Raw genomic sequence first — 50,805 nt, forward strand, 5'->3', positions numbered from 1 at the left:
CTAGGAAATCCTTTAGAAAAGGGTAAGGTTGAAAATGGGATTATTACTTGCCCTTCCCACGGGTTTGAGTATAACTTAGAGACAGGTAAATGTTTGACTGCACCTGATATTTCTCTTCAGTCATATCAAGTAAATATTAAAGGTGATAAGGTTTTTGTGAAACTGCAATAATTTCGACATATATAAGACTTAGGCAAGTGTTATATCTTGTTTTTAAAGGTTGAAATAAGCCAAAAGTCAAGATTAAAAAACATAGAATTTTTATCCTTGACTCTTAACTTTACTATGCCTGCGATCGCATTTATCAAAAGATAGATTTAATTCCCTGTATTTTGCTCAAGCCAAGCGACTAAATCAGATACATTGCAAAAATATAAAAATTATTCTCCTAATCCTTCCAATTGTTCAGTAGATAAGACTTTCAGTCCTTCAATAGAGAAAAAGGTTGTCATATTCTGGCATTTAAAAAAAATACACTTGGTTTTATTGATTATTTTATATCAAAGATATCAAAATGTTACTGTTGTTACATGCTGTTAAACATTAATGTTTTTAAATATTTATTAGCCTCTATTTGCGGTTCATGGATATCCCAATTAGAATTCATTCCATATCACAATTACCGCCAGAAGCAACAGCAACTCTTCAAAACTTACCTTTTTCATCTCAGGGTGCAGAAGTAATTTTAGGTAATATTATTGAAGCACAACAATTAGTGATACCTGTAGCACCCAGTCCGACTACAATGTTTGGGCCTCGTGGTGCTTGTTTGTTGCCAAATGGGCTATTGTGGGTGTCAGATACAGGACATCATCGATTATTGGGATGGCGGAATTTACCAACTCAAGATAGTCAAGCGGCTGATTGGGTAATTGGACAACCTGACTTTTATCATGAAGGACAAAATGCTAAAGGTACAACTGGAAGAACTACTTTAAATGTACCAACTGGAATTTGTAGTTGTGGCGAAGGTTTAGCTGTAGCAGATGCTTGGAATCATCGGGTTTTGATTTGGAAAAATTTCCCACAAGATAGCAATGTACCAGCAGATTTGGTATTAGGACAAGTTAATTTTATCGATAACGAACCAAATAGAGGAAGTCAACAAGCCTCTGCCAGTACAATGCACTGGCCTTATGGTGTTTTCTATCATCAAGGACAGCTATTTATTGCTGATACAGGAAATCGCAGGGTCTTAATTTGGCATCAATTACCAACACAAAACGGCCAACCTGCTGATTTAGTTTTGGGACAACCGGATATGATATCTCGCAACGAAAACGGCGGTGGGTCTCCAACCGCAGCGAGTATGCGTTGGTGTCACGATATCACTTTTTGGGGAGAAAATCTGGTTGTCAGTGATGCAGGCAATAACCGGGTAATGATTTGGCAAGGAATACCGACAGAAAATAATACTCCTTGTGCAGTGGTTTTAGGACAAAAAAACTTTGATTGTGTGGAAATGAATCAAGGCGTTTATTATCCTAATGCTAGTAGCTTGAGTATGCCCTATGGTATTGGAATAGGTGGGGAGTGGTTAGTAGTTGCGGATACTGCTAATTCTCGTTTGTTAGGATGGAGAAAGCCAGAATCAATTTTATCACTGCAAGGTGCAACGGCAGATGCCATTGCCGGACAAATTAATTTTCAAAGTAAAGGTGAAAATCGTAATTTTGGATTACCAAAACGAGATAGTTTAAATTGGTGTTACGGCATAAAAATTTGTGGCAAGACGGCAGTAATAGCTGATTCTGGAAATAATCGCATTTTGCTGTGGCAGTTTAATAATTCGTAATTTGTAATTTGTAATTCGTAATTTTTGAAAGTCAGATTTATATGGCGACCGAAGAAATTAGAGTTCGCGGTACTGTTCAAGGAGTAGGATTTCGCCCTACAGTGTATCGTCTTGCTAAAGTTTGTGGCTTAGGCGGAGATGTTTGTAATGATGGTGAAGGTGTTTTAATTCGCGTATCTGGTAGTGAACAAGCAATAACGGAATTTGTTGCTAAATTGCAAACAGAATCTCCACCCTTGGCAAAAATTAATGAACTAATAAGAAGTCCTTACACAGGTAAATTGAACGTTGATAATTTTGTGATTTCTAGTAGCGTCAAGAGTGCAATTAAAACAGAAATTGCGCCCGATGCAGCAACTTGTCCACAATGCCAAAAAGAAATATTCGACCCTTTTAGCCGCTTTTACCGTTACCCTTTTACTAACTGTACCCATTGCGGCCCTCGCCTGAGTATTATTCGTGCCATTCCTTATGATAGATGCAATACCAGTATGTCTGCGTTTATCATGTGTTCTGAATGTGCAAAGGAATACCACGATGTCGAAAATCGTCGTTTTCACGCCCAACCTGTAGCTTGTCATGCTTGCGGTGCTTCAGCTTGGTTAGAACGTGCTGATGGCAAAGCGGTTACCGCTTCCATGTTCTCGATGTTAGATGATGTTGATGCCGTTTGTACCCTATTGCAAAAAGGTGAAATTGTCGCAATTAAAGGGTTGGGTGGTTTTCATTTAGCTTGCGATGCAACTGTGGAAGTTGCTGTGGAAAAATTGCGATATCGCAAAAGGCGCTATCATAAACCTTTTGCTTTAATGGCACGGGATATTGAAGTAATTGAACAATATTGTACTGTAAATTCTCAGGAGAAAGAATTATTAACAAGTCCTGCTGCACCGATTGTTTTATTACGGAAGAAGGGACTGGGGAGTGGGGAGTGGGGAGTGGGAATAGAAGCGGGGAAAAAACTTTCACATTCTTTGAATTTTAATATTGCGGTTTCAGTAGCACCGGGGCAAAATAGTCTTGGGTTTATGCTACCTTATACGCCGTTACATCATTTAATTTTGCGGCGAATGAATCGACCGATTGTTTTAACTAGTGGCAATATTGCTGATGAACCGCAATGTATTAATAATGATGAAGCTAGGGAAAAATTAGGGACAATAGCTGATTATTTTATTTTGCATAATCGGGATATTATTAATCGGGTAGATGATTCGGTGGTGCGGGTTGTTGGTGATAAAGTTCAAACAATTCGCCGTGCTAGAGGATACGCACCAGCAGCAATTAGTTTACCACCAGGATTTAAGAATGTACCGCCAATTTTAGCAATGGGTAGTGAGTTAAAAAATACCTTTTGTTTGTTGCGTGGGAAAGAAGCAATTATTTCGCAACATCTGGGAGATTTAGAAAATGGTGCGGCTTTTGATAGTTATAAAAAAGCTTTGAGTTTATACTTGAATTTATTTGAACACGAACCAGAAGTAATTGCGATTGATAAACATCCTGAATATCTCTCAAGCAAAGTTGGTAAAGAATTTGCTGATATAAATAAAATTAAAATTAACCAAATTCAACATCATCACGCGCATATTGCCGCTTGTATGGCGGAAAATAATATTCCTCTAGATTCGCCTCCAGTATTAGGTATTGCTTTAGATGGTTTGGGTTATGGCGAAGATGGTACACTTTGGGGCGGAGAATTTCTTTTAGCAGATTACCGAACATTTCAACGATTAGCAACATTTAAGCCAGTAGCAATGATTGGTAGTGAACAAGCAATATATCAGCCTTGGCGTAATACTTATGCTCAATTAATAGCGGCTAATCTTTGGGATGATTGTCAAGAAAAATATACCGAACTAGAAATAATTAAATTTTTGAAAAGTAAGCCAATTAAGCTACTTAATCAATTGATTGAGAAAGAAATTAACTCTCCTCCAGCTTCTTCAGTGGGGAGGTTGTTCGATGCGGTGGCGGCGGCTATCGGTATTTATAGAGATGAATGTAGCTATGAAGGACAAGCTGCGATCGCAATGGAAACTCTAGTCAATGTTAAGAGCTTAAATAATGATAAAGAAATTCTAATATACCCTTTTAAATTTAGCTTTTTAGATAGTATTTATTGTATAGACCCGCGTCCAATGTGGCAAGCTTTACTCGAGGACTTGCAGCAACAAATTCCCCAAGCAGTTATAGCTACTAAATTTCACAAAGGTTTAGCTAATGCGATTGTGGAGATGGTTAAGCACCTTTGTCAAGAAAATGTAATTCATCAGGTTGTTTTAACAGGAGGAGTATTTCAAAATTGTGTATTGTTAGAGCAAGTTAGTCAATCATTAGAAACGTTCGGAAGAAAAGTATTAACTCACAGTTTAGTTCCAGCTAATGATGGCGGGTTATCTTTAGGGCAAGCAGTTATTACAGCTGCAAAATTAAGAGTATAAATTTAATTCACGCAAAGGCGCAAAGGCGCAAAGAAGATAAAAATGTGTTTAGGAATTCCTGGTCAAATTATCGAAATAACCAACGTTAATCATAAGTTAGCTATTGTTAATGTTGGTGGTGTTAAGCGTCAAGTAAATATTGCCTGTATCGTTGACGAAGAACATCCGCCTGAAGCTTGTATTGGAGATTGGGTATTAGTGCATGTTGGCTTTGCGATGAATCGAATTAATGAGCAAGAAGCAGCAGAAACATTAGAGTTGTTACAAGAATTAGCAGCAGCACAAGTAACAGTTATTAATTAATTAATTAACTGATTACATTTAGCACTTACTATTTCTTTCTTTGCGTCTTTGCGTGAAGCAATAAAACTACTTGTCATTTCCTATGAAATACGTTGATGAATTCCGCGAAAGAGAAAAAGCTGAAGCCTTACGCCGTGAAATTGCAAAATTGTGCCAGCAAATAGAAAAACCTCTAAAAATCATGGAAGTGTGCGGCGGGCATACTCACTCTATATTTAAATACGGCATTGAAGAAATTTTACCCGATCGCATTGAATTAATTCACGGGCCTGGTTGTCCAGTATGCGTTATGCCAAAGGGGAGGTTAGATGATGCGATCGCTATCTCTCAAAATCCTAACGTCATCTTTGCCACATTTGGCGATGCCATGCGAGTTCCTGGTTCCAAAACAAGTTTACTCCAAGCCAGGGCGCAAGGTGCAGACATTCGTATAGTGTACTCTCCTTTAGATAGCCTGCAAATTGCCAAAGATAACCCCAACAAAGAAGTAGTTTTTTTCGCTTTAGGTTTTGAAACCACAGCCCCCAGTACCGCCTTCACTATTCTGCAAGCAGCAACTGAAGAAATTCCTAACTTCAGTATGTTTTCCAATCATGTCCTTGTGATTCCCGCCCTCAAAGCACTATTAGATAATCCAGATTTACAACTTGATGGATTTGTTGGGCCTGGTCATGTCAGCATGGTAATTGGTACTGAGCCTTATGAATTTATTTCCCAACAATATAATAAGCCAATTGTCGTTTCAGGATTTGAACCTTTAGATATTCTCCAATCTATTTGGATGGTATTGCAACAGCTATTAGAAAATCGTTGCGAAGTTGAAAACCAATATAATCGAATTGTCCAAAAAGCTGGGAATAAAGTAGCACTAGAAGCCATCAATAAAGTATTTGCTGTACGAGATACTTTCGATTGGCGTGGTTTGGGTGATATCCCTTATTCAGGATTAAAAATCCAACCTGAATATGCTCAATTTGATGCTGAACTTAAATTTACTATTCCTAATCTCAAAGTAGCCGACCATAAAGCTTGTAAATGTGGAGAAATTCTCAAAGGAGTATTAAAACCTTGGGAATGCAAAGTATTTGGTACAGCTTGCACACCCGAAACACCCATTGGCACTTGTATGGTATCTTCTGAAGGTGCTTGTGCAGCTTATTATAAATATGGCCGACTCTCTACTATGGCTAAAAAAGTAATAGCTGAAAAACCAAAAGTAACCATAACCCAAGAACCTCTCCCCGCCTGCGGTTTCTCTTTAGACTAACCCTAAATTATACCATTAGAGGGTAACTCAAATGCCATTCATTACAGTCCAAATTGCCAAAGGACACTCCATCGAAAAAAAGCGCCAACTAGTCAAAGCCATCACCGATGCACTTGTCGCCACTTTGAATTCCAAGCCAGAATGGATAACCATTCACATTGATGAATTTGAACGCGAAAATTGGGCAGTTGGAGGTCAACTACATTCTGACAAACATAGTGGTAGACACGAAGAAAAAGGTAAATAAAACTCCTCAACTCTCTCTTTGCGTCTTTGCGTCTTTGCGTGATATCCCTTCAACAATTCACCTTAATTAAATGCACTTCCCTTCCAATAACCAAATAAAAAATTCTCTTTCTCGCCGTCGCCATAAAATACAAGACACTCACATAACTCTCGCACATGGTAGCGGTGGTAAAGCCATGCGTGATTTAATTGACGATATCTTTGTTAATACTTTTGATAACCCAATTCTCTCTCAATTAGAAGACCAAGCAACCTTAAATTTAGCCCCACTTTTACAACAAGGAGACAGACTCGCTTTTACCACAGATTCTTATGTTGTAGATCCTTTATTTTTTCCCGGTAGCGATATCGGAGAATTAGCCATCAACGGCACGGTTAACGATTTAGCTGTCAGTGGCGCTAAACCTTTATATCTAACTTGTAGCGTTATTTTAGAAGAAGGATTACCAGTAGAAACTTTGCGACGTGTTGCAGCCAGCATGAAATCAGCTGCAACAAAAGCTGGCGTTCAAATTATCACTGGTGACACAAAAGTTGTACATCGCGGTGCTGCCGATAAACTGTTTATTAATACTGCTGGTATTGGTGTCATCCCACGAGGGATTAACATTTCTGCCCAGAATATCCAGCCTGGAGATGCTGTAATTATTAATGGTGAATTAGGCAATCATGGGGCAGCAATTTTAATTGCCCGTGGAGAATTAGCTTTAGAAACTAATATTCAAAGTGACTGTCAGCCGTTGCATGATTTAGTTGCAAGCATCCTCAATATCTGTCCCAACATTCATGCAATGCGAGATCTGACACGCGGAGGTTTAGCGACAGTTTTAAATGAATTTGCCGTCACTTCCGATGTGGGAATTCGCCTCTACGAAGAATCTATTCCAGTACGTGAAGAGGTAAAAGGTTTTTGCGAAATTTTGGGTTTAGATCCATTTTATTTAGCTAACGAAGGTAAGTTAGTTGTAGTAGCAAAAAAAGAGAATGCCGAATCTATTTTATCAGCGATGAAATCTCATCCCGCAGGAAAGGATGCTTGTATTATTGGGGAAGTAATAACTTCACCTCCAGGTATTGTGTTGTTAAAAACAATTTTCGGTGCAGAACGTATTGTTGATATGTTAGTAGGCGACCAATTGCCACGAATTTGTTAATATTTAAGATATTTTTATATGCATGAATTAGGAATTACGCAAAATATTGTAGCTATTGTAGCTGAACACGCTAAAGGTGCAAAAGTACAGCGAGTTTCATTAGAAATTGGTAAACTTTCAGCTATTATGCCCGATGCTATTCGATTTTGTTTTGATATTTGCACTCAAGGTACAGTTTTACAAGGTGCGACATTAGAAATTTTGGAAATTCCCGGTTTGGCACGATGTCGCCAATGCAATGCAGAAATTTATTTAGATAAACCATTTGGTATCTGTAACTGCGGTAGCGTGAAATTAGATTTAATATCTGGTGAAGAACTCAAAATTAAAGAAATAGAAATAGAGGAATTATGTGTGTAACCTGCGGTTGTTCTGATGATGGCGAAACCAAAATTATCAATCTAGAAGTAAGTGAAGCTGAACAAAATCATCATCATACTCACACTTTAGCTGATGGCACTGTGATTACTCATTCCCACAGTCACGATACTCATACAGAAGCATCTGAATTTCATGCCAAAATACATGGCACAACTATATCATTAGAACAGGATATATTAGCAAAAAATAATTTAATAGCAGCCCAAAATCGCGGATGGTTTAAAGGCAGAAATATTGTCGCTTTAAATTTAATGAGTTCTCCCGGTGCAGGGAAAACAACTCTTTTAACTCGCACTATCAATGATTTAAAACATCAGGTATCTATTAGTGTGATTGAAGGCGACCAGGAAACTACTAACGATGCTAAAAAAATTCAAGAAACAGGTTGTAAAGTCGTCCAAATTAACACCGGAACAGGCTGTCATTTAGATGCATCAATGATAGACAGAGGTTTACAACAACTAAATCCACCGCTAAATTCAGTTGTGATGATTGAAAATGTGGGAAATTTAGTTTGTCCAGCTTTATTTGATTTAGGAGAATTTTCTAAAGTAGTAATTCTCTCTGTCACGGAAGGTGAAGATAAACCGATAAAATATCCTCACATGTTCCGCGCTAGCGACATCATGATTTTGACTAAAATTGATTTGCTACCTTACGTGCAATTTGATGTGCAAAAGTGCATAGAATACGCGAAGCAAGTTAATCCCAAAATTCAGATTTTTGAAGTTTCTGCAACTACTGGTTTAGGGTTAGATAATTGGTATAAATGGCTAACTGAAAAGATAACAAATATGTCAGCAGTAATTACGGCGTGAATAAAATGCTATGCAGTTTTGGCTAAATTAGAAAAATAGCGATCGCCACCCTTTTCAACTATCAACTTACTCACAAATTCTCTGTAATTCTTCAACTGTATTTAGCGTTTTAATAGCCTGTTGAATCGCTTTTAATCGCTGTAAATCTGTGATTTGGTAAATCATCGGCATTAAATCTAAGCCAGGAGTACCAAATTTAATTTCCAGTGCTAATTCAATACCGGAATATAATTCCTCTCGTCGTCCTCGTGCTTCTCCTTCACGTAAAATTTCTTGATACCAAGGCGACTCACGCAATACAGCCATATCCCACCTCATGATTTCTTGGACTAGGGCACTCTCTATTACAAACGTAGCAAAAAATGCCAAAACTGTTTCCAGTTGATTTAATTGTTCATCCGCACGGAGAACTTGCAAGGCTTCTCGAATTATAACTTCGTTTTCGCCACCTTTGAGGATGGGTACAAAGGGAATTAAGGATGGTAATGGTGTCTCAAAGACAGTATTTACATCAACTTCCCAGAGGTTAATTACTCGATAATCTTGAGTTGCTTTTAAGCCTGCGACATTTGATGTATATGTTGTAGGTATTTCTGTGTTAGTTCCTTTAAGAATGTTAATTAATACTGGATAGGTAGGTAAATTATATTTTTCTTCAGCCAGTGCTGCATAAGCACGCATTCGTCGCGGCATTTCGGGTTTATAGCGCAGTTGTAATTCATTGATAACAAGAAACTTACCATACTGCGGATTTTCTACACGGATGAGTACATCACTTTGTCTACTCAGCCATTGAAATTCTGAGTTGAGAATTTCACCTACAATAACATCAGGAATTTGTGTTACCCATTTTACCCAATTATCGGGTGCAAGACTGATTAGGCGTTTAGTACTGATATCAGCAGGTTTGGACATAAGCAAGCTAGATATAAAAAACGAACTTCACAAAGAAATTTTATAACTTGCAAAAGCAGAAACATTAAAGTAAATAATTCTTTTCAAATGACAACACCCTGCACTCTAAGAGTACAGGGTGTGAGACAATATAATGTTTATTGACCTCAAAGCCAATCTCGATAAGCCGAAATTTCATTGACACCAATTTCAAAAGGCGTTCCTTTGCCAAATGGTGGATAAACGCGAATTTTGGCGTTAGTAGAAAACCTTTCTAAGCGATTACCTAACTGGGGGATATTGCTGACAATATGCCAGTAAGATACTATGTCAGGGCAGTCAATAATTAATGTGAGAATGTTGGCATTTGTTGTCAGATACCACTGACAATTAGATAAGAGTACTCGCGTAATGCGATCGCAGGCTAAAAAAAAGCATCTGCCTGTAGACTGTTCTAACTCCATCTGCAACATTCCATCCTCTCTTGTTACCTCAGCTGGAGGTAAATCATCAGGAGGTAGCAGGTATAATTTAGAAGACATAATTTCGCACCTCTTGGTTGTAGCGCGTCAAACTCTCCAGGTTTTTTTGCACATCTAAAGATGAGGGTTTGAGTGCTAGCGTACCTACATTTAATTCGTCCTGAAATTTTTTGATTTTGTCTCGACAAATCTCCACATCACCAATAATTGAGTTTTCAATCAAATAGTCTTCATCGAAACAAATGTTTGTGCGATCGAATGGTTTATGACCCGGATTCGCACTATTTTGCATTACTTGGGCCGAATTAGCTTTCATTTTTTGGCTGAATTGGCGAATGAAAGGTAACGCTTCACTCACTGCCTCATCAAATGTTTTGCCAACATAAAAGAAGCGTGCCAGCACGAAGTTTTCTGCACCACTAGTATTTAACGCTTGATATTTGGCAATGGTATTTTTCAATCTCTCTAGGGAGAACGGTGGGCCACCCATCAAACTGAAGGAATGTTTGGCGGCAAACTCGATACCATCATCACCACCAGTGGCAACATACACGGGAATTTTTGGCTGCAATGGTTTGGGATAAATTGTCAGGCGATCGCATTGATAATATTGCCCATTAAATGATACGTTAGTTTCATATAAAAGCTTTTCAATCAATGCCATTGCCTCTAACATTTTGGGACGCGATTCACTCATTGGTGTTGCAAAATGTTTGTTTTGTTGAGGAAAAGGCCCTCCTTTGGCAACTCCAAATAATAATCGTCCATTGCACAAATTATCCAAAGTGGCGATGTCCTCTGCTACCCTAATCGGGTTGTGAAATGGCAGTAACACCGCTGCTGTGCCTAATTTGATACTTGAAGTCAATCCCGCCAAGTGTGCCATTAACACTAACATGGATGGGCTAAGATTGGATTCACTAAAATGATGCTCACTCACCCAGGCTTCTTCAAAGCCTAAGCTTTCTGCCTGTTTTATCAGGGTTACTTGCTCAAAAATGGCACGGCGAGCATCTTGGTGATGATTTTCGTAATTGCAGAAAATTCCAGTTTTCATTACTTGCGTTGATACTTTTTACCCACCGTGTGTGCTGGCTATTTTAGTAGTCTGTCAAGACAACTTTGCTCGATTTAAAACTCTCCCTGTCACCCTGAAACCGTCAATTTTAGCTTGACAAACTGGCTTGACAAACTACTAAGTAGCAACCCACTGCAACTCTAACCATAGGCGTGGATTGTTTTGTTTGAGCTTCGACATTGGATCGCGCAATAATCGCTTGGCGTTTATGCAAACTACCTGCATTAGACCCATGTTGTCTGCTACTTCTCGAAGTATTTCTTTTTGAGCTTGCACATAGGGAATCATTTCAGCAGAGCAATAAATTCCTATATACTGCAAGCGTCTAGCAGGTCGTCCCCAAAAACAGGTAATGACTTTCACATAACACCCGTCTAGTAATTCCCCAACTTGTGGATAGTAGTGGTTGACGACTCTTGTGAATTCTTTAGCTAAGATGTCTTCAGCAATCATTTCAACTGATATTTCTGTAGCGTCCGTCACTCTATTTTAATATAACATAATTTTGTCAATTAAATCTGACAATTTACGTTATGTAATAGAAAGAAAGTATTAAAACAGAATTCAGAATTCACAATTTAGAATTCAGGGATATTTAGGGTGCGTTGTCACGCCGATAAAAGCACCTTGAATTGTTGATGTTTTGTTATACCGTAGGCTAATACACCCTACATTTTCTGACTCCTGAATTCTAAATTTTGCTGCATATTACACAAAAAGAGGTATACCTGATTTGGTACACCTCTAATTGCTTCTGATTCCTGAATTCTGAATTCTGAATTCTTAACTTTTAATTTTTAATTCTTATTATCGAGCATTACGTTCGCAAACTAAAACCTCTGCAACAATATCCGGCACACTTACGAAGTCTGTAAATCCTTCAGAACCATTAATTGGTGAAATAAATGTATAGTTTGGATCGCACACTCCATTGTCATACACTTGAATAAACCAACGATCTGGAAATCCTTCTACACCTAGTTCTACAATGTACCAACTCTCGCCAAATAGACGAGAGTTAAAGATTGTAAACCACTCTCTATTTTCTTCTGAAATGTTCCAATCTGCCATGAGTAGCTCTAAAGCTATTTGTCCGGCATCAGTTGAAGTCAATAGCATTTTTACTCCTTATTAGCAACTTCAGAATTGGGAACTTCCGGATATAAACCTAGTTGTTTAGCTAGTTCACGCGCTACAAAAAATAAAAATTTGGCGCCATCTTGATTGCCTTCATGGGCAAACATAGTTGCTACTTGTAACATTGTTTCTACTAAACCAGAATCAATTAATTCTGGCTGAGATTCTAAAACTTCTGGCTCGTGACCATTAGGGCATTTCAGTAGTTCATCAATCAGGTTAAAATACAAGTGTTGGCGTTGTTCTGTCATGGTTAATTTCTGGATTTGAATGAACAAAATTGGAGCGTAACCAGAGAGTTTCAAATCTCTAAATAAGTCTGGTAGTACCAGAACACTTACTGCTCAATACTTTGCTGCCACAGCCTTTCTAACATTTCAACTTGTTCTTTTAAAACAGCAGCACGATAAACAAGATATCTGTCGTAAAAGATAATACCTAACCCAACACAAATCGGGGTTAACAAGAAGAACCATTGGAGGATTGTGCCAAGTTTATATTGCTCAGTAACAGTCAGCATTTGATTAACCAGATTTTGCTCAGAGGCTTGTATACTAGTCTGAGGTAATGGTATATTTTCTGTCTGGGGAGTCAGAGCGATCGCTGCACTAGTCTTATTAACTTCGCATGTCTTATTCTGTGATTCTAATAACTCAATATGTCGCTCCCAAATTATGCCAAATACTACTAGCCCTGGAGAAAGCACTGCTAAGGTAACTACACAAACTGTAAGAACATTTAAAAATTTGGCTTTCATCTTGGCTCTCCCTTGCTAGGTAGTATGCACCCAGTAAGAAAATATCTTTTGCTGTTTACCTAAAGTAGTTATCGATATATTTCTACTTCTCAAACAGTTATGATGCTAAAATATGTGTAGAAGGTAATTTTAGAATCGTTAGTTGTCAGTTATTTATCTAATTACTACTGACTATTAACTATTGAGCAACTACCAAACTTTTCACAAAAAATAGGAATCTTTCGCCAGAAATAACGCCCTCATATCCTGGAAGTTCTTTTCATCCTACTCTCAAAAGAGAGATTAAGAAGTCCCCCCTAGTTCACTAAGCTTTCGCTTAGGAATGTTGGGGGGTAGAGGGGAATCTCTGCGTAAATCCTATACGATTTATATCAGTCGCCTCTCCACAAAACAGTTTACCCTAGCCCTATTAAAATTATTAAATTTATTAAAACAGTACTCAAAGCCTGTAATCATTGCTTGATAAGTATTTTAAAAATTCATTGGGGTATGGGTGCTAGTGTTTTTCAAACGGGGTTCTAGTATTTTCGAGGTGGGGTTCTAGTGTGTGGAGTACTCAACCTCAAAGCAATGTAGACAAGCATCAAAGGCTGTTTATTGAAAAATTTTGGACGGACAAAATCTGTACTCAAAACTAAATATCAATGTCTTTTGATAAGGATAGACTGAATAAGTAGAAAAAGCAATTAAATTTGATCGCAGTAATTGATATTTCCCTAACAAATTGAATTCTAGCGATTAATATTTTGATTATTTTTTGAAAAGTTCTTTTTAAACTTATATATTTTGTGAATGAGTTAAAATACATAGTACATCCACTCATCTACATTCTAAATAAAAATTCGATACTAAGAAGGAGGCAATACAGTATATTAGGTTTCCATAAACAACCAACTGCCATTGAAAATTCAGAATTTATCGGGAGTTTTGCATGATTGGCATATTGATTCATCAAGTTTTCTGCTGATTATGTAACTATTCTGATTTCTGTATTCTGGGTTATGAATTCTTATCGCTCAACTACAAAATCAATACACAAAAGCTTATTGTTATAAATAGATACTCTGCACTAAAAGTTAGAATTTTAGGGGTTAAATAATGCGGATTGCTAAAGACGTAACAGAACTTATTGGACGAACTCCTTTAGTTGAACTGAACAAAATTCCTCAAGCTGAGGGAGTGGTAGCAAGAATAGTTGTCAAACTCGAAGGTATGAACCCAGCGGCTTCAGTGAAAGACCGCATAGGCATAAGTATGGTACTCTCGGCTGAAGCAGAGGGTTTAATTGAGCCTGGAAAAACTGTTTTAGTAGAGCCGACCTCCGGTAATACAGGAATTGCTCTGGCGATGGTGGCAGCGGCGCGGGGCTACAAGTTAATTTTGGCAATGCCAGAAACTATGAGCCATGAACGACGGGCTATGCTCAGAGCTTATGGCGCATCTTTAGAGTTGACACCAGGTACAGAGGGAATGCGGGGAGCAATTCGCAAAGCCGAAGAAATTGTCGCTAATACTCCCAATGCTTATATGCTGCAACAATTCCGCAACGCTGCCAATCCCAAAATCCACCGGGAAACCACCGCCGAAGAAATTTGGGATGATACAGACGGGGAAGTGGATATTGTGATTGCGGGAGTAGGTACTGGTGGGACAATTACTGGGATTGCAGAGGTAATTAAAAGCCGCAAGCCGACTTTTCAAGCGATCGCGGTTGAACCCAGTAACAGCCCAGTCCTCTCAGGTGGTGAAGCCGGGCCTCATAGAATTCAAGGTATTGGCGCCGGATTTGTCCCAGATGTTCTCCGCTTAGAATTAGTTGATGAAGTAATTAGAGTCAGCGATGAACAAGCGATCGCATTTGGGCGACGCTTAGCAAAAGAAGAAGGCTTATTGTCTGGAATATCTTCTGGTGCAGCTTTATGCGCTGCAATTCAAGTAGGTAAACGTCCAGAAAATGCCGGACGTTTAATCGTGATGATTCAGCCTTCCTTCGGTGAACGTTACCTCAGCACCCCCATGTTTCAAGATTTGTCCTTAGAAACTGCTGGCGTCCGGTAAAAACAATACAGAGTAGGGGCACAGCAATGCTATGCCCTTAACTCGTGGTTGAAAAATGCTCTCAAGAAACAACGTGTTATTTTTTGCAGGTCGATGCAATCGCATTGCAAGCCGATGCAATGGCATTGCAGGCCGATGCAATCAAATTGCAGGTCGATGCAATCGTATTGCAAGCCGATGCAATCGAATTGCAGGTCGATGCAATCAAATTGCAGGTCGATGCAATCGAATTGCAAGCCGATGCAATCGCATTGCAGGTCGATGCAATCGAATTGCAGAAGGTTGCTTTGAGATAACCTTAAAAATTATCGTTACTAATGGCTACAACCGCCTTGTTTTTGGTGTTCTTCTCCATGATGCTTACAGCCACCTTGTTCGTGATTATGGTCATGATGACCGTGCTTGCCATTGTGGGCGCAGCCTTGTAAATCCTGATTCATCAGATTTTCGCTCATTTCTCGGAAGGATTCATCCACAGGCTTTAAGCCAATCCAAGCATCAATCTTTTCAACATCAAATCCTACCTCACGGCGTAGGCTTTGCCCGCCGGAGACATCGCCTACTTCTAATAAAGGACGGCGAATCAATAACGGATCTCTCAACATCAGCAGTAAAGCAGTGTCGGCATCAATTTTTTCCGGCACTATCTCACCAGATTTTACCCTTGGGGAAGAACGATTAAACCATTCGGCTACGGGGCGATCGCCAAAAAATGAACGCAACCGTTCAACTGTCCAAGGTTCTGTAAGCAAATCGTATGCTACCACTTCATGGCCAGCAGCCGTGAGCAAAACTTTTTGCTTAGTGCCACCTTTACAGCCTGGTTTACTATAAAAAATTACTCTTGCCATACAACTACCTCTTATACCAATTCGCAATTCGCAATTAAGAACGTGACATATCCTTGGGTGAAGACGCGATGGATCGCGTCTCTACAGAGAATTCTGAATTCAGAATTCTGCTTCAAAAATTCTTAGCCTTATGGGTAAGAAAGTCAAACTCAAACCTTTCTTTCGGATCGGTTTCACCGTAAATGTTAAAAGTCACAGTTGGTTGATCACCCTGTGCTTCTACACAGTGAATTGCATCGGGAGTAAAGCTAATAATATCTCCTGGAAACAGAGTTACTTCTCCCGTATATTCAATTTTGTCCTGAAACTCTGAGCTATGAGTGCGTTGCCAAAAAGTATTTTTTTCCTGACCTTTTAACACCGCTACTACTCCCCACGTCCCATGATTATGAATAGTTGATTTGGTTCCTGGTGCAAATGTTACTGTTTGCACCGTCAACGGAAAACCCAATTCATCATATAGGAGTAAAACAGAGGTTCCCGTTTTGGGAGAAGGTTCTAAATACTGACTCCGCACCCAGTAGGAATTGACGATCAAACGCCTGACGAGCATCCGAATTTCTGGCAAACAACTCGATTCATCTTCCACACTATTGAGAACATCTTCCACCTCAGTTAAAAACCGATAAACGCGGTAATTATCTCTCAATAAATCCCATGCTCTCACAGATTTGCAGGCTTGATACTGACCGTCTCCCGTTAATAGCCAATCCCTACCTTTCATAACTTTTAAAATCTCATTTGAGAAGATTGGATGATAATAATCGGAGAAACATTAGGAAGACTACCTATAGGAGATGTAGTAGGTATGTAGATCGGAGGAATAATAGAGTTATTATTACTCGCAGTTCCTAAAAGAGGATAAGACGATGATGAAGTAGATAACCAATTGTTCATGAAAGTTCACCTTGATTTCAAGAGGGGACTGGGGATTAGGGACTGGGGACTGGGATTAGGCACTAGGAAATAAATGTTTAGGAATACTTGCTCAGTAGTAAATTCCTAATTCCCAATCCCCAGTAGCCAGTACCCAATCCCCACACACTAATTAATCGTCTTCTTCTGCTGGACGTGTCAAAATATCTAGGAGAATTCCGGCTCCAAAATCATGCTTTTCGTCTATCTCTTTGACTTTGGTGCTGATTTCTTTTGCTTGGTCTATTGCTCCTAACTTTGCTAGAACTAATCCAGAGGCAGCATAAGCATTCAAGTACAATCGAATTTGTGGATCTTCCTTGCGATTGACTAATATAGACTTAAGTTGCTCCCAGTCGTCAGGGAATTTTTCTACTTCTTTAATTTTATCTAATAATTTCGTTGTTGTTTGCAGTGCCAGAGAATAATTATTTTTATAATAAAAGAATCGATATGCTGCTACCAAAACATCTGTATTTTCACCAGTTTTGGCTAAGGCTTGTTGAATATATTTTTCAGATTCTGATGTATTTTCCCAATTTTGTGCAGCTAAAATTAATAAACTTTTGATATCATCAGTAACCTGAAACCATGAGAATTTATTTGTATTGAGTTGCATATTAGTGACTGGGGATTGGTGACTGGGGAATGGGGAATAACTCAACATAATTACGAATTACAAATTACGAATTACGAATTGTTAATGCCCCATGCCCAATTTAAAACAGTGTAAGAATGTACACCAAAGTGAAAAGAACAATCCAAATAATGTCTACGAAGTGCCAGTAAATTTCTGCCATTTCGATGAAGGTGTGATTTTTGGCAGTATATAGGCCGGGAATGCGCGATCGCCACAACACAGCTAATATTAATAACAGTCCGATAAACACGTGCAAACCGTGGAAGCCTGTCATTAAATAAAAGCAGTTGGCGAAGACATTGGTAGTCATGCCGTAGCCTAAAGTTGCGTACTCATAAGCCTGACCAATCAAGAAAATTGCTCCCATGATGGCAGTAATTGTGTACCACAGTTGCATTCCCTTGACATTATTCTTTTTAATCGCTGTATCACCGAAGTGAATCACGAAACTGCTGGACACCAGAATAATGGTGTTAATCGTCGGCACGAATAACTCTACTTCTGTTCCTTCCGGTGGCCAAACAGCTGTACTGCTGCGGAAAAACAAATAGGTGGCAAAAAATCCCCCGAACATCAGGGATTCAGAGACGAGGAATGTTAACAGTCCCCAAACTCTTAAATCTGGATGTTCTTCATGATGTCCTGCGCTGTCGTGTTCTGTTGTAGCTATAGTCATAAATTTGTTGGCAAAAAGGTGACTGGGATTGGGGACTGGGCTAATATCTGACATGATTTTCAATTAGCCCGCCCAGTAGCGAATTCTCTGCGTACCTTTGCGCTTAACTCTGCGGTTCTACCCTACGGGAAGGCGAAGCGCCTATGCGTTTAAATTTCAACCCTCAATTCGCCACGACTTTACTCAAAGCTTTACTAAGCACTAGCTTCCGGTGTCGCTGCTGGCTGTACTTCAGTACTATGACCGTGACCGTAGTCATAAGGGCCATGAGTGACAACCGGCAATACTTCCCAGTTTTCAATGGCGGGTGGTGAGCTAGTTGTCCATTCTAAGGTCAAAGCTTGCCAAGGATTATCGCCTGCTGGCTGTCCCTTAATCCAACTTTGAATAATGTTGATGGCGAAGGGAATTACTGATATCCCCAAAACAAATGAACCAAAGGTACAAATTTGATTGAGGTCGATGAATTGTGGGTCATACATTGCAACTCTTCGCGGCATTCCTTGTAAACCCAATTCGTGCATGGGTAGGAAGGTTAAATTCGTGCCGATTAAGGTGAGGAAAAAGTGAATGCGTCCCCAGGTTTCATTCAACATCCGTCCGGTCATTTTGGGGAACCAGTGATAAATGCCGGCGTAAATGCCAAACACGGAACCGCCAAACAGAACGTAGTGGAAGTGCGCGACTACATAATAGGTGTCGTGGACGTGAACATCAAAAGGGGCTGTGCCCATTGTCACGCCGCTTAAGCCGCCCATGACGAACATGGATAATAAGCCTATGGCGAAAAGCATCGCGCTGGTGAAGCGAATTTTACCACCCCAAAGGGTAGCAACCCAGCCGAAAATCTTGACGCCAGTGGGAACGGCAACAAGTAAGGTGGAGATGGTGAAGAACATCCGCATCCAACCAGGTGTACCACTGGTAAACATGTGGTGTACCCAGACGAACAAACCGACGACGCAGATGGCTACACTTGAATAAGCGATCGCTTTATAACCAAAAATTGGCTTACGGGCATGAACTGGAATCACTTCGGACATAATGCCGAAGATGGGCAGAATCATTAAATATACTGCCGGGTGGGAATAAAACCAGAATAAGTGTTGATAAATTACAACGTTACCGCCTGCATCTGGTTTAAAGAAGGAGGTGCCAAAGTTGAGGTCAAACAATAGCAGAATTAAACCTGCTGCTAATACAGGTGTGGAGAGAAGCGCCAGAATTGAGGTTGCCAAGATTGCCCAGCAAAACAGGGGAACTTGATCCCATTTCATGCTGGGAACCTTCATCATCAAAATGGTGATCACAAAGTTCAGCGAACCCAAAATTGAAGAAGTTCCCACTAAAACGATCGCCAGTATCCACATTGTTTGGGCGATGGGTGCTGTCACCAAGCTCAAAGGTGGATAAGCTGTCCAACCTGATTGCGAACCGCCAAACAGGAAACTACCTAAAATGAGCGCACCTGCTGGTGGGTTTAGCCAAAAGGCGATCGCATTCAGCTTCGGGAAAGCCATATCCCTAGCACCAACCATCAAGGGTACTAAAAAGTTACCAAATCCCCCAATGGCGCTGGGAACAATCCACAGGAAGATCATAATCGTCCCGTGATTGGTCATGAAAGCGTTATACAGATTGGGGTCGAGCCAATCTGCATCAGGCGTTGCTAATTCGACGCGGAGAGCGATCGCCATCAGTCCGCCGATGAGATAGAACACAAACGCCGTAACAAGATATTGGATACCAATAACCTTGTGGTCAATATTAAATGTGAAATAGTCCTGCCATTTCCACGGCTTTTGATGAGAGGTGTGGGCGATCGCCAGAGTTTCTGGCTTCTTTTCTTCTGGTGGAGTGTTCGGTGGAAATTCTACCTGTGTCATATTTTTGCCTTTTGTTGTTTGTCCTTCGCCATTTGTCTTTTGTTTGCCACTTACTAACGACCAATGACCAATGACCAATGACTAATGACTTTTAACAACTGACTTCAGAGTTGCAGCACTAATCCCCATATCGTGGACGTGAGGCGCGAGGAACTCTGATGTTGATAACTCAGCAGGGTTAACTGCAACAATTTGTGAGTTTTGCTTTTGAGCAACTTGGTTTTCTGTCAACCAGGTTTGATATTCTTCTGGTGTGTGGACAATTACCTGTGTCCGCATAGATCCGTGGTAACCACCGCACAATTCAGCACAAACTACGGGATATGTGCCTGGCTTGGTGGCGACAAATCTTAGTTGCGTGGGTATACCGGGAAGTGCATCTTGCTTCAACCGGAAGTTTGGCACCCAGAATGAGTGAATTACATCATCTGCTGAAAGGTTGAGTTGCACATCAGCACCGACGGGAATGTGCAATTCTCCGGAAGTAATGCCAGTTTCAGGATAGTTAAATATCCAAGCGTACTGGATGCCTTTGACATCAACAACTAAGTCAGCTGGTTTGCCTTCGGTACTAGGAGAGGCACCAAAACCAATTTTCGGCGCTGTTGTTGGTTCGGGGGTGTCATTGAGAGTGGCTGCAATTGCACTCCCACTCGTATGATGAACATGAGCTACTGAATGCGGATGACCGGCAGCTTCAAAGCCTCCCATACGGTTAAAAACATCTACGCTGTAGATGCCTAAACACAAGACAATAATTGTGGGAATTGCTGTCCAAAAAACTTCTAAAGGCAAATTGCCTTCTACTGGTAAGCCATCGGTGTCATCTCCCCGACGCCGACGATACTTAACCAAAAAAATCACAATTGTTCCTTCTACTACTAAGAAGAGAGCGATCGCAATGGTAAACATAACGTTGAAAAAACCGTCTACCAAAGGCGCTTGTTCCGATGCTTGTACCGGCAGTAGAGTGTGATTTTGACCAATCCAAATGCTAATTGCTGTGACTACTATCCCAGCAACCAGAGTCCATAGTGAAACAGGAACTTGTTGCATACATACTACCTGCTCTGTAAACCGTCTTTTAAGGTTCTGGGAATTGGGGATTGAGGACTGGGGATTGGGTACTAGGAATTGGGTATTGGCTATTAGAAAAACTCTTTCTTGTCTGCTCATTCCTTAGTCCCTAATCACTAATCCCCAGTTCCTAATCCCCAGTCCCCAGTCCTCAGTCCCTCACTTCACTTAATTAACTTTCTAACGTGCAGCAATAAAAAATGGGGGAAACTTCCAGATTTTTTTCATATCTTTCCCCCAGAAAATTATCAATTATATTTCAATTGCTATGACAAAGGAAGCTCACCTGCTTCCAGAAAAGCTAGTTGTTCCAGAGACACAGTTGATCCTAATATCGATCGGGCTATACTATCAGCAAGTTTAAATTTGTCAATAACAAACATATTACGATTTACGCATTTGTCTACTGTGAACTTTTTACCTAGTTCAAGTAAATATATACATTCCCCTCTAGTTACCTTGCTGGGTACATTTGCCCTTTCTACAAACAGTGCCTCCTTGGATGAACAACAATATTGACTAACTCCAAAAACCTTAATTGTTTAATGCAACATGAGTGTAGCAGTTCTTGGGACAAATCCGCGAACAAGCTTCACAACCAATACAGTTTTCTGGATAACTAACTGCCATAACTTTACGTTCAATTTCTTCATCATCTTCGTCTTCTACAAATTCCCCTTCTTCGTTGAGTGCCTTCAAACCTAGTACATTGTATCCGCATACTTTAATACATCTGCCACAGCCGATACATTTGTCTTTGTCAATTTCTTGAGCAAATTTAGGTGTCCAAGACTTACCACCAAATGTCAAACCTGTTAGTTGTGCCATGAATTAATCCTCGGCAATTTTGCCTTGCAATTTGTTCCTACTTTAATCATTATATTATCCTAATATTTTGCTTTTTTTAGATTAAATATTGATTTTTTATCATCAAAACTTGATGACTTTTAATCTAATATTTTATTGTTTTTGTTTTTCAATATATAGATGAAATTTATTGCCAACAATTATCATATGACTTTGGTGAGTTAAATGTTTGTTTAGCCTATCTCAGCAATAATTTTGATTTACAAAAGATATAAATATTTTTCAAAAAGTGATGATATTGTTTTTCAAGTATTTTTATATCCAGGCAAATAAATAGATAATCACAGTATCCATATATACAAAAATGAATGTTTATCAGTCACATTTTGATATGTGCAATATGTATTTTTTAAAGCAACAATTCTGGATTTATCCTTTTATTGAATATTTAGAAAAATGCTGACAAAGTAAAGATTATCCTTTTATCTTGCTTCCCTAGATGAAACAGAGCTTATCATGAAGAAAGTGTAAACTTTATAGCAGAATATTATGAAGCATTAAATATTAAAATTATTAATAAATCTCATGAAAGGTAATTGCAAAAAATTTAAATGTTGTCTAAAAAGACTTTGGGTAAGGTTTCGCGGTTAAATATAAAATGTTCATTAAGTACATATTTAAGAAAATGTTAAGATTTTTTTCTAAGCTCATTACGAACAACTTAATCATTTAATTTATGAAATGTATATTTAATAAAGAAGCTAATATTAGGCTCAGTTTGAAAGCCTTAAATACCTTTCAATTTGGATGCAAAGTCAAGCATATGGATGTGGGGAGTTAGTAAGCTGGTATGCATCCAAGTTGCATATTCTCTGGTTAAGCCTGTCCTTTGTCCGTTGTCATTTACTAATGACAACGGACAAAGGACAAATGACAACAGACAAATAAAGTGAATATGTGTTTTAGCTGAGGGCGAGAAAAGATTATTCTCGCCAAAAGGATAATGTGGTAGCGAGTGATGAATAAACAGGACTCATCCAGGGGAGACCTGAGCCAGACATCTCAACGATTAGAGTGGGAAAAGAGCCAGATGCCTTATACAATTCCTAACAACAGTTGCGTTGGATGTGATAATTGCCGCCCCCAATGTCCTACGGGTGCAATCAAAATAGAGGACGATGAATACTGGATCGATCCTTATCTTTGTAACAATTGTGAGGGTTATTATCCACAACCACAATGTGTAATTGCTTGCCCAACTAATTCTCCCATTCCTTGGCAGGCGAAGAAGGGGAGATGCAAAGTTGAGCCGAGAGATGCTACCAGTTTAGACTTGTTTTCTAACGGAAAGAATAATCCATTTGCTTCAGCGATCGCTATTTGGGAAGCTTGTAATGTATTGGCACAGCGCACATCCTTACATTGGGATAGTGATGAAGAAGGTTATTTGTGTTATGGCAGACAAGTCAACCAAGGTAAAGGAGCGATCGCTTTTCACATCCAAGATCCATTTAAGGTGAACGACAAAGCCACAGATTTAACAGCAATTGAGGGGTTAGATATTAGAGCTGCTTGCATACATCTGATTTTTGCGGCTTATGCCACAGCTTTAGATCAACCTTGGGAGCAGGAATTTGCGATCGATGAGCGCCAAATCGAAAAATATTTAGGGATGGAGAAACGCAAAGACTTAAACAAAGCTGCCAAGCTGGCTTTAATGAAAAATCTTGTTCAGCAAGCTTGCTCACTGATTATCTCCATCGACTGGCCTCAACAAGGCCGAGTTAACGGATTCTCTGTCACACAAACCCGTTTATGGCACTTAGTGGACATTCAGCACCACTTTCAAGAAGACGCTCTCGGATGCAAATATCTAATTGGGCTAACTTTTAAAGTAAAAGCTGGTATTTGGGCACAATATTTCTTAAACAAACAAGCATGTAAAGACCGAACCGCATTCTATCAATATGGCAGTCTCCCTAAAACCCTGCCAACCACAGTCATGAGCATTTGGCAACAACATGAAGGAGCAGTCCGACTCATGTTGTGGTTGTTGTTTAAAACCAAAATGGGCAAAGAACAACGCATTACTGTTCCTACCTTGCTGCGTATTGCTTACGGTGAAGAAAAAGTCGCCCTCGCATCCAGACAACGAGAAGAACGCAAACGCCTACTCCGAACTTTTGAAAGCGATTTGGAAATTCTCAATCATTACGGAATGAAACCAATCTTCGATCCAGTTACCTACCCACCAGAAATTCAACCCTTGTGGGCAAAGTTAATGGATATCCCTGAAGATCCAGACGAAGCATTGGAATTTTGGACTAATGACGGTGGTGCCGAAACTCGCCTCACAGACACAGGCCCTCGTGGTAAATGGAATCTACTGATGAATGCCCGGATTTTGGCTTTTGAACTACCACCAGAATGGGAACAACAAATCTCAGAATCACACAAAAAGCAGCGTCGAACTGTTAAGAATAAAAGAAAGTCGGCACCCACAGGAGATTTGTTGGGAGAACAAATTTTGGAAGCGCGAAAAAATTTGAATCTCTCCCAAAGAGAATTAGCAAAGCTAGCAGGTAAAAGCCAAAGCTGGATTCGAGATATCGAAAATGGTCGTTTAAAAGCCAAATTAGAAGATCAAGCACTATTGCGAAAAGTCTTAAATATGGCTTAAGAAGAAAGAATTCAGGAGTCAAAATTCAGAATTCAGAATGAGTTTTGTATGACTTGCGGATGAATAACTGGTGAAACACCAGACCAAATTTTCAATTTGGTGCTTCTAGCTGGTGAATCTAAATTCCCTGCTTCAAGCATTCCTAAATTCTGAATTCTGATTCCTGTTTATGTACTATAAGTCATTACCTTAGTAGAAGTAAGCCAAACACTAGCTACACTATATTTAGCAATCACTGACTCTTGTGCAGAATTGCATGAACTCTTAACTTTTTGTGCCTTAGTTACATCTTTCACAACTTTAGCCTGGTAAGTGTAGAGAGAACCAGAAGTGTTTTCAAAACTTAGCTCAGCGAGAATCGTGTTATTGTCTAAACTTTGTTCTAAGATTTTACCTGCAACTTTGTAGTTGAACCAATCCCATCCTTGACTAAAGATTAGTTCTCTTTCCAAAATCTGAAGTGCAGCAGGTAAAATTCCCCAACCCCGATAGACTTTATGCAAGCATTGAATATCACCAGTACGAGTCAAAATTGACGTGAATGAATCTCCATCGACAGCACCGTAGTATCTTCCTTCTGGCAAGTCTATAATTGTTGGCGCAAACCTATGTCCACCAAGGTGTGATGATTTCCAAATCCGCACATTGTCTAAGCCCAAATCACAAATAGTCGCTGTAGCATGAAAATAAAAGGGATTTCCGTATCTGGCACAGCACTTATCATGGCTACCATGAGTACACACTAAAATATCTCTAGTTGCACTAGCTTCAACTTCAGAATTAGAGCCTATACCCCATAACCATTTTTGCACAACTGCTGCTACCTGCTCAATATTTGATAGTATAAACTCTTGCTTATAGTATCCATTGCTCAACTCCTCTTTTTTCTGATAAATCAAAAGCGTAGTGTGGTTGACTTTGTGTGATAAATCATTAGCAATTAAGAGGAATCTAATTGGTAGTTTTGCACGTTTGACTTCCTCTATTAAAGTCCTCAAATTCTCTGGCACCCATTTAGAATTAAACGCTTCTGATGTCCAAGGTGGAGGGCACTCAACTAAAATATAAGTTTGGTAATTGGTGGCGCTACCAATAATATCTTCTCCTGCTTGCCGTGAATAATCAGAACAAAAAAAGGTATTCATCTAACTATACTCATTAATGTATTTTATCGACAAAATGTGTTGCTGACTACAGTTGTGTTCTTCGCTACAATATCCTTGATCCAAGGAAATAAAAAAGAACAATATGCATTTCCCAGTTAAAACTAGGTAGCCACTTTATAACATCATTGTTGATTAATCTTGTGGCAATTAATCAATTCTCCACAATAGAGATAAACAGTGTCAAGAGATATTTTTCCGTAGCAGCAGCGTTAATTTTGTATTTAGTTTTATTGTTATTTGGTATTTCATAAATTTTCCCTTACTGAAACTTGGCTTTTCTAAACTTAATTTTTTTAGCAAAATCAATATTCTAATGTATCTATCTATGTATACATATTAGGAATTATTCTCAATATTTAGAGAAAAATAAAAATAACTAGGCTTGGCGTAGCCAGCTGACTTGGGGCGATCGCACTCCCCCACCCTTTATAGTTTAAGGCGGGCAAAATGCTTAGCCCACAAGAATCATCACTAGATTGTAGCAATGCCAAATAGTTAATTTAGCTGTAATGCTTTAGTACCCTGTACTCCATGCCCGATACGTTAACGATTGAGACTAGTGACTGATTATTTAGCAGCGTCACTAACATCAGCATTAACAAACCTAGTATTACCCTGTTACCTAATCTAACTTCCTGAAAATCGCATCAGGACTTGACTTTAGGTATATGCCTTGACTGTAACTGAAGTCAATAATAAATGCAAGTACTTGACAATTGTTATATTTTCTTTACAGTTTTTCGCCTCCAGGAGGTTGCTTAAATTCGGGTAAATGGGCATTTCATTGTAAAAAGGTGTTACTAAAATAAGGATTACTACTTTTTAGATAATAGATAATATTTCTCAATTATAGCAACTGTACTGAGGGCGTCTAGTTGTCCCTACGAACTGTAACTAATGACTAATGATTCCTTGATAGTACAAAGCAAGCGGATTTATTCGTAGACTCAATCGAAATCCAACGTTGCATAATAATGGGATGAATTGGGGCAGCCAGGCGAGGCAGAGGGAGAAACTTGATATACGGATCATATTTCTCTGTTTTGGCTTCAAAGTAGCAGGTTCCGCTTTAGCTGTATTAACTTCTGCTTTCACGTTTTGGTGTTTCGCGTACTCTGTAGCAGTTTCTGTGTTGAGGATAGCTACGAGTATCGGATAGCTGGAGGTATTCGTAAAAAGGATCGCAAGCCGCTTTGAAGAATAGGGAGAACAGCGAGAATAGAAATTGGATAATCGTATTGAATGCAGCAATTGGTAATTGAAATACAAAATTGTCTTACATTTACAGATACTGAGTTTTGCTTTATTATCGATGATGACTGTATAAAAACCTGATTTAGCATTCAAACTGGCTAATGCCCACATCACCCCATCACCAAAAGTGCGATCGCTCATGAGACACAATTGCTAAGAGTGCGATCACCCCAAATCAACCCTCTTATCAAAAGCGATCGCCCATATCAACCCCATCATCAAAAGTGCGTAGGCGTAGCCCGTCGTAGACATCGCCCATATTAACCTCATCACTGGAAGTGCGATCGCTGATTTGACACAGTTGTTTAGAGTGCGATCGCTATATTCACCTCATCATCAAAAATGCGTAGGCGTAGCCCGTCGTAGACATCACCCACATCACCAAAAGCGCGATCGCTCATTTGATACAGTTGCTTAGAGTGCGTAGACGCAAAGCGGCTTGTCGCCAGACATCGCTTGGGAAAATAAGCTAACTAGAGAATAGCCTCTATATTAAATGCTGCCAAAAGTTGGAAATATTATCTATCAACAATCTTTTCAGAGGATTCGCATTCGTATACGCTCGTCTTCAACCACACTGAAATGTCCTATCCAGTCAAAGCGAGATGCTATAGCGATTGCCACTTTTTGAGCAACAACTGCACCGGAAGGTGCTTTTATAGCCATAATATGAGTTTAAGGTGATATTGTCGGGAAAATATGTGTAAGTAAAAATGACGTAAGAGGTAGAGTTCACAAACGAGTTTGAAATGTGGTGGGTTGAGTTAGACGAAAGTACCCAGGTTGCGATTCTGACTATAAAATACACTTTTTCGGGGATTTGAAAACCGGATTTGGTATGATTCCTTGATGATGCAGAGCAAGCGGATTTATCCGTGGGGGCAATCTCAAATCTAAAATCCTTGCATTGTTTGGTTAATCCCAAGATTTGTAGCTATGGCGATCGCATACTTCTATTTTCACGCAGAATTGAATCATTTTTTACCACGGCATCAAAAACAAGTGAGAATTTCCCATTCTTTTGAGGAGAGAGCCTCGATTAAGGACATGATTGAGTCATTGGGCGTTCCTCATCCAGAAATTGATTTTATAAAAGTTAATGATGAATATGTAGATTTTTCTTACATCGTTGTGGATGGAGATATTATCAACGTTTATCCAATTTCTAGTAGGAGTGATATTACACCAAATATTTCTCTCCTGCCAAAAACCATTAGTACTATTAGCTTTGTTTTAGATATTCATTTAGGCAAGCTAGCAACATCTCTACGACTTTTAGGCTTTGATAGTTTATACCGGAATGACTACGAGGATGAGGAATTAGCAAAGATATCTTACAACCAAGCACGAATTCTCTTAACTCGTGATAAGGGTTTATTGATGCGTAGTTTAGTAACGCATGGGTATTATGTGAGAAATACTAACCCTGACAAACAAATCTTAGAAATACTGCAACGCTTCGATTTATTTAAATTAGTTTCGCCATTTAAAAGGTGTTTGCGCTGCAATGGATTATTAGAATCTGTAGAGAAGCAATCGATTATTGAACAAATACCAGAAAATGTCCGATCGCAGGTTGAGGAATTCCAGCGCTGTCAAACTTGCGATCGCGTTTATTGGAAAGGTTCACATTATGAACGATTGCAACAGTTTATTGATGGAATACTTGACTCAAAAAGAGGTGAGTAAGTCAGTAATGTTCATAATTCCAGTGAGAGGCTGGTTGCACTTGGAATGTTGGAGCTACTGCCAACATCTTTTGTAGTTCCCTGTTGACGATTAAAATCATCACGAATGGGATCTTCCTCGATATCTTTGCTAATTTCTTCTGGTTCAAGGGGAGCCGCCTCCTTACCTTCATCAAGATTAAGAGAGCGGGGAGGTTCTTTAGCCTCAGACAAATCGATGAGCGGTTTTGATTGTTCCGAAGTCATGAGTTGTTAATTTATACAGCTTTCTTTAGTGTTGAATTTACTTTGCGTGCAAACATCTCTCCTCAGAAAGAAACTGTATGTAGTAATGATGTTAAAAGGAGTATAAAAAGTATGACAATTTTAGCTCTCGATTTTGGCGGAACTAAACTAGCGGCTGCATTAGTAAACATTGGTTCGAGAAAGTGGTTACGTTATGAACGCCGCTTGTCCCCAGCAAATGCAGATGCTAGCACTGACTTGGAAATTATGCGATCGCTAATTTACTCTTTACTAGAAGATACAAAACCGAGTGCGATCGGTGTTAGCTTTGGCGGCCCTGTAGATGCTTCCACGGGGACGGTGCGACTATCTCATCATGTCGCTGGATGGGAAAATATTCCTCTTAAAAACTTGTTGGAGGAAGAGTTTGGTGTGAGTGTTGGTGTGGATAACGATGCTAACGTTGCTGCTTTGGGAGAACATCGCTTTGGTGCGGGAGAGGGTTACGATAGCTTGTTTTATATAACTGTCAGCACTGGTGTGGGCGGTGGTTGGATACTCAACGGTCAGCCTTGGCGGGGTGTAGATGGAATGGCTGGTGAAATTGGACACATAGTTGTAGATCCTGCTGGGCCAGTATGTTTGTGTGGGAAGCGGGGATGTGTGGAACGTTTGGCTTCTGGGCCTTATATGGCGCAAAATGCGAGGGAAGTTTTGGAAAAGGAACCGCACGGTGGAGAGGTGTTGAGGGGTTTGGTGGGGGACGATTTAATGTTACTGACGGGACAGTTGGTGAGTGAGGCAGCGGCGGTTGGAGATGATGTGGCTAAGGAAGTTTTGCACAAGGCTGCTTGGGCGCTGGGTGTAGGTATTGGGAATGTGGCGAATTTGATGAATCCGCAGCGCTTTGTGTTGGGGGGTGGTGTGACGAAGGCGGGGGAGGATTTTTGGCGGGTGGTGCGACAGGTAGCGCGGGAGACTGCTTTACCGGAAGTTGATTTTGAAGTTGTATCCGCGGCGTTGGGTGATGATGCACCGTTGTGGGGGGCTGTGGCGATCGCTAATGAGCATCTCGAATTTGTAAATTAACCTGAGTCTCCAATGAAGAGGAGTTACGGGAAGGGCTAAAGAATTACGAATTAGTATAAATTATACTTGTCATGCTGTTAGCAAAACGTGTATGGAGCGTATAAGTGCAAACAGAACTGGTTATTTTTGACTGTGATGGGGTGTTGGTAGACAGCGAGACATTTGCTAACCTTTGAGTCATAATATTGTTCGCTCTCCCAGTTAGTAATCACTTATTTCTATCCTAAGTCAAAACCAAATTATCCCGATGAATCACAGTTTCTACCCCGGCGTAGCCTAAAATTGTGGAAATTTCCCGTGAATGATGTCCGCGAATTTTTTGCAATTCATCGCTGTTATAATTCACAAGTCCTCTGGCAATTTCGTTACCGTTGCTATCACACAATTGCACTGCATCTTGTGTGTCAAACTCTCCTTCTACCGCTTTAATTCCAGCTGCTAATAACGATTTTCCTGCTAAAGAAATTGCCGCGATCGCACCTTCATCTAAATACAATTTTCCCGCAGGTACAAGTCCGTAAGCTATCCAACGTTTACGCGCAGAAGTTGGTTCCGGTTGCGGCTCAAAATGTGTTCCAATCAGTTCACCTTGGAGAATTTTTTCTATATTGTGGGGAAATCTTCCTTGGGTAATTACAGTCCGCACTCCAGCGGCGATCGCAATCCTGGCAGCCGAAATTTTTGTCACCATACCACCGGTACCCCATTGAGAACCTTGGGAACCTGTTTGTATTTGTAATTGAGCTAATTCTTTAATGCTACTAACTAAAGCGATCGGCCGTGCATCTGGTACGGAACGCGGGTCGGCTGAGTAGAGGCGATCGACATCGGTGAGCAAAAATAACCAATCGGCTTCTACTAAACTCGCAACCAAAGCCGAAAGGGTATCATTGTCGCCAAATTTTAGCTCCTCTACTGCTACGGTATCATTTTCATTGACTATGGGAATCACTCCCAATCCCAATAATTCTTGAAAAGTGTTGTAAGCGTTGAGATAGCGGCTACGCTGTACTAAGTCGCTCCTTGTCAATAATACTTGAGCGATCGGCTGTTGCAAAGTATTAAATAAATCATCATATACACGTATAAGTCTGCCTTGCCCAACTGCTGCTACAGCCTGTTTGAGGGCGATCGCTTTGGGACGTTCAGTTAAGCCCAACCGCGCACAACCCACCCCCACAGCGCCAGAAGAAACCAAAATCACGCGATGCCCTTGGCGTTTTAAATGACAGAGTGTCTCCACCAAGGTGGCGATGGTAGAAAGTGCTAATTGTCCTGTTTCTGGTTGGGTGAGGCTGGAAGTACCGATTTTGACAACAATCGTTAGTGGCATCAAAAAAGTTAGGAGTTACGAGTCATTGAATTTTAGATTTTTTCTTCAATCCAAAATCTAAAATTGCCATCATAACTCACTATGGTACTGCAACATGCTTCTAATTTTTTATCTGTAATAAAATTGGCTCAGTTTGCCCTTATAGTTGAGAACTGAATTTGAAGTGAGCAGTTGTTTAATTTACAATTTTATATTTTTTACTAGTAGGATAAGTCACCTGTATTCCGACATTTTTGTATTATATTAAAGCTGCTTTTATTACGCTAATTGAATCTGTCTGATCGCCTTTAATTGCTTGTTTAAATCATTTAGTAGCATTTGGATAATCACCAATCTGAAACTTTTAATTCCTGGGTCAATATAGGTGTTGTTTATAACAGGAAAAAATGCGATCACCACGACTTAAATTAATGCTTGGATTGTCTACACACAAAACACCTAATACTTTATTTTCGCTTGCCAAGCATCGTGCTGACAAATGACTAATGTCTACTAAGGCTGTAGAAATTGTCATACTCCTGCTATTAAAAGGACATGAGTACTTTTAGATAATCTCGATTTAATTGGCGAATAGACTTCTATAGGAATCATATTTGATTTCTGAAAAAGACTGCGAGATAATACGGATACAGAGATCTGTCTAAGAACGAACAATGATAAACCAGCATCTAGAAATAGCGATGCCTTCGGCGAGCTTCGCTAACGCAGAATTACAATAATTTATAGATAGTCGCCCAGATGCCCGTGAACTAAAAAAAGCTTTGTCCGTGAAACTTGTTTATCAAGGTTACAAGCGAAAACCTGGGTTCGACGTGTGCTTTAATTCCAACATTTCGCCATTTAAAATGGATGTTTGAGTGGTTTCTCCGAAATACTACGTTTGATTTTCTGTCTCTTCAGATGTACGGAGCTTTTTCAGAAATCAAATACTAGTCCTATATATTCGAGATAACCAGTCCAATTTGTAAAGCGCCAGCCATTCTATAAGTGAAGACTGACGCTTTACGAGTTTATATTTATTTAGTATGCGCTAGAGTCTTTTTTAGCTGACCCCATGTTATTAATACTTATGATCCCCGATTTTTCGATTCCAGTATGATTCCTTAATCATTTCTTTAGATTTACTTTCCTGATGATTTCTCAAGTTTTGTGAATTTTACTTTTCTTGGGGGTAATAGAGGCTCCGAGTATTTCAGATACCCAAACTTCAAAATTTCGGACGGGATGAGAGCGCAAAGCTGCGTCTGGATGAATAATCGGTTCAACTAAAATGGTAAACATTCCCAAGCGATTACCTGCTAAAACATCGGTAAACAAGCGATCGCCTACCATCCCTACTTGATGCACTGGTAAATCCATTGCTTGTAGTGCTGCTCTAATTTTACGCCGGGAAGGCTTAGCTGCACCCAAATAGTAAGGTAAGTTGAGCGATCGCGCAATTCCACCAATTCGCGCTTCACTCAAGTTATTGCTTACCAACCACAATGCAGTACAAGCACGGATTTCCTCTACCCAGCTTTCTAGTTCTGGGGAAGCCATCCCCACTCTAAAGGGTACTAAAGTTTCATCCACATCCAACACCAGACCCTTAAGACCGTAGTGTTGGATAATATCAGGTGTCAGATTTAATACTGAACCTTCTAAAATTAAGTCAGGCTGTAAAAGATTGTTCCAGGTCATAGTCAACAGGCAAATGTAAATAGCTCCAGACAAAAGAGCATAACCCAATACAGTTTAGTTAGTCGAACTCCATCCTGGAATATCCCCACGAACATTTTCAGATAAAATCCTTAAAATTTTATCTATCTCTTTGATGTAATAATTATTCAAAATCAATTTTGGATTTTAGATTTTAGATTGAAAATCCTTGCCTAAGTCTTTTTTCCAGAATCTTCAACAATACTACTTGTCCCGATTTAGTCCCAGTAGATCTCTTGCAAGATTCCTTCTTTTAAGATTCTTCTTTGCGTCTTTACGCCTACCCTACGGGTTCACGGGTGGTATGCGTAAGGCAAAAAATATTTATGCAAGAGGTCTAGTGTTTCATGACTTCCATATTTAATGGAGTATGAGAAAAGATTTAGGTAGTCCGAATTAAAAAATTCAAAATGAAAAAGTAACATTTTGAATTTTTCATCTTACTCTACTTCATTAAAAAGATGTTCCTCTAACAGAGGTTGTACTTGACGAAACTCTTCTGGGGAAAGTAATTCAGGTTCACCTGTTTTCGCTATTCGTGCAAAAAACAATAGTGGATCGAGGGGCGTGTATATTGCATATTCCTGATGTTCATCATAGAAGCTAGCCAATAGCTGTAATTGCTCAGGCTCTAAATCTGCTTCTTCGTCTTCGATTTCTAAAGTGAAGAGTTCTGATTCTTCAACTGGCGGTAAATCACCTGCAACTGTCAGAGCATAAGCTGTATTCTTTAGGGTTAAGTTTTGCTCAGATAGTACAGCTTGAGCGGTACCAAAAATTTGCTCAATAATGGCATCATCTTCTACAAGAACCGCTTCTTCTTCTTCGTCTTCACCTTGCCAAGAAAAAATTTCTACAGGTGAGTCTACAGGAAGAAGTAAAACATATTCTTGCCCATCTACCTCCAAGCGATGCTCTATATAACATTCAAGCGATCGCCCTTTCTCATCAGTCAAAGTGATGGAACCGGCATGAGCGTTATCATTATCATTTTCTTGAGGAAATTCAGAGGAAAACATGGTCGAAATTTATAACTTTAATAAATACCAGCAAATTTGTAAATTGTTTAGCCATCAAATAGCTTTACACGTAAATCCAAATGCTGGGTAATCGTTTTCAGAATATCATGTTAAAAGGTATCAATACTCAATAGCCGCCACTGAAGTGTGGGAATTAGCACGCTTCATATCCAGCCATTGTTGCAAAATCAAAGAGGCTGCCTTGCGGTCAATTAAACCTTTATGGCGTGATGGAGAGCGATTCTCAGCTATTAGCAGTTGTTCTGCTTGAAATGAAGTTAATCGTTCATCTACGTATTCCACAGGCAAATCCAGCGCTTTGGCAAGTCTTTTGGCAAACTTTTGGACTTGACGCGCCTGAAATCCTAATGAACCATCCATTGAATAAGGTAGACCTATAACCAGGACTTGCACCTGGCGTTCATTAACTATTTGACGGATTTGCTCAACATCCTGCTCAAAAAATCTACGCTCAATTGTCGTGATCCCCGTGGCAATTAAACCGGTGCGATCGCACCCAGCCACACCTATCCGCTTGCTACCTAAATCTAATCCCAAAGCTGAAATAAACGGTTTTGCTTGCTCTTGGGGTATCACATTACTTCTCCTGCTGTGCATCTGCGGATTCGGGAATCGCTGATGCTTCCATGCTAGTGTTTTTTACTGAAAAATTAATCGGTTCTGATTTGCTGGGCTGGGGTCTATCTGAGGATGGTAATTTTGGTGGTTGTACCCACGACATTCCGCCTGGTATGGGTTTGCGAGCCGGTTGTAGACCTTGTAGCATATCAGTCCACTGAATTCCTTCTAGAGAGACGAATTTTGACTCCCGTAGCTTGTGCCACACAGAGCGAGACATAATTAGTGTATGTTCTATACGTTTTGCCCCAATTCGCTCCAAATATTCTTCTCGCTCTGCCTGATAATCTGAGGAAGCTAATTGTAAGCCTTGCTGAGGAAAATCTTGGGCAATACGAGCTAGTTGAGATAGTAATTCTGGATACAGCCAGGTGTAAGCAGGGTGAACCGTCAGCGTAGCAACGTGGGGGACTTCGCCCTTGCGGTCAAGTTGCACCTGAAAATAGCCGATCGCTGCTTTGCGTTGGGGTTCAAATACGTAACCACTCACTACTTCTGTTTTGGTTACCCATTGTTTGACGGCATCAGTTAAAGCACCGAACAAACTGGTTTTAAAGTCGCGGGTATTGCGGTCAAAAACTTGACGTACCAAAGGTGGCATTGATGCCGTATCTAACTGATATAACAACTGAGCATCAGCATTGCTCACTGGTAAAAGGTTGGGCAAATCTGGCTCTGCTTGTGCCAATTCAACCAGTAACTGAGGCTCGATTTCCCAGTATGTCATTTCTGCCAGACGCTGAAATCCATTTTGTCGATACAGTGCCAGCCCTTCTATGTCGTTGATGTTAACTTCCAGTAGCCAAGTGCGAGCTTCCAAAATCGATTCAAAGCAATGACGCAAAAGCTGTGAGCCAGTTCCTTGTTTATCCGTACCACCTTCTAGTAGCACTTGATCGATCCGCCAAGTGCTGCGTGTGCGGTTAAAAGGTGACACTTGAATCATTCCTAGAAGCATACGCCCTTGCTCTGCTACATAAGCACAGAGGCGATACTGTAGCGGGTTAGGAAACCAACTCAAAAATTTGAGTAATCCATACCAGCGACGCAGCCTTTGCATCTGGCTGATGGCAAAATTTGCTCTCTTGGGAGTAAGGGCTGCGAATGACTCTTGAGTTATGCGCTCAACTCCGTCCAGATCCCGGTATTGGAGTGGTCGGATAACAACGCTGAGATTTCGGGGAAGTAATGAAGTCATTTTAATTCGAGCCGCCATTTAGCCTTAACTAACTGCGCTTTGTCAGAACTGCTGCAATCATCTTAACTACTTTCTGCTCCTGACTATTGCGCCAAAAGGGTGATTTTAGTAACTTAATACTGAAAAAAGCAGAAAAAGCAGATCTTGTGAGAACACCATTGGCATTAACTCGACAACATCTGCCTTTATTTTATTTGAATTTTGATTAAAGTATGTGTATATTTATAAGCCTTGTCGAGAAACTAGTTTTTCAAAGTTAGCTTGGGTTTGATGGAGTAGTTGCTGGCGGCTATCGAAGAGTGTTTGCTTCAGGGGTGGAACAAGATTACGAGCTTGCAGAGTCATGTGAAGTTGTAGGTTAGCGACATATTCACTGAAATCTTGATTCATTTCATCTGCGATCGCATCCGTTAAGAAATTTGATTCCATTGCCACTGTGTTCTCCTGTGTTAATCCTGTGCTGTCTCTGGACATCATCAAAAATTATCACGTTGTTTGGACTAACTTCTTAATTCGCAATGAAGTTTAACGCTTCTTAGAGATAGCAATGTCTGTCTTGAAAAGTTCAGAGACGCTCGCGGACACGGCTTAGCTGCGCTAACGGCCCAAGCCACCACTCCGACTTTTCGCTACGACGGGCTACGCCAACGCCAGGGCATCAAAATCTTAAACCAATACCACCTTGCACAGATATAGCTGTACCACCGCTATCACGATAAGCATCAAAAGCGATGATGGCGTTACCAAAAAGCACAGTATTGCTATTCGGAATCATATAATCAATTCCCGGCTGTAAAGCAAAACTAATTTTGTCGCCCACAGGAGAATCATCACCAGCAAACACCAACCCAGCGCCCAAATAAGCATCAGTTTGCCAGTTGAGGGGCACATCATAAGAAACCGTTGGTACAACTGCCGTACCATTACCAATTAACACTTGGGCACGCAGAGAAATTGGTGCTTCCAAAAGCTTGTAACGCCCAGCTATTACCCCCCCAATTTGGACACCATCAGTAATACCAATACTCGGGCCGATACCAATATAACTGCCATACGCTACTTGAGCTTGCGCTGGTTGAGCCAAACTCCAGACCAAGGCAGCCCCCAAAACTGATACCAAATATGGAACATACTTCATAACCCAATCCCTCACACCAATCTGTCATTTGTCATTTATCATCGGGTATGGTGCATTGAGTATTGGGCATTGGCTTAGGAAAACTCTTCCCCAGTCGCTAGTCCCCAGTCCCCAGTCCCCAGTCCCCATTCCATTCTACGGGCAACGGGGATGAATGCCACCTTGTGTACAAATATACGCTAGTTGCTTGGGATCTAAATTTTTGGCTTGAGAAAAATCAACGCCTTGGACTACGGCGGAAACTGAACCTAAATCTGGGGTTTGGACAAATTGATCGGCTGGATCTTGTTTGCTAGGAGCGAGAATTGTTCCTTGAAAATTTGCTCCCGCTACATTCGCTCCCCGTAAATCTGCAAGACTGAGGTCAGCATTTTGCAAGTTAACGTTTTCCATCTGAGCAGAACGCAAAACAGCACCAGTCAGACGAGTGGCACTCAGGTTCGCATTACTGAGATTAGCCCGATCCAAATACGCCCCTGATAAATCTGCTCCTTCCCAATCGGTGTTAGTTAAGTTGGCAAAGGATAATTGTGTTCCTATGGCACTGACGCGGCCTAAACGTGCAGCGTACAAATTGGCTTCGTTCAATTTGGCATCACCTAAATCTGCTCCAGTTAAGCTGGCTTGTTCCAAGAGTGCATTTCGCAGATCGGCTCCCACAAGTTGGCTGCTGTTAAGCTTAGCCTCATATAAACGGGCATTGGATAAGTTGGCTCTGTTGAGGGTGGCGCGGCTCAAATCGGTACGGTTCATCATGACTCGGCTGAGGTTCGCATCAGTAAGATTAGCTTGCTGCAACTGAGCTTGGCTTAAGTCAGCCATCACATCGTCGAAGGTATCCCAGCGTCCATCCTCACCCATGCCCCGAAAGCGGCTGCCTTTAAAATTAGCTTGGTTCAGATTTGCAGATTTTAATTTAACTCCTGACAAATCAATACCATCTAGTACCAAGTTGAATAAGGAACTCCCTGGCGTACCGCTTTGACCTAATTGGATACGACTCAGGTCAACACCCTCGATTTTCCCACTGTAAACAGACAGAATTTTATTGATTGTCCGCTGATTTCTTTGTAGCCGCCCTTGGCGCAGTTCTCGTTCTGGGGTTGCACTGCTGCTCAAAGACTCTAGTTCACTCACCAGAAACTGATTCTTATTTTTTAATTCGGGGATGGCTTTGGGACCGACACTTGTCAAAGCTTGTTGAATCGTATCCACGAGGCTGGGGTTGGTTTCCTTGACCAAGAGATCCGTAAGAAATTGAATCGATTGTGGGTCTTTGAGACCACCCAATGCCAAAATTGCACTTTGACGTTGTTCATTGGTAGCCCCAGAGTCAGGACTTAACTGTTTGACAAGTTCCAGGAACTGTTGCCCGTTGATTTGCTTGGTTGCTCGCTGGGATTGTTGAACTTGGATATAAACTTGAGTTCCTATTAAAGTTGCCAACACAGCAGTCATGCTCGTCAGCCCTACCCCAAACAAAGTCAGATTGGGATTTTGCTGTATCCGCCGCCATAGACGAGGTGCCTTAGTTGGTGCGGCTGCGGCTAATTCTTCATTTCCCTCCTGCCATTCCTCTGCTGGTTGGTCGCTATCGCCAACAGACTGAGCTTGTCTGTTAGCTAAGATTGAAGAAGAGCGAGTAGCATCTATACTGTAAGTACCTGCGAGTCGATCGTGCAGAGCGCGACGCCCTCCCTGGCGGGATGGTAAAGCTATTCCTTCACCCAGCACCATCAACACAGCCAAAAAAGTGAATAATCCTAAATTCGGAAAAGCAAAGCTATAACGCCACAATAGATAAGCGATAGAAACGGGTACAGTCCAACGACCAATTCCTTCTCTAATCACAACTGCTCCCAAACCAGGGGGCGCTCCTTGCTCGTTAACAACCCGTATTCCTAACCAGCGTTTGGGAATTGTGCTACCAGTCTTAGCGAGTAAATACAATTGCCACCAGGAAAGAGTTACAGGCGCTAATAGGGCTATTGTCCACAAAAAATTAGTCGGCCATGCTACGTTACGGATACCATAGCTAACAGGCAGAGCCAATGGTCTGGCGATCGCTCTTTCCGTTGTTACCAACACAGGATTGAGCGGTACTCGATTCAAATCGCTTCTCGAATTGACATAGACACCAATGCCAAAGGGAATCAACCCACTGGTAATCACTAGTGTGATTTCAGCCGCCCAAGCAGCAAAACGCCTGCTGGCTAGCAGTAGTGAATTGGCTCTTTCCGGTTCTTGTGACTGACCAGATTGATTACTTCTCCTCACAGTTGGTGTCGTCATTGCATAATTCCCTTTGACATTATTTCTACGTCTGATTGACAAAATTAAAATAGACTATTGCTTACGTTGAAAGCTACTAGACACAAAAAATTTGTATCCAACATACACTAACACTGCTAAAAGTGCCAGACTGATTACAGATGCAACCAGTTTAAACACTGCTTGCATTATCGCCAAGCCCAACAGTACTGCTGCACCTGAAACTAGCAGCTTTTTCGCCCCTGATAAATTGCCGAACCAGATCTTAAATCGCTCCAGTTGCAAGTTGAAGTTAGCAAAACTAAACTCAAAAGTCTGTTTTTGTTCTGGTGATTGGGGAACCACTTCCGGTGAGGAATTAATCTCTGCCTCTAGCTTATCGAGGCGACGCTGCAAGTCTTCTTCTCTTTGAGGATTCATCAATTTTTTCTACCTCAGCTAAGACACTTATTCAAGAACGTACTAACCAAATTCTATTTTGGTGGTTGTGTTAGTGATTTTAGCTAATGTCTATGTGTACAAGAGCTTTATTGCCAGGGAAAAATTATGTTTTTTTTGTTGTTATCTTCCAGCCTACCTTCTGTACCTAGTACTATTACTGGTAATAAATGTCATAAATCTCATCAACACAAATTTGCGCCAATGATGAAGTGCTAAATTTAGCAAATTAATAGTGACTAATTAAATCAATTCATGAAGGATACGTTTATAGCCCAGACTTTTTTAAATTTCTACAAACAATCCTCAATTTAGGAGTATTAAAGGATACAGCAGCCTTTGGAACAAAGTAGAAATTGTTGTCGTCTATTAAGTCAGAGTATATATAAATATATTGCTCTAGAAAAATCTGGAGCATTAATCAAAATGAAGACGTTTAGTCTATTGACAATTGTTCCTGCAACTTTAGCGTTCGGTTTGATTTTCACTGACGCTAATTTGGCACAAACACCACAGATTGAAATTAATCGGAATCTGCAACCAGATCCGCTAATTTTGAACGGAAAGTCTGGGGGATCTGTCAAAAGCAACTGTGGAAATATCACCACTGCACCCAATCAAATTATCCAACTTAAAGAGTCACTGCCTTACTTACGATTAATAGTAGAGAGTCAAGGTAAGCCAACATTGTTGATTGATGGGCCTGGAGGAAAGTTTTGTGTACAAGCAGATAGTTACTCTGGAGGCAAGCCAGAACTTTCTGGTTACTGGCAGGCAGGAAAATACTCGCTGCATGTAGGCGAACTCTCTGGGCAACAGTATAACTACATCCTCTCAATCTCGCAACAAAAAAAATAGTCATTTGTCCTCTGTTGCAAAGTTGAGCCACTAGGTAAGGACGGGTCTCTGGGCTTCTTCAGTAGCGTCTAAATCTAAAGAAGCCTGAGCTTTTGACTTTACCCTTTGTCATTTGTCAGTTACTAATGACTAATGACTAATCTTCCAATGATTGGATTGGTACTTCAACTGCTTTGACATCAATAGTGCCTACTGGTGTGAAGCGCTGAAAATGACTATTTTGTACTAGCAACGACTCACTACAGTTAGGACACTGCACCTGGCTGTTATTTAAACCTGTAAATTCATATCCACAGACCGGACACTGGTCAGCAACCAAGTTACGTTGCAACCACCAACGAAAACCAAAGAAAGCCACAATGGGTGCCAACAATAGCAACCCAAAAATAATTAGCAACGAATTAACCAACCAACCCAAGCCCAGTGATGCTAGCAACCAAATAACTGCTAGCAGAGTGAGCCAGGGTCGGAGATTTAAAAGATTCAATTGAAATGACTTAAAGCTCATTTTTTAAATTTGGTCCTGCTCTCCCTCTAGGATAGCGAGTTTGGTCATTAGTCATTGGTCTTCTCTTACAAAGTTATGTACCCTGCGGCATGGCAAAGCCATCAGAAGAAACCTCGGCATCCTGCGGGAAGCAAGCTACAGACTTTGCGCTTTGTCATTTGTCATTTCTCATTGGGACTCAGAACTGAGCATAGAAGCAGGTGTTGTAACTTCTGCTGGAACGCATCCAAGCCAAACAGGGCGATCGCTTGTTCTCGTAGCCACTGTCCATCACACCTTTGATCGTTGCCTTGTAGCATCTCTATACAAGCTGCTGCTACAGCATCAGGATTGCGGTGTGGTACTCGCCATCCCAACTTACCATCCTGCAAGGGGTCAGCTGACCCATCGTCGTCACCAGATAATACAGGTACTTGACAAGCCATTGCCTCTAAATAAACGATGCCGAAGCCTTCTTGGGAAGGCATAATATAGGCATCAGCAAGGCGATAATGTTCCATTAATTCTTCTGTGGCAACGAAACCAGCAAACACAACGCGATCGCTTACACTTAAATCTTTGGCAAGTTGAGCTAATCGCAGTTGGTCATCACCACGACCAATTACCAAATATTTGACTTCTGGGAAAACCTCGGCGATTTGTGGTAACGCCCGAATCGTCACATCCACGCCTTTGTAAATATCTCCTGACCACAACCTTGCCACTGTCATTAACACCTTAGCACCAGTTAAGCCATACTTTTCAACTAATTCTGGCTCTTTGTCACCAGGAGTGAATTTATCCCCATCAATTGCACAAGGGATCATCTGGATGGTTTTAGGGTCTAGACCATTGGCAACACAAGCGCGATCGCGGCTGTAGCGACTAATTGTCCAAATTCCTGCTGCTGATGCTAAGGCACGGCGTTCTTGATTTTTTAACGGTTCCCAGATTTCTTTACCGTAAGTTAGCACGGTGTAGGGAATCCCCAAGGGCTGGCAAAGGGTTTGGATTAATACTGCTAAGTTAATGTGACCGCAGAAAACTTGTTGCGGACGGTTTTGCAATAGACACTTCAGTAAAGCTGCTGCCATTTTGACTCTCCCTAGTTGAGGAGAGTTATTTTTAAAGTAATGAAATTTTAAATTTTCGTCTTCAAAATAATTTAGGCAATTGGGACTATCTCGCAGCAAAAAGACTTCCGCCTTGTAGCCTTGATTTAATTTCAGATAAGCTCGAAAAATATCTTTTATATATGATTGAATACCACCTTCGCGAGCAAAAATTTCTAAGAACACGAAGACGTGGTTAGTTTTTTTGTTAACTTTATTACCTAATTTTAGGTTTTCTGTCACTGTAGTAATGAGCATGTTTGGTTATTTACACTCGTGGCAAGGGGGCGATGCCTGCGGCAAGGACTTCATCCAACGCACCGCTTTGTAACTGCTCTAAATCTGTTTTTACCATTTTTTCTAAAAGCTCCTCAAAGCTGACTTGGGGTTCCCAACCAAGGTTTCTTTTAGCTTTACTAGGGTTGGCAACTAGTTGAAAATGCTCATCTTGTCGCAATAAATTAGTATTTATAATTACATGATTTTGCCAATCTAATCCCACAGACTCAAAGGCTGTAGCCACTAAGTCTCTCACACTGTGTAGCTTACCTGTGCCAATCACGTATTCTTCTGGTTCGTCTACCTGCAACATCCTCCACATAGCCTCTACGTAATCTCCCGCAAAGCCCCAATCGCGTTTGGCATCTAAGTTACCCATTTCTAAGGTGTCAGTTAAACCCAATTTAATCGATGCAACTGCTAAAGAAACTTTGCGTGTGACAAACTGAGGTGCGCGTAGAGGAGACTCATGATTGTATAAAATTCCGCTACAGGCAAATAGTCCATAGCGCTGTCTGTGATGCACCATTGTCCAGTGGGCGTGCATCTTGGCAGCAGCATAGGGATTCTTCGGACGAAAAGGAGTTTCCTCGTCTTGAGGGGAAAAGAATACATCCCCAAACATTTCTGAACTGCTGGCTTGATAAAATCTGGTAGACAAGCCAACCTGTCGTACTGCTTCTAAAAGCCTGGTGGCTGTACCAGTTATCAGATCTAGAGTTCCCAACGGGTCTTTCCAGGAATCTGGTACAAAACTCGGAGCTGCCAAATTATAAATTTCTTGGGGACGCAGTTGTTCAACAGCCGTCAAAAGTGCGGTACTATCCCTCAAGTCTACGGTAAAAATTTCTACCTGAGTTGCTAGCGTTCCCAATTTTGTTAAATTAGGTTGTCGATGCGGGGGTACTAATCCTACAACTCGGTAACCCTGATTGAGGAGCAAATGGCTGAGATAGTAGCCATCTTGACCAGTAATTCCTGTAATTAGGGCTGTCTTAGTCATATTTTGTCCCCTATGTATTCTATCTCTCTATTAAGCACCAAGTAGCACTTGTTGGAGAGTAAAAATAAGACTCTCAACACTGCTGACAAATATTAACAAGGGAGCTTCTATAACTCGAATGCTATCTTTACTGTATTCAATAATTCTTTTTATACAAAAATACTCTTTTATTTTTCACCAAAAAATGCTCCTAATTAAGCAATTTCACTGAAAAAAGATATTACATCAATTTACATATTCTTAAAAAAGTAGTATACTTCTGTCAATCAAATAAGCGTTTGCTTAAGCAATTACTGGGTATGATAATACATTTGTTCGTAAACAGATAGCTGAAAGATCGGCCAAAACTCATCTTGGCATTACCACTGGGAAGAGTTTTGTAAAAATAAAAAGGTAACAAACGGCGTGTTCGTTCTCAGCCAGCGTTTGCAGAGGTATCGCTCTAACGGACTAAGGACAGGCAATTACTACGTACTTTCCACAAAATCTCAAATTGGCATCAAAAAGATTTTTGCCTCGGCTTATCCTTAAGAGTGCTTCACTTTGACTTTTGTACTTTTGTACAATATTTGACAATCAGCAGACAATTTCTACCATCTGCACCACGTTCGTATACCACATGGTCAGCCAAGCGCCGGAGGAGAAACCATCCATATCCACCTTCTTGCGGTTCTTCCGGCTTTGGCTCTGGGATACCATCAGGATTGAAAGGTTTTCCATAATCCCAAATTCTAATCTCTAGGCGATCAACCCACAGATAAACGTCAATGTCAATGGTTGTTTCTGGTGGTAAAGCATGATGAGCATGACGAACAGCGTTGGTAAAGCCTTCTGCTAATGCTAAATTGAGGCGTTCGAGTTGAGTTTGTGACCAGCCAAGTTGAGATAAATGTCGTAGAGAAAATTGCTTAAACCATTCTTGCACCTGGTCGAAGAGGGTGAGTTCGCTCCTAACCGTCAGATGGTCTTGCTGCACTATGGTAAGCATTAACTGTGACTTGAATGAAAGTAAACCCAAGTTGCTAGTCATTAAATTTTGCGCTTTTTGCAAAATTTCTCTGACATCTAAAAATCTAAATTGACATATTCTGCGTAACAAAATACAAAACATGAACAATTTTGGCATTCGAGGGTTGTAACTGGCAACTTACGTTGCAGTAAGTGAAAAATGTTTGTATTTGTTGACCGTGCCAATTTTAGATTTTGCGAAAAGTTTGAGCGGAGGAGACCTCCGCTCAACACCGTTACTCCAAGAGAAGGCGCTTTCCAAGTGTCTAAGCACAAGTCAAGAAACGCGCTTTGAAGAATGGCTCAACTTTTCGCAAAGTCCAATATTGATTGACTTTTAGTGACTTGAGATTTTGGAATAGCTTTTCCCTAAGAATTCGGAATTCAACAGCATAGCTAAACACAGTCCGCCAAGGCGTCAGAATTCATATAAACAAAAGTTCCAGCTAAGGATTTCTCAGAGCGAAACTTGAAAGTGGGATGCTATAAGAAGGGAGAGTCAGAAGAGTTCCAAGAATCAGAAGAACATTCTAATGAATGACTATATCAATCATACTAGACTGCTTATATAATTCTGAATTTTGACTTGTCTATATCCAATTCTGACGCTTCTCCATGCAAAACGTCAAATTCAAAATTCAAGCTGGACTATTAAAATTGACGCCTGTTTATTTTTTCAAAAGCACATCTGCATATGCTCTTAAAATTCACAGGCGTCAAAACATTTTGCGGCGACTAATTTAGAATAGTCCCAAGGTCAAGGACTTATCCAATGGCAAGGCAGCACCAATACCCAGCCACAGGGTGACAAGGGTGCCAAATAGGAACACTGTGGTTGCAACTGGACGACGGAAGGGGTTTTGGAACTTATTGACGTTCTCAATAAAAGGAACGAGGATTAGTCCCAAAGGTACAGAAGCCATTGCTAACACTCCTAAAAGTTTGTTAGGAAGCGATCGCAAAATTTGGAAAACTGGATATAAGTACCACTCCGGTAAAATTTCCAATGGTGTGGCGAAAGGATTTGCTGGTTCGCCAGTCATTGCGGGGTCTAGGACAGCTAGAGCCACAATGGCAGCGAAGGAACCCATAATCACGATGGGAAACACGTAAAGTAGGTCATTAGGCCAAGCGGGTTCACCATAGTAGTTGTGACCCATACCTTTAGCCAGTTTGGCTCTTAACTGGGGATCGCTGAGGTCAGGTTTTTTCTGTGTTGCCATTTTTAAATGTGCTCTCCTGCTTAAGTTGAATTAAAGCATTTGTGAAAGCTATCGGCTACTAGGCAACCCTAGCAAGCGGCAAGCAGCGTTGTGTCTGTCTACGGTGAGCCGCCTCAAGGGCGTCTAAAGCTTTCGGCTTGCGATGCAAGTGTTTGTTTTTTGTAACTTATGTAGAATTAGTTTCTTGTGTTTCATAAGTTTAGAACAAACAACTTCATCTGGAAACTGACAAATGTTGCCTTTTGCTAATCTTTGAGATTACAAAGGACCAGAAATACCTTGTTTGCGGATCATCAAGAAGTGAAACAGCATAAACACTGCAATTAACCAAGGCAAAACAAAGGTGTGTGCGCTGTAGTAACGAGTCAGTGTTGCTTGACCAACACTAGAACCACCACGCAGTAGGTCGGAGATCAGAACACCAACCACGGGAATTGCTTCTGGTACGCCGCTAACGATTTTCACAGCCCAGTAGCCAACTTGATCCCAAGGCAAGGAGTAGCCGGTAACTCCAAAGGAAACGGTGATTACAGCCAGGATTACACCACTTACCCAGGTCAATTCGCGGGGCTTTTTAAAACCACCAGTCAGATAAACCCGGAAGACGTGCAAAATCATCATCAATACCATCATGCTGGCAGACCAGCGATGGATGGAACGAATTAGCCAACCGAAGTTCACTTCATTCATGATGTACTGAACTGAGGAGAAAGCTTCAGCGACTGTTGGCTTGTAGTAGAACGTCATGGCAAATCCAGTGGCAAACTGGATCAAAAAGCAAGTTAGGGTAATTCCACCCAGGCAGTAAAATATGTTGACGTGGGGAGGGACGTACTTGCTAGTAACGTCTTCGGCGATTGCTTGAATCTCCAGGCGTTCCTCAAACCAGTCGTAAACGTTGGCCATACAATCTCAAGTTCCTAAGAATCGGTTGCGTTTGATAAATTCCGAAGTGCTAAATCGGCGAAGAAAGTTTCAAGGGTCGTAAGCCTCGACATCTTGTGAGTTCGGCTTTAGGCGTTCTCCCACCAGAAGCCACAGGCTAGATTAGCAGCATAACCCTTTGCGGACTTTCTAGAAGCCGCCGCTCAGACTTCTCTCCCAATTAGCAATGTTGGGATTTTAGTAAAGGGGGCCTTTTTGTTTGTCAGCTTTCAGGGTGCTAAGAGTTTTCAGAAACTTTACACTCTGTAAAGATGGAATGTATTGCGATCTCTTTATGCCGCAACACAGAAAATTGTGGACACAAAGTAGATTTTATCCTTTGCTGAGTGGGATGAACTGCATCAGTTGAGTAAACAACTTGATGAGAAGAATGCACCACTTCTATAAAAAAAGTAACATAATCGAGAGATAGATTTCATCAACAACAGGACAACAGGGCATTTCTAGGCAATTTGGGTTGAGGTGGAATTGATAATGGGGTTCATGAACAAACAGTTTTTTCGAGTTGGATTTTCATTGCTAATGGCGTTTTGCTTGTCCTTGGGTATAATTACCAAGCCTGCACTGGCTTTGACAGCACAACAAAAGCTGGTTTCTGAAGTTTGGCGAATCGTCAATCGTACTTATCTGGATGAGACGTTTAATCATCAAAATTGGGCGGTAGCGCGGCAAAAAGTTTTGGAGAAGCCGCTGAGCGATTCCAATGCTGCTTATACCGCCATTCAGACGATGCTCAAGAGCCTCGACGATCCTTTTACCCGCTTTTTAGACCCAGAGCAGTACCGCAGCTTACAGGTAAACACTTCTGGGGAATTGACGGGGGTGGGATTGCAAATTGCTCTCAATGGTGAAACTGGTAAGCTGGAAGTCGTGGCTCCCATAGCAGGTTCACCAGCGGAGAAAGCGGGGATTAGACCACGCGATCGCATTCTCAAAATTGAAGGCATTCCCACTGAAAATTTGACTCTAGATGAAGCTGCGACGAAAATGCGCGGGCCGACTGGCAGCCTTGTGACTCTCCTCATCGAACGAGACGGAGAAGCAGAAACGGAAATTAGACTGACGCGCGATCGCATTACTCTTAATCCTGTGGTTTCCGAATTGCGTGTTTCTGGGCAGGGTACGCCCATTGGCTACCTTCGTCTGGCTCAATTCAATGCCAACGCCTCCACGGAATTGGCAAACGCTATTTCTAGTCTAGAAAAAAAAGGGGCTGCTGCCTACATTCTAGATTTGCGAAATAATCCTGGGGGGTTACTGCAAGCCGGAATAGAAATCGCCCGTTTGTGGTTAGACTCCGGGACAATTGTCTACACTGTTAACCGACAAGGCATTCAAGGTAGTTTTGAAGCCTATGGCCCTGCCCTAACCGACGATCCTTTGGTGATTTTGGTGAATCAAGGAACTGCTAGTGCTAGTGAGATTCTTGCTGGCGCACTCCAAGATAATGGGCGTGCCCAACTCGTGGGAGAAACTACTTTTGGCAAAGGTTTAATTCAATCTTTGTTTGAATTATCAGATGGTTCAGGTTTAGCAGTGACAATTGCTAAGTATGAAACTCCTCAACATCGGGATATTAATAAACTAGGTATTAAGCCAGATAAACTGATTTCCCAAACACCCCTAAACCGCGAACAAATTGGCACAACTGCGGATCTGCAATATCAAGCAGCGTTGGAACTATTGAATGAAAACTCGGTTGTGGCGGGAAAGACTTAAAAACTTGAGTGCTGCACCCGATCTGGTTGTGGAAGTGCTTTTTTAGGTAGCCAAAATGAGCGCGGCGATCGCAAAGTCAAACTGCGGTTTTATTTCCTTAAGGGGACAAGGAGAAGTGGGGACGACTGGGGCAAAAGGTTTTCTCTTTCTTCCCTTGTTTGGCAATACTGACATAATTTCAAACATCTTCCTGGATATCTGAAGCTGTTTACCAAAAATAGCCAAAAATTATACCGGAATGTCAATGATAAATTCTGTTCCTTTCCCAAGAATAGAGTTGCAAGTTAATTTTCCCCTATGGGCTTCTTCAATAATTTGACGAGCGATCGCCAACCCCAAACCTGTACCTTTCCCAACAGCTTTCGTAGTAAATAAATGGTCAAAAATATTTTGTTTAACCTCTTCGCTCATCCCTTTCCCATTATCAGAAATAATAACTTTCACGCAATTATTTTTTAGGAAAGTTTTAATTTTAATTAAATTGTAATTTAGCTGAATTTGTTGAAAAGTGCGTCCATCATTTGAATCTTCTAAAGCATCGATAGCATTGGCTAAAATATTCATAAATACTTGATTTAATTGACCAGGAAAACATTGAATTTGTGGGAGATTACCATATTCAGTTAATACTTCAATGGCGGGACGTTGTTCATTTGCTTTGAGACGATGTTTCAAAATTAAAATCGTGCTGTCAATGCCTTGGTGGATATTAAACGGAACTTTGTAATCTCGATCTGCACGAGAGAAGGTGCGGAGACTGGTGCTAATATTTTTTAACCTGTCACACGCCATCGTCATGGAATCAATTACTTTGGGTAAGTCTTGTAACGTATAGTCCAAATCAATTCCTTGGGCATGATCGAGAATTTCTTCGCTCTTGTTGGGTAGACTTTGTTGATAAAGTCTGAGATGTTGAACAATATCAGCAATCGTAGGTTTAGTTTGTTTGAGACTGGCAGCAATAAAACCAAGTGGATTATTCATTTCGTGAGCCACACCAGCAACTAAATTCCCCAAAGCAGACATCTTTTCGCTTTGAATAATTTGTAATTGGGCGTTTTGCAAATTAGTTAGAGCTTGTTCTAAATCTTGTGATTTTTGCTGCAAAGCAAGTTCTGATTGTTTGCGATCGCTAATATCAATTACTACCCCATCCCATAAAATTGCACCGTCGGCTTGTAGTTCTGGCCGAGCAGCAGATTGAATCCATTTCACGGTTCCTGAAGGCATGATAATCCGCCATTCTTGTTCAAACGGTGTCAAAGTTTGGGCAGAGTAGATCATTGCTTGTGTAATAGCTGGGTTATCGTCAGGATGATGCATAGCGTAAAGGCTGTGTGTCCCCGCCATCACCGATTCTGGCTCTAACCCATACAACTCCAAACAGCCAGAACTAACATAGGGTGTTGAAGTTGAACCGTCCGCCCCCAAACGGAATTGGTACACCATACCAGGAATATTATTTGCCAAATTTTGGAAGCGGATTTCACTAGCCTGCAATTTTGCTAGAGATTGTGTCAATTGTTGAGCATAGTTCTGAGAATTACTGTAAAGTCGGGCATTTTCTAGGGAAATCGCAGCTTGGGCGCAGAGTAAATTGAGCAGTTCAACGCGATCGCTGGTAAAGGCTCCAGTAACAAGATTGTTTTCCAGGTACAATACACCAAGCAACTTACCCTGATGCAAAATCGGGCTGCATAAGATACTCTTAGGCTGCTGTCGCTGAATGTATGGGTCATTAGTTAATTGCCGATGTACTCTAGCATCAATAATGACCGCAGGTTGTAAGCTGCGTTTGACGCTATTAATCAAACTAATCGGCACATCATCGCTGTCTTCAAGAAGTTGTGGCTTCAGCAGCATTGGGCAAAAATCAGTACAAGTGACAGATTGCACCATTAGCTGTTCTTCATGAGACAGGAGCAACACACATTTCTCGGCTCCAGAATTTTCAATGAGAATATCCAGCAATGTCGAGAGCAGTTTTTCCAGTTCGATTTCGCCAGAAAGGATTTGGGAAGCTTTGAGAACAGCAGCTAAATCTAGAGCAATAGAGACGCTGCTACTACTGGAAGTACTGGAACTAGTGGAGGTGAGAGTTCCTAAGTTGAAGATAGTTTCGGAAGTGGAGAGGGGAGAATGGGTTTGCTGGAGGATCGGGGCGAGTAGTTGGGGATAGCGTTTTTCTAAGTCGGCGACTTTGGCTTTTGCACCCCAACGAACATAGCCATAATAAGCTTCGATCGTGTATTCTTGAGCGATGCGCTGCTTACCCCAATCCAGGTAGAACTTAGCGGCTAGTTCGTTGGCAAGTGCTTCTTCTTGGGTGTAGCCGTGTTCTTTAGCAAGAGAAATAGCGCGATCGTAATAGTCCATTGCATCGGCTTTGTTACCCAAAATACGATACTGTTCTGCTGCTACCAAATCAAATTTATGTTGAAAATTCATCGGCGCATCGATCGCCCATTGCTTCATCTTTTCCTGATTATTCTTGACTCGATTCAGAAGGTCTTCTAGTTGCGAATCTGCTAGCGATGGGTAGATTGCCAAATGCGCCAAAGAATCATAGAAGTACGATACTGGTACGACTACAAGACCTGGCACACCATCTAAATACTAGACTTGTCCGAAAATTTATAAGCCAGTCTGTGCAAACCTTTGAGAGTCCG

At 40.9% G+C, this 50,805-nt stretch carries 48 protein-coding genes and 2 pseudogenes (1 of these 50 only partly in view); 17 read left to right on the forward strand and 33 right to left on the reverse strand.

Annotation, left to right across the window (positions count from 1 at the left end):
• The 9 genes from ACM0OY_RS11800 to hypB all read left to right on the forward strand — a co-directional run.
• Positions 1-171 carry the final stretch of a NifU family protein gene (locus ACM0OY_RS11800; protein ID WP_414569037.1) on the forward strand. It extends 672 nt beyond the left edge of the window, so the window shows 171 of its 843 coding nt (coding positions 673-843); its start codon lies off the left edge, out of view; it ends in the stop codon at positions 169-171.
• Between the two features lie 412 nt (positions 172-583).
• Complete coding sequence (locus ACM0OY_RS11805; protein ID WP_414569038.1) at positions 584-1,795, forward strand: hypothetical protein; 1,212 nt, start codon at positions 584-586, stop codon at positions 1,793-1,795.
• A 41-nt stretch (positions 1,796-1,836) separates the two neighbouring features.
• Positions 1,837-4,239, forward strand: coding sequence for a carbamoyltransferase HypF (hypF, locus tag ACM0OY_RS11810; RefSeq protein ID WP_414569039.1), 2,403 nt, complete (start codon positions 1,837-1,839; stop codon positions 4,237-4,239).
• 42 nt (positions 4,240-4,281) lie between these two features.
• Entirely contained in the window at positions 4,282-4,542 is a 261-nt protein-coding gene (locus ACM0OY_RS11815; protein ID WP_414569040.1) for a HypC/HybG/HupF family hydrogenase formation chaperone, read from the forward strand.
• Between the two features lie 82 nt (positions 4,543-4,624).
• Positions 4,625-5,809, forward strand: coding sequence for a hydrogenase formation protein HypD (gene hypD, locus ACM0OY_RS11820; protein WP_414569041.1), 1,185 nt, complete (start codon positions 4,625-4,627; stop codon positions 5,807-5,809).
• Positions 5,810-5,840: 31 nt separating this feature from the next.
• A complete protein-coding gene (locus ACM0OY_RS11825; RefSeq protein ID WP_414569042.1) occupies positions 5,841-6,056 on the forward strand; it encodes a tautomerase family protein in 216 nt (71 codons plus the stop codon).
• Positions 6,057-6,126: 70 nt separating this feature from the next.
• Complete coding sequence (hypE, locus tag ACM0OY_RS11830) at positions 6,127-7,209, forward strand: hydrogenase expression/formation protein HypE (protein WP_414569043.1); 1,083 nt, start codon at positions 6,127-6,129, stop codon at positions 7,207-7,209.
• Between the two features lie 18 nt (positions 7,210-7,227).
• Complete coding sequence (hypA, locus tag ACM0OY_RS11835; protein ID WP_414569044.1) at positions 7,228-7,569, forward strand: hydrogenase maturation nickel metallochaperone HypA; 342 nt, start codon at positions 7,228-7,230, stop codon at positions 7,567-7,569.
• Positions 7,560-8,408: a hydrogenase nickel incorporation protein HypB gene (gene hypB / locus ACM0OY_RS11840; protein ID WP_414569045.1), complete on the forward strand. Its 849-nt coding sequence runs from the start codon at positions 7,560-7,562 to the stop codon at positions 8,406-8,408. Before hypA ends, hypB begins: the two co-directional genes overlap by 10 nt.
• 66 nt (positions 8,409-8,474) lie before the next feature.
• Here hypB and ACM0OY_RS11845 read toward each other — a convergent pair whose 3' ends face one another.
• The 7 genes from ACM0OY_RS11845 to ACM0OY_RS11875 form a co-directional block, all read right to left on the reverse strand.
• Complete coding sequence (locus ACM0OY_RS11845; RefSeq protein WP_414569046.1) at positions 8,475-9,323, reverse strand: Rpn family recombination-promoting nuclease/putative transposase; 849 nt, start codon at positions 9,321-9,323, stop codon at positions 8,475-8,477.
• A gap of 146 nt (positions 9,324-9,469) precedes the next feature.
• Positions 9,470-9,844, reverse strand: a complete 375-nt coding sequence (locus ACM0OY_RS11850) for a hypothetical protein (protein ID WP_414569047.1) — start codon at positions 9,842-9,844, stop codon at positions 9,470-9,472.
• Entirely contained in the window at positions 9,834-10,841 is a 1,008-nt protein-coding gene (locus ACM0OY_RS11855) for an LLM class flavin-dependent oxidoreductase (RefSeq protein ID WP_414569048.1), read from the reverse strand. Before ACM0OY_RS11855 ends, ACM0OY_RS11850 begins: the two co-directional genes overlap by 11 nt.
• Before the next feature lie 138 nt (positions 10,842-10,979).
• Positions 10,980-11,315, reverse strand: a complete 336-nt coding sequence (locus ACM0OY_RS11860) for a hypothetical protein (protein ID WP_414569083.1) — start codon at positions 11,313-11,315, stop codon at positions 10,980-10,982.
• Positions 11,316-11,669: 354 nt separating this feature from the next.
• Positions 11,670-11,981 carry a hypothetical protein gene (locus ACM0OY_RS11865; protein ID WP_414569049.1) on the reverse strand — a complete coding sequence of 104 codons (312 nt, stop codon included), beginning with the start codon at positions 11,979-11,981 and terminating at the stop codon, positions 11,670-11,672.
• 2 nt (positions 11,982-11,983) lie between these two features.
• Complete coding sequence (locus ACM0OY_RS11870) at positions 11,984-12,250, reverse strand: hypothetical protein (RefSeq protein WP_190958435.1); 267 nt, start codon at positions 12,248-12,250, stop codon at positions 11,984-11,986.
• A gap of 86 nt (positions 12,251-12,336) precedes the next feature.
• Positions 12,337-12,756, reverse strand: a complete 420-nt coding sequence (locus ACM0OY_RS11875; protein WP_414569050.1) for a hypothetical protein — start codon at positions 12,754-12,756, stop codon at positions 12,337-12,339.
• Positions 12,757-13,854: 1,098 nt separating this feature from the next.
• Between ACM0OY_RS11875 and cysK the strand changes: the two genes are divergently transcribed.
• Both cysK and ACM0OY_RS11885 read left to right on the forward strand, forming a co-directional pair.
• Complete coding sequence (cysK, locus tag ACM0OY_RS11880; protein WP_414569051.1) at positions 13,855-14,814, forward strand: cysteine synthase A; 960 nt, start codon at positions 13,855-13,857, stop codon at positions 14,812-14,814.
• 44 nt (positions 14,815-14,858) lie between these two features.
• On the forward strand, positions 14,859-15,110 hold the full coding sequence (locus ACM0OY_RS11885; protein ID WP_414569052.1) for a hypothetical protein: 252 nt from the start codon (positions 14,859-14,861) through the stop codon (positions 15,108-15,110).
• A gap of 18 nt (positions 15,111-15,128) precedes the next feature.
• Here ACM0OY_RS11885 and ACM0OY_RS11890 read toward each other — a convergent pair whose 3' ends face one another.
• From ACM0OY_RS11890 to fdxB, 7 genes are all read right to left on the reverse strand, one after another.
• Positions 15,129-15,665, reverse strand: a complete 537-nt coding sequence (locus ACM0OY_RS11890) for an ArsC/Spx/MgsR family protein (protein WP_414569053.1) — start codon at positions 15,663-15,665, stop codon at positions 15,129-15,131.
• A 112-nt stretch (positions 15,666-15,777) separates the two neighbouring features.
• Positions 15,778-16,389: a cupin gene (locus tag ACM0OY_RS11895; protein WP_414569054.1), complete on the reverse strand. Its 612-nt coding sequence runs from the start codon at positions 16,387-16,389 to the stop codon at positions 15,778-15,780.
• Positions 16,390-16,713: 324 nt separating this feature from the next.
• Entirely contained in the window at positions 16,714-17,199 is a 486-nt protein-coding gene (locus tag ACM0OY_RS11900; protein ID WP_414569055.1) for a hypothetical protein, read from the reverse strand.
• Between the two features lie 100 nt (positions 17,200-17,299).
• Positions 17,300-17,896 carry a cytochrome c oxidase subunit 3 gene (locus tag ACM0OY_RS11905; RefSeq protein WP_414569056.1) on the reverse strand — a complete coding sequence of 199 codons (597 nt, stop codon included), beginning with the start codon at positions 17,894-17,896 and terminating at the stop codon, positions 17,300-17,302.
• A 194-nt stretch (positions 17,897-18,090) separates the two neighbouring features.
• On the reverse strand, positions 18,091-19,782 hold the full coding sequence (gene ctaD, locus ACM0OY_RS11910) for a cytochrome c oxidase subunit I (protein ID WP_414569057.1): 1,692 nt from the start codon (positions 19,780-19,782) through the stop codon (positions 18,091-18,093).
• 81 nt (positions 19,783-19,863) lie between these two features.
• On the reverse strand, positions 19,864-20,838 hold the full coding sequence (locus tag ACM0OY_RS11915; RefSeq protein WP_414569058.1) for a cytochrome c oxidase subunit II: 975 nt from the start codon (positions 20,836-20,838) through the stop codon (positions 19,864-19,866).
• A gap of 555 nt (positions 20,839-21,393) precedes the next feature.
• A complete protein-coding gene (gene fdxB / locus ACM0OY_RS11920) occupies positions 21,394-21,687 on the reverse strand; it encodes a ferredoxin III, nif-specific (protein WP_414569059.1) in 294 nt (97 codons plus the stop codon).
• 1,069 nt (positions 21,688-22,756) lie between these two features.
• Here fdxB and ACM0OY_RS11925 point away from each other — a divergent pair.
• Positions 22,757-24,346, forward strand: a complete 1,590-nt coding sequence (locus ACM0OY_RS11925) for a helix-turn-helix domain-containing protein (RefSeq protein ID WP_414569060.1) — start codon at positions 22,757-22,759, stop codon at positions 24,344-24,346.
• Positions 24,347-24,513: 167 nt separating this feature from the next.
• On the opposite strand, the gene ACM0OY_RS11930 is transcribed toward ACM0OY_RS11925, so the two are convergent.
• The gene (locus ACM0OY_RS11930; RefSeq protein WP_414569061.1) at positions 24,514-25,491 is read right to left on the reverse strand and encodes a sucrase ferredoxin; all 978 of its coding nucleotides are present in this window, start codon (positions 25,489-25,491) and stop codon (positions 24,514-24,516) included.
• 1,812 nt (positions 25,492-27,303) lie between these two features.
• Positions 27,304-27,432 (reverse strand): hypothetical protein, encoded by a 129-nt coding sequence (locus ACM0OY_RS11935; RefSeq protein WP_414569062.1) that lies wholly within the window; start codon positions 27,430-27,432, stop codon positions 27,304-27,306.
• Positions 27,433-27,702: 270 nt separating this feature from the next.
• On the opposite strand from ACM0OY_RS11935, the gene ACM0OY_RS11940 reads away from it, so the two are divergent.
• Positions 27,703-28,455, forward strand: a complete 753-nt coding sequence (locus ACM0OY_RS11940) for a Mut7-C RNAse domain-containing protein (RefSeq protein WP_414569063.1) — start codon at positions 27,703-27,705, stop codon at positions 28,453-28,455.
• 11 nt (positions 28,456-28,466) lie between these two features.
• Here ACM0OY_RS11940 and ACM0OY_RS11945 read toward each other — a convergent pair whose 3' ends face one another.
• On the reverse strand, positions 28,467-28,700 hold the full coding sequence (locus ACM0OY_RS11945) for a hypothetical protein (RefSeq protein ID WP_414569064.1): 234 nt from the start codon (positions 28,698-28,700) through the stop codon (positions 28,467-28,469).
• Positions 28,701-28,811: 111 nt separating this feature from the next.
• Between ACM0OY_RS11945 and ACM0OY_RS11950 the strand changes: the two genes are divergently transcribed.
• On the forward strand, positions 28,812-29,768 hold the full coding sequence (locus ACM0OY_RS11950; protein ID WP_414569065.1) for an ROK family protein: 957 nt from the start codon (positions 28,812-28,814) through the stop codon (positions 29,766-29,768).
• Positions 29,769-29,991: 223 nt separating this feature from the next.
• On the opposite strand, the gene proB is transcribed toward ACM0OY_RS11950, so the two are convergent.
• Positions 29,992-31,101, reverse strand: coding sequence for a glutamate 5-kinase (gene proB / locus ACM0OY_RS11955; protein ID WP_414569066.1), 1,110 nt, complete (start codon positions 31,099-31,101; stop codon positions 29,992-29,994).
• A gap of 787 nt (positions 31,102-31,888) precedes the next feature.
• On the opposite strand from proB, the pseudogene ACM0OY_RS11960 reads away from it, so the two are divergent.
• Positions 31,889-32,034: pseudogene (locus ACM0OY_RS11960) on the forward strand (IS630 family transposase); the annotation flags it as partial.
• Positions 32,035-32,241: 207 nt separating this feature from the next.
• On the opposite strand, the gene ACM0OY_RS11965 reads toward ACM0OY_RS11960, so the two are convergent.
• The 8 genes from ACM0OY_RS11965 to ACM0OY_RS12000 all read right to left on the reverse strand — a co-directional run bounded on the left by ACM0OY_RS11965 (position 32,242) and on the right by ACM0OY_RS12000 (position 39,484).
• Complete coding sequence (locus tag ACM0OY_RS11965; RefSeq protein WP_414569067.1) at positions 32,242-32,781, reverse strand: YqeG family HAD IIIA-type phosphatase; 540 nt, start codon at positions 32,779-32,781, stop codon at positions 32,242-32,244.
• 458 nt (positions 32,782-33,239) lie between these two features.
• Entirely contained in the window at positions 33,240-33,818 is a 579-nt protein-coding gene (locus tag ACM0OY_RS11970; RefSeq protein WP_414569068.1) for a DUF3727 domain-containing protein, read from the reverse strand.
• A gap of 120 nt (positions 33,819-33,938) precedes the next feature.
• Entirely contained in the window at positions 33,939-34,415 is a 477-nt protein-coding gene (ruvX, locus tag ACM0OY_RS11975) for a Holliday junction resolvase RuvX (RefSeq protein ID WP_414569069.1), read from the reverse strand.
• Between the two features lies 1 nt (position 34,416).
• Positions 34,417-35,673 carry an N-acetyltransferase family protein gene (locus ACM0OY_RS11980; protein ID WP_414569070.1) on the reverse strand — a complete coding sequence of 419 codons (1,257 nt, stop codon included), beginning with the start codon at positions 35,671-35,673 and terminating at the stop codon, positions 34,417-34,419.
• A 204-nt stretch (positions 35,674-35,877) separates the two neighbouring features.
• The gene (locus ACM0OY_RS11985) at positions 35,878-36,084 is read right to left on the reverse strand and encodes a hypothetical protein (RefSeq protein WP_073641876.1); all 207 of its coding nucleotides are present in this window, start codon (positions 36,082-36,084) and stop codon (positions 35,878-35,880) included.
• Between the two features lie 229 nt (positions 36,085-36,313).
• A complete protein-coding gene (locus ACM0OY_RS11990) occupies positions 36,314-36,793 on the reverse strand; it encodes a hypothetical protein (RefSeq protein ID WP_414569071.1) in 480 nt (159 codons plus the stop codon).
• A gap of 135 nt (positions 36,794-36,928) precedes the next feature.
• Positions 36,929-39,085 (reverse strand): pentapeptide repeat-containing protein, encoded by a 2,157-nt coding sequence (locus tag ACM0OY_RS11995; RefSeq protein ID WP_414569072.1) that lies wholly within the window; start codon positions 39,083-39,085, stop codon positions 36,929-36,931.
• Positions 39,086-39,139: 54 nt separating this feature from the next.
• Positions 39,140-39,484 (reverse strand): hypothetical protein, encoded by a 345-nt coding sequence (locus ACM0OY_RS12000; RefSeq protein ID WP_414569073.1) that lies wholly within the window; start codon positions 39,482-39,484, stop codon positions 39,140-39,142.
• A 444-nt stretch (positions 39,485-39,928) separates the two neighbouring features.
• On the opposite strand from ACM0OY_RS12000, the gene ACM0OY_RS12005 reads away from it, so the two are divergent.
• A complete protein-coding gene (locus ACM0OY_RS12005; RefSeq protein ID WP_414569074.1) occupies positions 39,929-40,360 on the forward strand; it encodes a hypothetical protein in 432 nt (143 codons plus the stop codon).
• Between the two features lie 136 nt (positions 40,361-40,496).
• Here the strand turns inward: ACM0OY_RS12005 and ACM0OY_RS12010 are convergent, their stop codons facing one another.
• The 6 genes from ACM0OY_RS12010 to petB all read right to left on the reverse strand — a co-directional run bounded on the left by ACM0OY_RS12010 (position 40,497) and on the right by petB (position 46,378).
• Entirely contained in the window at positions 40,497-40,868 is a 372-nt protein-coding gene (locus ACM0OY_RS12010; RefSeq protein WP_414569075.1) for a hypothetical protein, read from the reverse strand.
• Positions 40,869-41,029: 161 nt separating this feature from the next.
• Complete coding sequence (locus ACM0OY_RS12015) at positions 41,030-42,217, reverse strand: glycosyltransferase (RefSeq protein WP_414569076.1); 1,188 nt, start codon at positions 42,215-42,217, stop codon at positions 41,030-41,032.
• A gap of 10 nt (positions 42,218-42,227) precedes the next feature.
• The gene (locus ACM0OY_RS12020) at positions 42,228-43,241 is read right to left on the reverse strand and encodes a GDP-mannose 4,6-dehydratase (protein WP_414569077.1); all 1,014 of its coding nucleotides are present in this window, start codon (positions 43,239-43,241) and stop codon (positions 42,228-42,230) included.
• Positions 43,242-43,779: 538 nt separating this feature from the next.
• Positions 43,780-44,229, reverse strand: coding sequence for an ATP-binding protein (locus ACM0OY_RS12025; RefSeq protein WP_414569084.1), 450 nt, complete (start codon positions 44,227-44,229; stop codon positions 43,780-43,782).
• Between the two features lie 760 nt (positions 44,230-44,989).
• Positions 44,990-45,472: a cytochrome b6-f complex subunit IV gene (petD, locus tag ACM0OY_RS12030; protein ID WP_073641886.1), complete on the reverse strand. Its 483-nt coding sequence runs from the start codon at positions 45,470-45,472 to the stop codon at positions 44,990-44,992.
• A gap of 258 nt (positions 45,473-45,730) precedes the next feature.
• Positions 45,731-46,378, reverse strand: a complete 648-nt coding sequence (petB, locus tag ACM0OY_RS12035; RefSeq protein WP_096534690.1) for a cytochrome b6 — start codon at positions 46,376-46,378, stop codon at positions 45,731-45,733.
• Positions 46,379-46,891: 513 nt separating this feature from the next.
• Between petB and ctpA the strand changes: the two genes are divergently transcribed.
• Positions 46,892-48,136 carry a carboxyl-terminal processing protease CtpA gene (gene ctpA, locus ACM0OY_RS12040; RefSeq protein ID WP_414569079.1) on the forward strand — a complete coding sequence of 415 codons (1,245 nt, stop codon included), beginning with the start codon at positions 46,892-46,894 and terminating at the stop codon, positions 48,134-48,136.
• A 228-nt stretch (positions 48,137-48,364) separates the two neighbouring features.
• Here ctpA and ACM0OY_RS12045 read toward each other — a convergent pair.
• Positions 48,365-50,752, reverse strand: a pseudogene (locus tag ACM0OY_RS12045) (ATP-binding protein); the annotation flags it as partial.
• Positions 50,753-50,805 lie beyond the last annotated feature (53 nt).

This window comes from Nostoc sp. CCY 9925 (genome assembly GCF_963920935.1).
GTDB lineage: Bacteria > Cyanobacteriota > Cyanobacteriia > Cyanobacteriales > Nostocaceae > Nostoc.

Excerpts from the sequence above, each read along its gene's own strand:
- ACM0OY_RS11805 (WP_414569038.1), top strand. The coding sequence starts at position 584 with ATGGATATCCCAATTAGAATTCATTCCATATCACAATTACCGCCAGAA.
- hypF (WP_414569039.1), top strand. The coding sequence starts at position 1,837 with ATGGCGACCGAAGAAATTAGAGTTCGCGGTACTGTTCAAGGAGTAGGA.
- ACM0OY_RS11815 (WP_414569040.1), top strand. The coding sequence starts at position 4,282 with ATGTGTTTAGGAATTCCTGGTCAAATTATCGAAATAACCAACGTTAAT.
- hypD (WP_414569041.1), top strand. The coding sequence starts at position 4,625 with ATGAAATACGTTGATGAATTCCGCGAAAGAGAAAAAGCTGAAGCCTTA.
- ACM0OY_RS11825 (WP_414569042.1), top strand. The coding sequence starts at position 5,841 with ATGCCATTCATTACAGTCCAAATTGCCAAAGGACACTCCATCGAAAAA.
- hypE (WP_414569043.1), top strand. The coding sequence starts at position 6,127 with ATGCACTTCCCTTCCAATAACCAAATAAAAAATTCTCTTTCTCGCCGT.
- hypA (WP_414569044.1), top strand. The coding sequence starts at position 7,228 with ATGCATGAATTAGGAATTACGCAAAATATTGTAGCTATTGTAGCTGAA.
- hypB (WP_414569045.1), top strand. The coding sequence starts at position 7,560 with ATGTGTGTAACCTGCGGTTGTTCTGATGATGGCGAAACCAAAATTATC.
- ACM0OY_RS11845 (WP_414569046.1), bottom strand. The coding sequence starts at position 9,323 with ATGTCCAAACCTGCTGATATCAGTACTAAACGCCTAATCAGTCTTGCA.
- ACM0OY_RS11850 (WP_414569047.1), bottom strand. The coding sequence starts at position 9,844 with ATGTCTTCTAAATTATACCTGCTACCTCCTGATGATTTACCTCCAGCT.
- ACM0OY_RS11855 (WP_414569048.1), bottom strand. The coding sequence starts at position 10,841 with ATGAAAACTGGAATTTTCTGCAATTACGAAAATCATCACCAAGATGCT.
- ACM0OY_RS11860 (WP_414569083.1), bottom strand. The coding sequence starts at position 11,315 with ATGATTGCTGAAGACATCTTAGCTAAAGAATTCACAAGAGTCGTCAAC.
- ACM0OY_RS11865 (WP_414569049.1), bottom strand. The coding sequence starts at position 11,981 with ATGCTATTGACTTCAACTGATGCCGGACAAATAGCTTTAGAGCTACTC.
- ACM0OY_RS11870 (WP_190958435.1), bottom strand. The coding sequence starts at position 12,250 with ATGACAGAACAACGCCAACACTTGTATTTTAACCTGATTGATGAACTA.
- ACM0OY_RS11875 (WP_414569050.1), bottom strand. The coding sequence starts at position 12,756 with ATGAAAGCCAAATTTTTAAATGTTCTTACAGTTTGTGTAGTTACCTTA.
- cysK (WP_414569051.1), top strand. The coding sequence starts at position 13,855 with ATGCGGATTGCTAAAGACGTAACAGAACTTATTGGACGAACTCCTTTA.
- ACM0OY_RS11890 (WP_414569053.1), bottom strand. The coding sequence starts at position 15,665 with ATGGCAAGAGTAATTTTTTATAGTAAACCAGGCTGTAAAGGTGGCACT.
- ACM0OY_RS11895 (WP_414569054.1), bottom strand. The coding sequence starts at position 16,389 with ATGAAAGGTAGGGATTGGCTATTAACGGGAGACGGTCAGTATCAAGCC.
- ACM0OY_RS11900 (WP_414569055.1), bottom strand. The coding sequence starts at position 17,199 with ATGCAACTCAATACAAATAAATTCTCATGGTTTCAGGTTACTGATGAT.
- ACM0OY_RS11905 (WP_414569056.1), bottom strand. The coding sequence starts at position 17,896 with ATGACTATAGCTACAACAGAACACGACAGCGCAGGACATCATGAAGAA.
- ctaD (WP_414569057.1), bottom strand. The coding sequence starts at position 19,782 with ATGACACAGGTAGAATTTCCACCGAACACTCCACCAGAAGAAAAGAAG.
- ACM0OY_RS11915 (WP_414569058.1), bottom strand. The coding sequence starts at position 20,838 with ATGCAACAAGTTCCTGTTTCACTATGGACTCTGGTTGCTGGGATAGTA.
- fdxB (WP_414569059.1), bottom strand. The coding sequence starts at position 21,687 with ATGGCACAACTAACAGGTTTGACATTTGGTGGTAAGTCTTGGACACCT.
- ACM0OY_RS11925 (WP_414569060.1), top strand. The coding sequence starts at position 22,757 with ATGCCTTATACAATTCCTAACAACAGTTGCGTTGGATGTGATAATTGC.
- ACM0OY_RS11930 (WP_414569061.1), bottom strand. The coding sequence starts at position 25,491 with ATGAATACCTTTTTTTGTTCTGATTATTCACGGCAAGCAGGAGAAGAT.
- ACM0OY_RS11935 (WP_414569062.1), bottom strand. The coding sequence starts at position 27,432 with ATGGCTATAAAAGCACCTTCCGGTGCAGTTGTTGCTCAAAAAGTGGCA.
- ACM0OY_RS11940 (WP_414569063.1), top strand. The coding sequence starts at position 27,703 with ATGGCGATCGCATACTTCTATTTTCACGCAGAATTGAATCATTTTTTA.
- ACM0OY_RS11945 (WP_414569064.1), bottom strand. The coding sequence starts at position 28,700 with ATGACTTCGGAACAATCAAAACCGCTCATCGATTTGTCTGAGGCTAAA.
- ACM0OY_RS11950 (WP_414569065.1), top strand. The coding sequence starts at position 28,812 with ATGACAATTTTAGCTCTCGATTTTGGCGGAACTAAACTAGCGGCTGCA.
- proB (WP_414569066.1), bottom strand. The coding sequence starts at position 31,101 with ATGCCACTAACGATTGTTGTCAAAATCGGTACTTCCAGCCTCACCCAA.
- ACM0OY_RS11965 (WP_414569067.1), bottom strand. The coding sequence starts at position 32,781 with ATGACCTGGAACAATCTTTTACAGCCTGACTTAATTTTAGAAGGTTCA.
- ACM0OY_RS11970 (WP_414569068.1), bottom strand. The coding sequence starts at position 33,818 with ATGTTTTCCTCTGAATTTCCTCAAGAAAATGATAATGATAACGCTCAT.
- ACM0OY_RS11980 (WP_414569070.1), bottom strand. The coding sequence starts at position 35,673 with ATGGCGGCTCGAATTAAAATGACTTCATTACTTCCCCGAAATCTCAGC.
- ACM0OY_RS11985 (WP_073641876.1), bottom strand. The coding sequence starts at position 36,084 with ATGGAATCAAATTTCTTAACGGATGCGATCGCAGATGAAATGAATCAA.
- ACM0OY_RS11990 (WP_414569071.1), bottom strand. The coding sequence starts at position 36,793 with ATGAAGTATGTTCCATATTTGGTATCAGTTTTGGGGGCTGCCTTGGTC.
- ACM0OY_RS11995 (WP_414569072.1), bottom strand. The coding sequence starts at position 39,085 with ATGACGACACCAACTGTGAGGAGAAGTAATCAATCTGGTCAGTCACAA.
- ACM0OY_RS12000 (WP_414569073.1), bottom strand. The coding sequence starts at position 39,484 with ATGAATCCTCAAAGAGAAGAAGACTTGCAGCGTCGCCTCGATAAGCTA.
- ACM0OY_RS12005 (WP_414569074.1), top strand. The coding sequence starts at position 39,929 with ATGAAGACGTTTAGTCTATTGACAATTGTTCCTGCAACTTTAGCGTTC.
- ACM0OY_RS12010 (WP_414569075.1), bottom strand. The coding sequence starts at position 40,868 with ATGAGCTTTAAGTCATTTCAATTGAATCTTTTAAATCTCCGACCCTGG.
- ACM0OY_RS12015 (WP_414569076.1), bottom strand. The coding sequence starts at position 42,217 with ATGCTCATTACTACAGTGACAGAAAACCTAAAATTAGGTAATAAAGTT.
- ACM0OY_RS12020 (WP_414569077.1), bottom strand. The coding sequence starts at position 43,241 with ATGACTAAGACAGCCCTAATTACAGGAATTACTGGTCAAGATGGCTAC.
- ACM0OY_RS12025 (WP_414569084.1), bottom strand. The coding sequence starts at position 44,229 with ATGCTTACCATAGTGCAGCAAGACCATCTGACGGTTAGGAGCGAACTC.
- petD (WP_073641886.1), bottom strand. The coding sequence starts at position 45,472 with ATGGCAACACAGAAAAAACCTGACCTCAGCGATCCCCAGTTAAGAGCC.
- petB (WP_096534690.1), bottom strand. The coding sequence starts at position 46,378 with ATGGCCAACGTTTACGACTGGTTTGAGGAACGCCTGGAGATTCAAGCA.
- ctpA (WP_414569079.1), top strand. The coding sequence starts at position 46,892 with ATGGGGTTCATGAACAAACAGTTTTTTCGAGTTGGATTTTCATTGCTA.